Here is a 56235-nt window from a genome sequence, read left to right as displayed (position 1 = left end):
TGGACTTCGGCCGCATAACCCTGGACCCGGAACACGTGCTCTATCTGTTCGGCACACCCGGACAGGAGCGGTTCTGGTTCATGTGGGACGAGCTCTCCGACGGCGCGCTCGGCGCGGTGGTCCTCGCCGACACCCGGCGCCTGGAGGACTGCTTCGCGGCCGTCGACTTCTTCGAACAGCGCGGTCTCGCGTTCGTCGTCGCGGTCAACGAGTTCGACGGCTCGTACCGCTACGACCCGGCCGAGGTGCGTGCGGCCATCGACCTCGACCCCCAGATCCCCGTCGTGTGCTGCGACGCCCGGATCTCCAGCTCGGGAGTGCAGACCCTGCTCACCCTGGTCCGCCACCTCCTCGCCCACGCGCCCGCCCACACCCCGAGCCAGGGAGCCCGCGCATGACGTACGACCCGTCGCGGCCGGCCGGCCGGCTGTTGCTGACACCGCAGGACAAGGACGCCCCGGCCAGGGTGCGACGCCTGCGCCGGCTGGGCCTCGGGGAGCGTTCAGAGCCCGCCCTCGACGCCTTCGCGGACCGGCTCGCGCAGGTCGCCGCGGCACCGTACTCGATGGTCAACTTCATCGACGAGCAACGGCAGTTCTTCGCCGGGCTGCACACCCCGGACGGCGGTGCCGGGGGCGGCCGGCTCGCGGCCGCCGCGGCCGGGAACGAACTCCGTTACATGGCCCGGGACCACGGCTTCTGCCCCCACGTGGTGGTGCGCCGCAAGGCGCTCGTCCTGGAGGACGTCTGCGACTACCCGCGCTTCGCCGGGAATCCGGTCGTCGACGAGTTCGGTGTCCGCTCCTATCTCGGCGCCCCGCTGCTCGACCGCAGCGGCATCGCCCTCGGCACGATCTGCGTCGTGGACGTCGAGCCGCGCCCCTGGGGAAGGGCGGGCCTGGAGACGATCAAGGCGATGGCGGCCGAGCTGGCCGGACAGCTCGTGCGGCGGGAAGAGGATCACGGGATCTGACGACGCGCCGGGACGCGGATCCGCCTCCGTCGGCCGCCCGGGACCCATCCTGTGACGTATGCCGGGACCCCTTGCCGAAGCAGCCGCCGAGCACCCGTGGAACGGGGGTGCCCCATGTCCCCGTAGCCGTGCCCGGCACCACCGCCCCCGCCGTCGCCTCCTCGCCCTGCCCCGCACCGCCGCGGCCGCCCCGGCGACCGGCCCCGGGACGGGCCGGCAGAGAGCGGGCGTGAAGGAAAGCTGGGGCCGCGCTTAAGAAATCCTCGATGGACCCAGGGTGCCGTCGTACGGCAGATTCCTGGGTGAATTCACCCCTCTCCCCGGTACGGGACCGCTTCGGCGTGCCCGCTCCCGGGCCGCACGCACAGGAGCCGTACGAGTGAAGGCGCTGGTCAAGGAGAAGGCGGAGCCCGGACTCTGGCTCACGGACGTCCCGGAGCCGCAGGCCGGCCCCGGTGACGTACTGATCAAGGTCCTCAGGACCGGGATCTGCGGCACGGACCTGCACATCCGCAACTGGGACGGCTGGGCGCAGCAGACCATCAAGACGCCCCTCGTGCTCGGCCACGAGTTCGTCGGCGAGGTCGTCGAGACCGGCCGCGACGTCACCGACATCAACGTCGGGGACCGCGTCAGCGGCGAGGGCCACCTGGTCTGCGGGAAGTGCCGCAACTGTCTCGCCGGACGGCGCCACCTCTGCCGTGCCACCGTGGGCCTCGGCGTCGGCCGTGACGGCGCGTTCGCGGAGTACGTCGTGCTGCCCGCCTCCAACGTGTGGGTGCACCGCGTCCCGGTCGACCTCGACGTCGCCGCGATCTTCGACCCGTTCGGCAACGCCGTCCACACCGCGCTGTCCTTCCCGCTGGTGGGCGAGGACGTCCTGATCACCGGCGCCGGACCGATCGGCCTGATGGCCGCGGCCGTGGCCCGTCACGCGGGTGCCCGCAACGTCGTCATCACGGACGTCAGCGAGGAGCGCCTGGAACTGGCCCGCAAGATCGGCGTCAGCCTCGCCCTCAACGTCGCCGGCTCGACGATCGCCGACGGACAGCGCACCCTCGGCCTGCGCGAGGGCTTCGACATCGGCCTGGAGATGTCCGGCCGCCCCGAGGCCATGCGCGACATGATCGCCAACATGACCCACGGCGGGCGGATCGCGATGCTGGGCCTGCCGTCCGAGGAGTTCCCGGTCGACTGGGCCCGGATCGTCACCTCCATGATCACGATCAAGGGCATCTACGGTCGGGAGATGTTCGAGACCTGGTACGCGATGTCGGTCCTCCTGGAGAGCGGCCTCGACCTCATGCCCGTGATCACCGGCCGCTACGGGTTCCGGGACTACGAGGCGGCGTTCGACGACGCGGCAGGCGGCCGTGGCGGCAAGGTCATTCTCGACTGGACCCTCTGAGGACTTAAGGAACTGATGATGTTCGACTCCGTCCGTGACGACCTGCGCACCACCCTCGACGAGATCCGCGCCGCCGGGCTGCACAAGCCCGAGCGGGTCATCGGCACCCCGCAGTCCGCGACCGTGAACGTCACCGCGGGCGGCCGCCCCGGTGAAGTCCTCAACTTCTGCGCGAACAACTACCTCGGTCTCGCCGACCACCCCGAGGTCGTCGCCGCCGCCCACGCGGCGCTCGACCGCTGGGGCTACGGCATGGCCTCCGTGCGCTTCATCTGCGGTACGCAGGAGGTGCACAAGGAGCTGGAGGCGCGGCTGTCCGCGTTCCTCGGCCAGGAGGACACGATCCTCTACTCCTCCTGCTTCGACGCCAACGGCGGTGTCTTCGAGACCCTCCTCGGCGCCGAGGACGCGGTGATCTCCGACGCCCTCAACCACGCCTCGATCATCGACGGCATCCGGCTGTCCAAGGCGCGCCGCTTCCGGTACGCCAACCGGGACATGGCCGACCTGGAGGCGCAGCTCAAGGAGGCCTCCGGCGCGCGCCGCCGTCTGATCGTCACCGACGGCGTCTTCTCGATGGACGGCTACGTCGCCCCGCTCGACGAGATCTGCGACCTCGCCGAGCGTTACGACGCGATGGTCATGGTCGACGACTCGCACGCCGTCGGATTCGTCGGCCCCGGCGGCCGCGGCACCCCCGAGCTGCACGGGGTCATGGACCGCGTCGACATCATCACCGGCACGCTCGGCAAGGCCCTCGGCGGCGCCTCCGGCGGTTACGTCGCGGCCCGCGCCGAGATCGTCGCCCTGCTGCGCCAGCGGTCCCGCCCGTACCTCTTCTCGAACACGCTCGCCCCGGTGATCGCCGCGGCCTCGCTGAAGGTCCTCGACCTGCTGGAGTCCGCCGACGACCTGCGGGTACGGCTCGCGGAGAACACCGCGCTGTTCCGCTCCCGGATGACCGAGGAGGGCTTCGACGTCCTCCCCGGCGACCACGCGATCGCCCCCGTCATGATCGGTGACGCGTCCGTCGCCGGCCGCATGGCGGAGCTGCTCCTGGAGCGTGGCGTGTACGTGATCGGGTTCTCCTACCCGGTCGTCCCGCAGGGGAAGGCCCGTATCCGCGTACAGCTCTCCGCGGGGCACTCCACCGAGGACGTGAACCGGGCCGTGGACGCCTTCGTGGCGGCGCGCGCGGAGCTCGACGCCTGACGGCCGGCGCGCCCCCCTCACGAGGGGGGCGCACACCGGCCGGATGGCCGGAAAGCGCGTGTGACCTGAGAGAATCGGTCGCATGATCGAAGCGCGGCGGCTCCACATCCTCCGTGCGGTGGCCGACCACCGCACGGTGACGGCGGCGGCCGCCGCGCTGTACCTCACGCCCTCGGCGGTCTCGCAGCAGCTGACCGCCCTGGAGCAGGAGACGGGCCACCGGCTCGTCGAGCGCGGCGCCAAGGGGGTGCGGCTGACCCCCGCCGGGGAGATCCTGCTCGGCCACACCAACGCCGTGCTGGCCCAACTGGAGCGTGCGGAGGCGGAGTTGGCCGCGTACAGCGCCGGGTCGGCCGGTACGGTCACCGTGGCCTCCTTCGCGACCGGGATCGGCCTGGTCGTGGCCCCCGCGCTGGCCCGCCTCGCCGTCACCTCGCCCGGCATCCTCGTCCGCGTCCAGGACGCCGAGGGGGACGCCAGCCTGCCGATGGTGCTCGACCGGCAGGTCGACATCGCGGTGGCCGTCGAGTACCGCGGAGCCCCGGACGCCGACGACCCGCGTCTGACGCACGTCCCGCTGTACGCCGAGCCCTTCGACGCGGTCGTCCCCGTCACCCACCGGCTGGCCGACGCCGCGGAGGTGCCCCTCGCCGAGCTGGCCAAGGACCCCTGGATCGGCCCGTACCCCGGCAACCCCTGTCACGACGTGGTCGTCCTGGCCTGTGAGAACGCCGGGTTCCAGCCACGCCTCGAACACTCCTCGGACGACTTCCGCGCCGTCGTCGCCCTCGCCTCCGCCGACGCGGGCGTCGCCCTGGTGCCCCGCTCGGCGCTGCGCGGCATGGAGCTCACGGGCGTGGTCGTGCGTCCCGTGGACGGCGTCGCCCCCACCCGCCGCGTCTTCGCCGCCGTACGCCGCGGCGCCGAGGACCATCCGCTGATCCGGCCCGTCCTGGAGGCGTTGACGCGGGCGGCCACGGTCGACTGACCAAACTGTTTCCCATATTCGAGATAGCATCCCGAATATGGGAAACGAGGACGATGGCGCGGTCGACGTCAGGCTCGGGGCGCGGCTGGCCGAGCTGAGGGCGGAACGGGGCTGGACCCTGGGAGAGCTGGCGGAGCGCAGCGGGATCAGCAGATCGACCCTCTCCCGGGCGGAGCGTGCCGAGATCAGCCCCACGGCCTCCCTCCTCAACCGCCTCTGCCATGTGTACGGGCGCACCATGTCGCAGCTGCTGAGCGAGGTCGAGCGGGAGTCCGCGCTCCTGGTCCGCGCCGCCGACCAGACGGTCTGGACGGACCGGGCCTCCGGGTTCGTCCGGCGGTCGGTGTCCCCGCCGCACCCGGGGCTGCGCGGCGAACTGGTCGAGGGACGGCTCGCGGCGGGCGCGGACATCGCGTACGACCGGCCTCCCGTACCCGGTCTCGAGCAGCACGTCTGGGTCCTCGACGGCAGTCTCGACGTGACCGCGGAGGGCGTCGGGCACCGTCTCGGCGCCGGCGACTGCCTCCGGCTGCGCGTGTGGGGGCCGACCCGCTTCCGCTGTCCCGGCCCCGCGGACGTGCGGTACGCGCTGGCGGTGGTGCTGCCGTGATCACCGTCTCGCGCCTCACCGCAGCTCAACTCCACGAAGTGGTGCACGAGTTGGCGGACCTGCTCGCCGACACCGTGAACGGCGGCGCCTCGGTCGGATTCCTCGCCCCGCTCGGCCACGCGGCGGCCGTCGCCTGGTGGCGCGAGCGCGCGGACGCGGTCCTCGCCGGGTGCCACGCGGTCTGGGCGGCCCACGTCGACGGCCGGCTGCTCGGTACCGTCGCCCTCGCCTTCCCCGACAAGCCCAACAGCCGCCACCGCGCCGAACTCGTCAAGCTGATGGTCCACCGCGACGGACGGGGACGAGGGGTGGGCCGTACGCTCCTCGCGACCGCCGAGACGGAAGCCGCCGCCGCGGGGATCACCCTCCTCCACCTGGACACCGAGACCGGCAGCCCCGCCGAGTCGCTGTACCTGTCGGCGGGCTGGACCCGGATCGGGGAGATACCCGACTACGCGGCGGCGCCCTCGGGCGGACTGCGCCCGACGACGATCTTCTACAAGCGGCCGGGAGTGCCCGCCGACGGCGGCTGACGTCGTGCTTCGCCGCGTCGATGTCAGTGGCATTGGCTAGCGTGCGTCTCATGCCGGATGCCGAAGACGTACGCCGTATCGCCCTTTCCCTGCCGGACACGACGGAGAAGATCGCCTGGAGCATGCCCACTTTTCGCGTGGCGGGAAAGATGTTCGCCACCCTGCCCGAGGCGGAGACCTCCATCGCCGTGCGCTGTCCGAAGGAGGAGCGCGACGAACTGGTCCTGGCCGAGCCGGAGAAGTTCTGGATCGCCGGCCACGAGGCCGGCTTCGCCTGGGTCCGGGCCCGGCTCGCCGCCCTGGAGGACGAGGGTGAACTCCACGCCATCCTCGCCGACTCCTGGCGTCAGGCGGCGCCGCCCCGACTCGCCGACGCCCACCCCGAGTTGGGCCTGCCGTCCGTCGACTGAAACCGCCTCTGCGCCGTCGGCGCCCCGTGGCATGATCCGGATCGGGCGTGATCCGCGGACGTGCGCGATCCGGAGACGGGATCGGGGCGTGCGCGGGACGGCGCGGCTTCGTGGGGGAGCCGCCGGGGCAGGGGGAGGGGTGCGAGCGGGATGACCGTGACGTCCTCGGACGAGGAGCCGCGGGACGGGGCGCCGCCCGACGGCGCGACCGGCAGCGGTCCGGCGACGGGCGCCCGGGGCGGGGGCGGTCCGGGAGCGGGCCGTGCTCGCGACGACTCGGCGGACGGTGCCCGCGGCGGGGGCCGGGGCGAGGACGTGGGGCGGCGTGCGGCGGACGGACGGTCCGGAACGGACCGGTCCCGGGCCGGCCTCCTCGACGGCGGCCGGTCCCGGGCCGTCTGGTCGCGGGACTTCGTCCTGTTCTTCGTCGCACGGGCCCTCGCCCGGCTCGGCGAGACCATGCTGCCGGTGGCCCTCGCCGCCGGACTGCTGCGGTACGGGTACGGAGCCGGCGCCGTCGGCCTCGCCATGGCCGCCTCGGCCGCCCCCTTCGCCGGACTGGTGGTCTTCGGCGGAGTGATCGCCGACCGCTTCAGCACCCGCAGGCTGATGATCGGCGCCGACCTCGTGCGGCTCGTGGCCCAGTCGGTCGCCGCGGCCCTCTTCTTCACCGGGCACGTGGTCCTGTGGCAGGTCTGCGTGATCGGCGCGGTCAACGGCGCGGCCGGCGCCGTCTTCCAGCCCGGCGTCGCCAGCACCGTCCCGCGCCTGGCCGCCGACATCCAGGGGGCCAACGGCGCCATCCGGATCGCCGAGTCCGCAGCCCAGCTCGCCGGGCCCGCCCTGGCGGGTCTGCTGGTCGCGTTCGCCTCCGCCGGAGGGGTCTTCGTGGCCCACGCCGGCACCTTCGCGCTGAGCGCCCTGTGCCTGCTGCTGCTCCGCCTGCCCCCGGCCGCCCCCGGAAGCGGGCCCCGCGGCGGCGGCTTCAGGGCCGATCTCGCCGAAGGCTGGCGGGAGTTCAGATCCCGCACCTGGCTGTGGGGCGTCATCGTGATCTGGTGCGTCTACATGATCTCCGTCTGGGGTCCCACCGTCCCCCTGGTGGCGACCGAGATGGTGCGGGCGCACGGCCCGCGCGCCTACGGTCTGGTCAACTCCGCCCTCGGCGCGGGCACGGTCGTCGGCGGACTCCTCGCGCTGCGCCTGCGTCCGCGCCGCATGCTGCGCGCCGGTTCCCTCGCCCTGCTGGCCTTCGCCTGCTTCCCCGCCTCCGTGGGGGCCGGGTTCGGCGTGCCGGCCGTTTCGGCGTGCGCGGCGGTCGCCGGAGCGGGCACCTCGCTGTGGGGCGTGATGTGGGCGACGAGCGTGCAGACGCAGGTCGCCCCCGACGTCCTCAACCGCATCCACGCCTACGACGTCGCGGGCTCCCTGGCGATGATGCCCGTCGGCCAGGCGCTCGCGGGGCCCGCCGCCTCGGCCATCGGTGCCGACAACGTCCTGCTCGTCTCCGGCGTCATGTCCCTCGTCGTCTGCGCGGCCCTGCTCTCGGTGCCCGCGATACGCGGCCTGGTACGGGTCGACGGCCCAGCTCCCAGGCCGCCGGACACCCCCGGAGCACCGCCCGGACAGGCCGCTCGGGCGCCCGGCCCGCGGAAAACGGGTGCGCGACCACGGGCATGAGTGCGGTATTGTTTCCGTGCGCGTCCAGCCAGGGGAAACCCCAGGTCAGACGGGCACCGGGACGTGGCGCAGCTTGGTAGCGCACTTGACTGGGGGTCAAGGGGTCGCAGGTTCAAATCCTGTCGTCCCGACTGGAGTCTTCTCCGTAGTCGCAGGTCCGAGGCCGTTCTCTCATCGACGAGAGGGCGGCCTTCGGCGTTGTCCGGGCCCGCCTCGGCCACCACGTCCCACGGTGTCCGCGGTTCCCTGGCCCGCGCGTCTCAAGGTGTCCCCGCTCCGACGGGCGCGTGCCTCTCCGGCACCGACGGCGGAGGTGACGGGACGAGGTCCTGTTCGGCCCAGATCGCCTTGCCCCGGATGTCGCCCCGGACACCCCAGCGGCGGGTGAGCTGCGCGGTGATGAAGAGCCCGCGCCCGTGCTCGTCCGTGTCCAGGGCCCGGCGCAGATGCGGGGCGGTGCTGCTGTCGTCGGCGACCTCACAGGTGAGGGTGTCGCCGAGGATGAGCCGCAGCCGGATCGGGCCCTCGGCGTACCGGATGGCGTTGGTCACCAGCTCGCTGACGATGAGCGCGGTGTTGCCGACGAGGTCGGCGTCGACGTCCCAGCGGGTCAGCTGGGCGGTCGCGGCCTTGCGCGCCATGGAGACGACCGAGGGGTCGTTGTCGAAGGTCCAGGCGTTGGTCTGGTCCGGGCCGAGGGTGCGGGTGCGGGCCAGCAGCAGGAAGGCGTCGTGGGCGAGCGGGTCGGGACACAGGTCGAGGGCGAGCGAGTCGCACAGGGCCTGGAGGAACCGGCCGGGCGCGGCCTCGGCGATCCGGCTCGGCAGCGACCGCGTCATGACCGGGGAACCGTCCAGGAGGGCGGTGTTGTAGAGCAGCAGGGTGCTGCCCGAGGGCAGGGCGCGTTCGGTCGACCGGTACTGGGCGATGCCCTGGCCCAGCGGGGGGCCGGGATCGATGTCGAGTGCTTCGACGTCTCCGCCCGGGTGCACCAGGACGGGGCCCGGGTGTCCCGCGCTCGCCGCCGTGCAGAGACGGGTGACCGGGTCGTAGACGACGTAGAGACAGCTCGCCGGGGCGGTGTCGGGCGCGGGGAGGCCGGGCGCGCCGGCCGGGACCGGCTGGGGACGGCTGGCGAGGTCGTGCAGGCGTTCCAGGATCTCGTCGGGTGGCAGGTCGAGATCGGACAGTGCCTCGATCGCGGCCCGCAGTTCGCCCATGGCCGCGGGGTCGGCGGCGTCCGCCTCCGCGGTCGTGTCCCCGGCGACCAGCGCGATCCTGGCTCCGGACAGGGGGATGACGTCGAACCAGGCGCCGCCCGTCCCGGCGGGCAGGTAGGTGTGGGCGAGGTCGACCGCGGCGGTTCCGGGCGTCTCGGGATGGGTGAGCCGACCGGTGAGGATGCGGGCCGTGGAGCGTTCGCGTCCGTACTGGCGGGCGTTGTCCAGGCAGAGGGCGGCGTGGGTGGTGAGCTGTTCCGCCAGGGCCAGGTCCTTGTCGTCGAACGGGGTCGGATTGCGCCACCGGTAGAAACAGGCCAGTCCGAGCACCAGGCCCCGGGCCCTGATGGGAACGAGCAGCATCGAGTGCACACCGGAGGTCAGGATCCGGGCGTCGCGCCGCCGCCCCGGGTCGAGCCAGGAGGTATCCGGGTTCAGCCCGTTGACCAGCCTGGGCGCCAGGGTGTCCAGGGCGGCCCGGTAGGGCGTGGCGGGCGGATAGGTGGTGACCTCGCCGATCTTGGGCACGCCCTCGTGCTCGGGTCCGGCCGCGGAGCGGAACCCCGCGCGTCGCAGGGCCGCCCCCTGGTCGCGGGACTCGGGTGTCGGCGCGTGGCCGCGCACGACCGTGTCGTAGACGTCGACGGTCACGGTGTCGGCCAGACGGGGGACGGCGAGGTCGCCGAACTCCGCGGCGGTGCGGAACACGTCCAGCGTGGTGCCGACCCGGGTGGCCGCCTCGTTCAACAGCCGCAGATCCGCCTCGGCCCTCACCCGGGCGGTGACGTCGGTCAGCGCGGCGGCGACCCCGATCACGGTTCCGTCGGGGCGCTGGAGCCGCAGAACGGTGGCCGAGGCGACCGCCTCGACGGTGGGCTCGCGCCGGCTGCGGAGCCGGACGGGCAGGTCGAACACGGGGCTGCCGTACTCCAGCACCCGCCGGGCGGTGCGCTCGACGAGGCCGCGGTCGGGGACGTCGAAGGCGTCGAGTATCTCGGACAGGGAGCGTCCGATCATGCGGTCGATCGGGAAGTCGCGCATCGTGCGCGCGGCGGTGTTCACCCGCACGAGCCGCAGGTGCCGGTCGTACATGTGCAGGCCGGCCGGAGACCGGGAGAACAGCGCGTCCAGGAGCGCTTCCCCCAGCTCCTCGACCGTCGGGTCGGCTTGCGAACGGTCTCCATCCGTCACGACGGAACACCTCGATGAGTCGGCAACGATCCGTCGGACCGATCCAACCCCCGCCGACGAGCTCCTGCCACCGGAGCGAGGCCGCCGATGGCCGAGAAAAACGCTTGGACCAGGTGTCCGCCGTCACGGGATTATGTAACCTCTTGCCTTCCCATGTCCGGACATCGACGCCTTGGGGAACCAGGGCGTGCGAGCCCGGGCGGTGCGGCGGGCAGCCGTACGACGACACAGGGTTGTGATGGCATCTCCTGAACCGCGCAAGGCATTACCGGGCAAGGGCCCGGTCCTCCTCGCACTCCGCTACTACGGAAGAGAACTGCGCAGGCTCCGGCGGCTGGCCGTGCCGGGCATGCTGCTGCCGGCGCTGGGCAACATCGGCATCAGCTACGTCGCGCCGCTCGTCGTCGCCAAGCTCGTCGGCCGCATCGCGGAGGACGGCAGCGGTGTGTCCGCCGGTACCGCCCTGCCGTACGTCCTCGCCTTCGGCGGCGTCCTGCTTCTCGCCGAGACGTTCTGGCGCCTCGGCCTGCACTGTCTGAACCGCCTGGACGCCCTGGGCGTCGAGCGGCTGTACGTGATCGGCATGGACGAGCTGTTCGCCAAGGACGCCTCGTTCTTCCACGACAACTTCGCCGGCTCGCTGACGAAGCGGGTGCTGAGCTTCGCCTCCCGCTTCGAGGAGTTCGTCGACACGATGACGTTCCAGGTCGCGGGAAGCCTCGTGCCGCTGGTCTTCGGGTCGGTGGTGCTGTGGCGCTACGAACCGCTGCTCGTCGTCGGCCTGCTGGTGATGATCGCCGTGACGGGAGCGTGCGTGGTGCCGCTCATCCGCCGCCGCCAGGCCCTCGTCGAAGAGCGGGAGGAGGCGATCGCCCGGGTCTCGGGCCATGTGGCCGACAGCCTGATGAACATGGACACCGTCCGCGCCTTCGCCGCCGAGGAGCGCGAGGCGGCGGAGCACCGCTCCCGGGTCGCGGTGTCGCGGCGGCTCATGCTCCGGTCGTGGGACTACGGCAACCTGCGCATCGACACGTTCGTCGCGCCGATGTCCGTCCTGACCAACGCGCTCGGTCTGCTGCTCGCGGTCACGCTCGGCGGCGGCGGGCACGGCGTGGAGGCGGTGGTGGTCGCGTTCACGTACTACGCCAACGCGACCCGGATCATGTTCGAGTTCAACCAGATCTACCGGCGGCTGGAGAGCTCGATGACGGAGGCCGCCCAGTTCACCGAGCTGCTGATGACGCCGCCGACCGTGCTCGACCCGGTCGTCCCGGAGCCGCTGCGCCCCGGCGACGCCGACGTCCGCTTCGACCAGGTCACCTTCGCCCACGGCGGCGCCGAACCGCTCTTCAGCGGGCTCGAACTGGACGTGCCCGGCGGGGCGAAGATCGGTCTGGTCGGCCGGTCGGGCGGGGGCAAGACCACGCTCACCCGGCTGCTGCTGCGGATGACGGACATCGAGGGCGGCCGCATCCTGATCGGCGGCCAGGACATCAGCAGGCTGCGTCAGGCCGACCTGCGCAGCCTGATCGCGTACGTGCCGCAGGACCCGGCGATGTTCCACCGCACCCTGCGGGACAACATCGCCTTCGCCCGGCCGGACGCCACCGACGAGGAGATCCGCCGCGCGGCCGAGGCGGCCCACGTCACGGAGTTCGCCGACGCGCTGCCGGACGGTTTCGCGACCATGGTCGGGGAGCGCGGCATCAAACTGTCCGGCGGCCAGCGCCAGCGGGTCGCCCTCGCCCGCGCGATCCTCCGCGACGCGCCGATCCTGCTGCTCGACGAGGCGACCAGCGCTCTGGACTCCGAGAGCGAGATCCTCGTCCAGTCGGCGCTGTGGCGGCTCATGGAGGGGCGTACGGCGCTCGTGGTGGCGCACCGGCTGAGCACGGTCGCCGGCATGGACCGGCTCGTCGTCCTCGACCGCGGGAAGATCGTCGAACAGGGCACGCACCAGGAACTGCTCGCGTCGGACGGCGCCTACGCGAAGCTGTGGCGCCACCAGTCCGGCGGCTTCATCGACGACAGCCCGGCCCCGGCCGACCGGCGCTGAAAGCGCGCGGGCCGGGGAGGACGCGGTTCAGTCCTCGTTCTGGGGCAGCGGCACCGTCCACTCCAGGACGGTGCCGCTCGGCTCGTTGGCCGTCAGGGCGCAGGTGCCGCCGAGGTGCTCGGCGCGGGTGCCGATGTTGCCGAGACCGCTGCGGCGGGTGACGTCGGGGCCGATGCCGCGGCCGTTGTCCGCCACCCGCAGCCGCAGCGTGGTGGCGGTGGCCTCGGCGGTGACCTCCACGGCGGTGGCGTGGGCGTGCCGGGCAGCGTTGGACAGGGCCTCGCGCAGGACGGCGACCACGTGCTCCCGGTGCTCGTCGGGCACGTCGGTGTCGAGCAGCCCGCTCATGCGCAGGGCGGGGGCGAAGCCCAGCGTCTCGGCCGCGCGGCCCACCTCGGTGACGAGCCGGGTGCGCAGACCGGAGGCGCCGTCGGACCGGTCGCTCTCCCGCAGGGCGTAGATGGTGGAACGTACGACCTTGATCGTGTCGTCGAGGTCGTCCACCACCCGCTGGACGCGTTCGGCCACGTCGGGCCGGTCGGCGAGGCGGTTGAGGACCGACTGCAGGCTGAGCCCGCCGGCGAAGAGCCGCTGGATGGCCAGGTCGTGCAGGTCACGCGCGATGCGGTCACGGTCGTTGAGGATGAGGAGCTGTTCCGCGTCACGGCGGTGCTCGGCGATCTCCAGGGCCAGCGCGGCGTGCCCGGCGAACCCGGCGATCATGTCGATGGTGGCGTCGGGGAACGCCGGTCCGCCCTGCCGGTTCGCGACCTGGAGGACCCCCCGCACCCGCCCCTGGGTGCCGAGCGGGATGACGAACGCCGGGCCGAGGTCGAGGACCGACGCGCTGCCCGTCCCGGTGCGCGGGTCCTCGCTGAGCGAGGCGCTGACGATCCTCTCGCCCGAGGCGTACACCTTTGCCGCCAGGCTCGTCCCGTCGGGCAGGGTCAGCCCCCGCACCCGGTCGGCGTCGAGTCCCTCGGCGGACTCGATGACCAGGTCCGTGGTCCCGGTCAGCGGCAGCGCCAGAGTGACCAGATCGGCGTCCGACAGCTCCCGTACCGTCGCCGTGAACGCGTGCAGCACGTCGACCGGATCGGCGCCCGACAGCAGGTTGCGGGTCAGCTCGCTGCTCGCGGCCAGCCAGCGCTCACGGCGCCGGGCGTCGTCGTACAGCCTGGCGTTGTCGATGGCCACGCCGGCCGCCGCGCCGAGCGTGCGCAGCACCGCCTCGTCCTCGGCGTCGAACTCGGCCCCGCCGTGCTTCTCCGTCAGGTACAGATTGCCGAAGATCTTGTCGCGGACCTGTACGGGGGTGCCGAGGAACGTGGTCATCGGGGGGTGGCCGGGCGGGAAGCCGACGGAGTCCGGGTGGTCGCTCAGCACGGGGAGCCGCAGGGCGTGGGGCTCACGGATCAGCAGGCCGAGGATGCCCTCTCCCCGGGGGTAGTGACCGATGCCGGCGATGGTCTCCTCGTCGATGCCCACGGTGATGAACTGCTTGATGCCGCCCTCGTCGCCGAGGACGCCGAGCGCTCCATAGCGGCAGTCGACGAGCTGCACCGCGGATTCCACTATCTGCCGCAGCACCACGTCCAGGTCGAGGTCGCTGCCTATCGCGAGGACCGCTTCGAGGAGGGTGTGCACCCGGTTCTGGGTGCCGCGCCCACGCTGCACCTGCTCCTGAAGGTCCTCCAGGAGGGCGTCCAGCCGGAACTGCGGGGCCTGCGGCTCCTCCGGAAGGTGTGCGCTCTGGTCCATTCGAGATCCCCTCACTTGCCGCCCGTCGGAAGCCATGATGCCCGACGGCCCGTGCCCGCAGTCGGGCACCTGTGCGGAAAACGGCGACGGCTTTCGAGGGACGAAGGGGAGGAACGCGAGCGAACGGCCCAGGAGGAGGCGTGGGCGGCCCGCCGCGGTGCGGGGGACTCCGGAACAGCCCGGAGGGACACGGGCCTCGAACGCCGTGGCCCCGACGCCGGTACCTCGACGCCGTCCCTGCCGGGCCGGCCGGCACCGTCCCCCTCCGGGCCGGTCCGCGGAAGACGGTGACCGGACGGGCGGCGCCCGTGACGTACGGGCTCCAGGGCGTCCGTACGTCCGCCGGACGCCCGGGTGCGACTCAGTGCCCGGCCATCCACCGGGGGTCGAGCAGCTGCGCGGGCTGCCGCTCGGCGGGACGGGTGGTGTCGTCGACGCGGAACGTCAGAGCGTTCATGACCCCGACGACGCCCTCGACCCGCCACGTCAGCCGGATGGCCTCCGGGACCTGGCTGCGGCGCTCCAGCAGCCCCTCCAGCGTCACCACGCCGTCGCCGACCGAGACGGTCACGGAGTGCGGCGGCACCGACAGCGCGTGCCCCAGCACGTCGTCGGCGACCTCCCGGCGGATCTCCTCGTCCGTCCGCAGGAAGACGCGCAGCAGGTCACTGCGGGTGGCGATCCCGATCAGCCGGTCCTCCTCGTCCACCACCGGAAGCCGCTCGACGTGATGACGCTCCATGACCCGGGCGGCGTCGGCCACCCGCTGCTCCGGATGCACGGTGATCGCGGGAGTCGACATCAGCTGCTCCACGGTCGTGGCGCGGACGCCCCCGGGCCGGGCGCCCCCGGTCTGGGCGGCACCGGCCCGTACGGCCGTCGCGCCGCCCGCCGTCCGCCCGGGACGGGAGGGCCGCGGCAGTGCGCGGCGCAGCGACGGCAGCCACCGGCGCCGTTCCCCTCCCCGGGCGGGCCCGGCCGCCTGCAGACGCAGCAGATCGGTCTCCGAGATCACGCCCACGACCTTGTCGTCGTCGTCCACGACCGGCAGCCCGCTGATCCGGTACCGGTCCATGAGCCGGGCCGCGTCCTTGAAGGACATCTCCCGATGCGCCTCGACGACCTCGCTGGTCATCACCTGCCCGACGATGAGGGTCATCTCGCCATCTCGCTTCCTTGCTGGGACGGCTTCCCAGCGTGCCTTCCCCGCGCCCGCGCGGGCAGGGGCCGACCGTCCCGGGCGGGGGGCCGGACCGCCCCGGCGGCGGGGCCCAAGGACCCGGTCCCGAACCCCCCCGGCCCGGCGCTGAAGGATGCTGCGGGCATCGCCGGGCGGACAAGACCTCGCGGACACGTCCTAGCGCTTCAGGCCCACCCCGCCGTACAGCGACACCGGGCCGTCGCCGACCGGGGTCTCGCCCTCCGCGAGCTCGGGACGCCAGTCCTTCACGGAGACGACACCCGGCTCGACCAGGTCCAGGCCCTCGAAGAAGCGGCTCACGCCGGCGTGCGAGCGGCCCACCAGGGTCACACCGCCGCGCGCGTACGCCTCGATGCCCCGCCGGACCTCCTCCGGCTCGAAGTCGGCGGTCATCGCGGACAGCGACAGGAAGCTGCCCGGCGCCAGCGCGTCGACCAGGGTCCCGACCAGTTCGTACGCGCCGTCCTCGTCCGCGACGAAGTGCATCAGCGCGATCAGCGACAGGGCCACGGGACGGTCGAGGTCGAGCACCCGCGCGGCCTCGTCGAGGATCTTCAGCGGCTCGCGCACGTCCGCGTGCACGTACTCCGTACGGCCCTCCGGAGTGCCGCGCAGCAGCGCCTCGGCGTGGGCGAGGACGATCGGGTCGTTGTCGACGTACACCACCCGCGCGTCCGGAGCGGTGCTCTGCGCGATCTGGTGGAGGTTGGGCTCGGTGGGGATGCCGGTGCCGATGTCCAGGAACTGGCGGATTCCCGCCGTGCGGACGAGGTGCCGGGTGGCCCGCTGCATGAACCAGCGGTTGCTGCGCGCGGCCCGCTTGGCCCCGGGGTCGCGCGCCGTGATCTGCTGTCCGAGCCGCTCGTCGACCGGATAGTTGTCCTTGCCGCCCAGGTACCAGTCGTACACCCGTGCCGGATGCGGCCTGGTGGTGTCGATCCCGTCCGCGGCGGATCCCGTCCCCGTCATACGACAACTCCCCGTTCCGTCGGCCCTGTTCACCCCGACGGCCTGGGTCCGGCGGGGGCGCGCGAGCAGTCTGCCACCCGTGTGCGGACCGGGCCGGGCGGCCGTCGATCCCCGGCCAGTGTCCGGCCGCCGCGACGACGGGACGATCCCGTACGGGCCGGGTGTTCGGGGCGGACGGGCGTATACCGGAGGCGGACGGGCGTATACCGGAGGCGGCGCGCACACCGGCGGCGGAGGATCTTCCCAAGGATCCGGTGCGGGGCTATAGTCCAAAACTAGCGGTGCTAATTAAGGATTGCGTTCATCAGTGTCCGGCGTCCGTCCGCCGGTGTCCCCCAGGAGTCCTGTCGTGCGTCCCGTCCACTTCGCGGCCGCCCGCCGCACGCCCATCGGCAAGCTGCGCGGTGCCCTGTCCTCCGTGCGGCCCGACGACCTCGCCGCGGGTGTCGTCCGCGCCCTGGTCGCCGAGGTGCCCGCCCTGGACCCGGCCCGCGTCGACGACGTCTACTGGGGCGCCGCCAACCAGGCCGGCGAGGACAACCGCAACGTCGCCCGCATGGCCGCGCTGCTCGCGGGGCTGCCCGACAGCGTGCCCGGTGCCACCGTCAACCGGCTCTGCGCCTCGGGCCTCGAAGCCGTCACGACGGCCGCCCGCGCCATCGCCTCGGGCGAGGCCGACATCGTGCTGGCCGGAGGCTCCGAGTCGATGAGCCGGGCCCCCTTCGTGCTGCCCCGCCCGGACGAGGCGCTGCCGCACCGCATCGAGACCGTCGACACCCGGCTCGGCTGGCGGCTGGTCAACCCGGCGATGAAGGACCTGCACGGCGTCCTGTCCATGGGGGAGACCGCGGAGGAGGTCGCCGCGCGGTACGGCGTCTCGCGCGAGCGGCAGGACGCGTTCGCGCTCCGCAGCCACCGGCGTGCGGCGGAGGCCCGCAAGAACGGGTGGTTCGACGCCGAACTGCTTCCCGTCGAGCGCCCCGACGGAGTGGTCGTCGACAGCGACGAGTGCGTGCGGGAGGACACCTCGCTCGACAGGCTGGGCCGCCTCAAGCCGGTGTTCCGCGCCGACGGCACGGTCACCGCGGGCAACGCCTCGCCGATGAACGACGGCGCGGCCGGGGTGCTGCTCGTCAGCGAGGAGGTCCTGGACGAACTGGGCCTGGAATCGCTCGGACGGTACGCCGCCGGGGCCTCGGCCGGTGTCGATCCCGACGTCATGGGCATCGGCCCGGTGCCCGCGACGAACAAGGCGCTCGGACGCGTCGGCTGGACCGTCGCCGACATCCAGGAGGCCGAGTTCAACGAGGCGTTCGCCGCCCAGGCCCTCGCCTGCGTGGACCGCCTCGGCATCGACCCGGACCTCGTCAACCCGACCGGCGGCGCCATCGCGCTGGGCCACCCGCTCGGCGCCTCGGGAGCCCGCATCCTCACCACCCTGCTGCACCGCATGCGCCGCACGGGCGCCCGGCGCGGCCTGGCCACGATGTGCGTCGGCGTGGGGCAGGGCAGCGCGGTCCTGGTGGAGCGCCCCTGACCCGGAGGCGTCCGGAGGCACGGGGAAGCACGGGGGAAGCACCCTGAAGTGCTCGTGAGCATCCGGAAGCGTCCGGAAGCACCCGGCGGGACCCTCGTGATCAGGGCGAGAAGCGTGGGCATAGCATCGATCCCCGCATGAACACGATGACGCTCTGGCACATATCGATGGGGGAGTTCGCCGCCCTGGCCGCCGCGGCTCTGCTCGTCGGCTTCTCCAAGACCGCCGTCAGCGGCGCCAACACGGTCAGCCTGGCGGTCTTCGCCGCCGTGCTGCCCGCCCGCGCCTCGACGGGAGTCCTGCTGCCCCTCCTGATCGTCGGCGACGTGCTCGCCGTCGTCACCTACCGGCGCCACGCCCACTGGCCCACGCTGTGGCGGCTGTTCCCGGCGGTCGCCGCCGGGGTCGTCCTCGGCACGCTGTTCCTGGTGTGGGCCGACGACGGGGTCGTACGCGTCTCGATCGGCGCGACCCTGCTGCTGATGACCGGGATCACGCTGTGGCGCCGCCGGGCCGCGGTGCGGGACGAGGAACCGGACGCGGTCGTGACCCGCGCGGGCCGCGTCAAGGCACGTTCCTACGGTGTCCTCGGCGGCTTCACCACCATGGTCGCCAACGCGGGCGGCCCGGTGATGTCGATGTATCTCCTCTCGGCGGGCTTCCGTAAACTCGGCTTCCTCGGGACCTCCGCCTTCTTCTTCCTCATCGTCAACGTCTCCAAGCTGCCGTTCAGCGCGGGCCTCGGCCTGATCGACGGCCGGTCGCTGCTGCTGGACGCGGCGCTGGCCGTGTTCGTGGTGCCCGGCGCGTTCATCGGGAGGTGGGCGGTGAAGCGCATCAACCAGCTTCTCTTCGAACGCCTGGTGATCGTGGCGACGGTGGTGGGCGGAGTGCAGCTCCTGTTCCCCTGACCCGGCCGCTGACCCGGCCGCGGAGACCCCCGCCCGTCCGGTCGGCCCGGCCCGGGCGACCGTCCGGGTCGGCCCGCCGGGGTCGGCCCGCCGGGTCAGTTCGGCGGGTCAGTCCGGCGAGGCCGACGACAGTTCCGGCGTGCGGCCGGGCAGACCCTGCGTCAGGTCCTCGACCAGCAGCCGCTTGGCGATGGTGTCGACGGCGGCACGCAGCTCCTCGCCGGACGGACGGCCGATGTCCTGCTCCACACGCCCGGCGAGCCATCGGCCCCAGGCCTCGCTGATCACCCGCGCCTCGCGCTCGCCCGCCGCGGTGTGCTGGAACAGCGAGCCGTGCCGGGTCAGATAGCCCTCCTCGACCATGCGCTCGAAGACCGGGACGAGCACCTCGGGCGGCAGATGGCGCCGGGCCGCGATCAGCGCGAGGTTGGCGTGGCCGACCATGCGGGTGAACAGCTCCACCTGCATCACGGCCCAGGCGCCCGCCACGTCCAGCCGGGTGTCGGACCCGGCCACGATCCGCCGCGCGGTGTCCATCTCCGTGCTGCCGATGATCTTCCCCACCGAGAACTCCAGCAGCCGCTGGGAGTCCGCGGTGGACGGCGACGCGAACCCCTCGCCCATGTCCGTCGACCCCATGCGCGCGCTGTCGCGCAGTTCCACCTGCTTGAGGAAGAGGGAGACGACGAAGCCGAGGAGCGCGACCGGAACCGTCCACAGGAACACCGTGTGAAGGGTGTCGGCGTACGCGTCGACGATGGGCGCGGCCGCCCTCGGCGGCAGCCTGTGCAGCCCCTCCGGGCTCTGCGCCGCCCGGAGGATGACGGCCGGCCCGGCAGCGCCCGTCTCGGCGGCGGCCCTGACCCCGTCGGTCAGGTTGGGCTTCAGCGCGTTGGTGTAGATCGTGCCGAAGACGGCCGTGCCGAACGAACTGCCCAGCGTACGGAAGAAGGTGACCCCGGACGTCGCGGTGCCGAGGTCGGTGTACTCGACGGTGTTCTGCACGGCGATCGTCAGCACCTGCATGCACAGCCCGATCCCGGTGCCGAGCACGAACATGTACAGCGACTCCAGCCACGCCCCGGTGCCCGGTCCCATGCGCGACATCAGGTAGAGCCCGACCGCCATCACGAGGGAGCCGACGATCGGGAAGAGCCGGTACTGCCCGGTCTTGCTCACCACGTTGCCGCTGAAGACGGACGCGATGAGCAGCCCGAGGACCATGGGCAGCGTGCGCACCCCCGAGACCGTGGCCGAGTCCCCGTCGACGTACTGCAGATAGGTGGGGAGGTAGGTCATCGCGCCGAGCATCGCGAAGCCCACGATGAAGCTGAGGATCGAGCAGACCGTGAAGACCGGGTTGGAGAACAGCCGCATCGGCAGCATCGGTTCGGCGGCGCGCGTCTCCACCAGGCAGAACAGGCCGAGCGCGACCAGGCCGCCGACGAAGAGCCCGATGATGACCGGTGATCCCCAGGCGTACTCGTTGCCGCCCCAGCTCGTCGCCAGGATCAGGGCGCTGGCCCCCACCGCGACCAGGGCGATGCCCAGGTAGTCGATGACCGGCCGGGTCACCGACTTGACCACGGGGATGGTGCGCGCCGCCGCGATCACCACGAGGATCGCCAGGGGCACGTTGACGTAGAAGGCCCAGCGCCAGGTCAGGTGGTCGGTGAACAGGCCGCCGAGCAGCGGCCCGATGACGGTGGCCACACCGAAGACGGCACCGATCGCGCCCTGGTACTTGCCCCGCTCGCGCAGCGGGATGACGTCGGCGATCAGCGCCATGGAGGTCACCATCAGACCGCCCGCGCCGACGCCCTGCAGGCCCCGCCAGGCGATCAGCAGCGACATGTTCGTGGCGAGCCCGCACAGGAACGACCCCGTGATGAAGACGACCGCCGACACCTGGAAGACCACCTTGCGGCCGAACAGGTCGCCGAACTTGCCGACCAGCACGGTCGCCACGGTCTCCGCCAGCAGGTACGCGGTCACCACCCAGGACATGTGCGCGGCGCCGCCCAGATCCGACACGATCGTCGGCAGCGCGGTTCCCACGATCGTCTGGTCCAGGGCGGCGAGCAGCAGACCCAGTGAGATCGTCGCGAAGACGATGTTGCGGCGGCGGTCGTCCAGCACCGGCGGTCCGGGCGCCCCCGCCGGGGCCGGCGCGGTGTCCTCCGTGATCGTCACAAAGGCCACCCTCACACCGGCGGGCCCCCCGTGCATGCGGGGCGACCCGCACGGCGTACGGGCCGGCCGGACGCCTACCTCTCCGGATTCCTGCGCAGCAGATAGGTGTCCATGATCCATCCCTTGCGTTCCCGCGCCTCGGCGCGCAGCCGCTCGATACGGGGGGCCGCCTCGGCGAGCGGACCGGAGGCGAGGATCTCGTCGGGCGTGCCGATGTAGGCGCCCCAGTAGATGTCGATGTCCTCGTCCGTGTACTGCCGGAACGTCTGATGGGCGTCGAGCATCACGACCACGTCGTCCACCCCGTCCGGGAAGCCCTCCGCGAGGCGTCGGCCGGTGGTGATCTGCACGGGCCGGGCGACCCGGTTCAGTCCCGTGCGGTGCCGGGCGACGAGCGCGGAGACACTGCTGATCCCGGGCACCACGTCGTACGAGAACGCGACCGTGCCCCGGTCCAGGATCTCCTCCAGGATGCCGAGCGTGCTGTCGTACAGGGCGGGGTCGCCCCACACCAGGAAGGCGCCGCTCTCGTCCCCGCCCAGCTCCTCGGCGATCAGCCGTTCGTAGATCGCGGCGCGGGCGCTGCGCCAGTCCCCGACGGCCGGTGAGTACGCCGGGCCGCCCGCGGTCCGGTCCCGGTCCGGGTCGCGCGCCTCGACCAGGCGGTACCCGCCCTCGGGTATGTGCGCGTCGAGGATGTCGCGGCGCAGCCGGACGAGGTCCGACTTCACCTCGCCCTTGTCCAGGATGAAGAACACGTCCGTGCTCCTCAGCGCCTTGACCGCCTGCAGCGTGAGCTGATCGGGGTCGCCCGCTCCGATGCCGATGACATGAATCTTTCGCACACCGAGAGTCTGCCGTACGCCACTGACAGTGGACGCACCGGGCGATGCGGCGATCCGGGCGTGCGGCGACGCGGGCGTGCGGCGATCCGGGTACGCGGTGACGGGCGAGCCCTCGTCAGGCGGTCCGGCCGTGCAGCCGTGGTGCCGCCCGTGCCGCGTCGACCGGTCCGCGCTCGCGTTCCACGACGGCCGCCAGCTCCCGCGCCCAGCCGGTGAGGTCCGCGAGGTCGAGGCCGTACGGCCGCTGCCGTGCGGTCGCCGACGTCCACTCCTCGACCGCTCCGGCCCCGCGCAGCAGCAGCCGTGCGCCGCCCGTGGCGTTCCCCCGGGCCGCGTGGGTGAGCCCGACGGCGAGCTGGGCCAGCCCCCGCCAGAGCCCGCGCTCGTCCGCGGGGCCCGACTTCCAGGCGTCCTCGAAGACCTCGTGCGCGTGGAACGGCCTGCCCGCGTCCAGCAGTGCCTGCGCCTCGGCGACCGTGTCCCCGGGACGGCGCACGACACCCTCCGGCGCTCGCTCCACCCCGGCCGCGCCGTACGGCAGCGGGCGCCCCAGTCCGTCCCGGGGCCGGGCGTTGCGGGCCCGCCCCTCGGCGTCCCGGTCGCGTGCGCCGGCCGGCCGCGTCTCAGATGTCCCGGTCATACGCCGATTGTCGCGCGCCCCCTCGTCCCCCTGCGGAGCAGCCCCCGGCGTGGGGTAAAGTTCTGTTCGCACGATCACGCGGGCCACCGCGGGTGAAGGCACCGGGACGTGGCGCAGCTTGGTAGCGCACTTGACTGGGGGTCAAGGGGTCGCAGGTTCAAATCCTGTCGTCCCGACTTGCTGGAAAGCAGGTCGCAGGCCGTTTCCGCCGACGCGGGAACGGCCTTTCCGTTGTTCGAGCGGTCCTTTTCGCCGTTCCGGGGCGCGGATGTCACCGGATGCCGCCGCCGGACCCCCCGCCCGCCGCCTGCCGGGCCCGGGACCCCGGACCTCCGAGACCCGTGATGTGGTGTGGGTCACTCTCCTGGTCCTCCGGACCGGGCGTGCGTGATCATGGCGGGATGGACGCTCGTTTCCTCGGTATCCCCGAGCTGGCCGATACCCCGTCCGTGGCGGTCGTGGTCGACGTCATGCGCGCTTTCACCGTGGCCGCCTGGGCCTTCGGCAGGGGAGCGGAGAAGATCGTTCTCGCGGAGTCCCTGGACGAGGCCCTGGCGCTCAAGACCCGTCACCCGGACTGGGTGGCGCTCAAGGACGGTCCGCCCGCCCCCGGGTTCGACCTCGTCAACTCGCCGGGTCTGCTGCGGTCCGCCGACCTCGGCGGACGGACCGTCGTCCAGAAGACCACGGCCGGGACGGTCGGCGCCCTCGCGGTCAAGGACGCGTCCCTCGTGCTGTGCGCCGGCTTCGTGGTGGCGGAGGCGACGGCCCGGCTCCTGAGGGCCCGCCGGTGCGACGGCGTCACCTTCGTGGTCACCGGCGAGGACGGGCGCGCCGAGGAAGACCTGGCGTGCGCCCAGTACATCGCCCGGAGGGCCGCCGGGGCCGGCACGGACGCGGCCGGGTTCCTCCGCCGGGCCGGCGAGTCCCGCGCCGCCGACGAACTGGCGACCGGCGTGCGCCAGGGCGTCCACCCCGACGACGTCGCGCTCTGCCTGGAACTCGACCGGTTCCCCTTCGCCATGGCGGCGACCCCGGAGGGCCCGCTCATGGTCCTGCGCCCGTGCGCCGTCCCTCCACCGGGCGACGACGCCCGGGCCTGAGCGCCGGCGGCCCGCCCCGGCGCCGGCCGCTCCGGGGCCCGTCGGACCCGGCGTCAGGCGATACGTCCGACGTAGGCCAGTGCCTGCCGCAGCAGAACGCCGTGGCCCCCCGGCATGTCGTTTGTGACCAAGGGCGACGCCGCCTCCTCCGGGCTGAACCAGACCAGGTCCAGGGCGTCCTGCCGGGGGCGGCAGTCGCCGGTGACCGGCACGATGTACGCCAGGGACACGGCGTGCTGGCGCGGGTCGTGGAAGGGCGTGACCCCCAGTGTCGGGAAGTACTCGGCGACGGTGAAGGGCTGCAGGGAGGCCGGGATCCGGGGGAGGGCGATCGGGCCGAGGTCCTTCTCCAGGTGGCGCAGCAGGGCGTCGCGCACCCGTTCGTGGTGCAGCACCCGGCCGGAGACGAGGGAGCGGGTGACCGTCCCGTCCGGACCGATGCCGAGCAGGAGCCCGACGTGGGTGACTTCGCCGTTGTCGTCGACGCGCACCGGTACGGCCTCGACGTACAGGATCGGCATGCGGGCGCGGGCCGATTCCAGTTCGTCGCGGGACAGCCAGCCGGGCGTGGTTTCGGTCAAGTCAGACATTGCTTGATCATACTTTCCGTGCGTCCGGTGCGGGCGTGATGTTCCAGGTCAACGATGCCTCACGGAAAGGGTGATTGTGTGTTCTTCGGCGTCGGTGACGGTGTTTCGGGCCAGTGGCCCGGGCGCGGGGCGGAGGCCCGCCCGGGCCGGACGCGGCGCCCGGGTCCGCCCCGGTCCGAGTGCGGTGCGGAGGTTTTCCCGGCCGGACGCGGCGCGCGCGGGGGCGCCGGTTCGGGCGGCGCGCCCCGGCCGGTCTCGTAGCCTGGGCGCGCTCGGCGGAGCGACCCGGCCGGACCACGGGAGCGGCATGTCCAGGGAACGCACCACGGAGATCACCGACGCCGTCGTCGGGGGTTTCGCGGGTCCGGCCGATCCGGGACCGCGTGAGCCCGGTGCCGACGACCCCTTCCGACACGTCCGCCCCGACCTCGTCCTGGAGCCGGAATGAGCACCCCGCCGAGCGCCCCGCTCGACTTCACCCACGAGACCCGGCCCGCCCGGGTCGTCTTCCGGTCCGGCGCCTCGGTGACCGCGACACCGGGGGAGGTCGCGCGGCTCGCGCTGCACCGGGTGCTCGTGGTGTGCGGCGGCCGGGGCGAGGACGCCGCCCGCGCGGTGGCGGACGCGCTCGGCGACAGCTGCGCCGGGGTCCACCCCGGTGCCCGGATGCACGTCCCCGTGGAGGTCGCCGACCGGGCCGTCGAGGCGGCGCGGGCGGCGGGCGCCGACGGGTGCGTCGCCGTCGGCGGCGGATCCGCGATCGGCCTCGGCAAGGCGATCGCGCTGCGCACCGGCCTGCCGCTGATCGCCGTGCCCTCCACCTACTCGGGCTCCGAGATGACGCCCGTGTGGGGCCTGACGGAACAGGGGGTCAAACGCACCGGCCGCGACTCCTCCGTACAGCCGCGCTGCGTCGTCTACGACCCCGACCTCACCCTCGGCCTCCCGGTCCCGCTCTCGGTGACCAGCGGGATCAACGCCGTGGCGCACGCGGCCGAGGCGCTGTACGCCCCCGACGCCTCCCCGCTCGTCTCCCTGATGGCGGAGGAGGGCGTACGGGCGATGGCCGGAGCCCTCCCCGACGTGGCCGCGGACCCCACCGATCCGCGGGCCCGCGCCCGCGCCCTGTACGGCGCCTGGCTCTGCGGTTCCTGCCTCGGCGCGACGGCCATGGGCCTGCACCACAAGCTGTGCCACGTCCTCGGCGGCACCTTCGGTCTGCCGCACGCCGAGACCCACACGGTGGTCCTCCCGTACGTCCTCGCGTACAACGCGTCCGCCGCGCCGCGGGCGGTCGCCGCCCTGGCGCGGGCCCTGGACACCGACGACGTCCCCCGCGCCCTCCGGGACCTCGCGGGAGACCTCGGCGCTCCCCGTACGCTGGCCGAGATCGGCCTGGGGGAAGCCGACCTGGCCCGCGCGGCGGCCATGGCCGCCGCCGAGTCCTGCCCCAACCCCCGTGAGGTCACGGCGAGCGGTGTGCTCGGGCTGCTCACGGCCGCGTACGAGGGCCGGGAGCCGCGGGGCGAGGACTTCTAGGACAGGGACCGGGTCCTCCGGACCGGCCCCTGTCCTGCCGCGGCCCGGCCCAGGCTCCGCCGCCCCGCCTCACGGGCACGTCGTTCGTGAACCGGCTTGCCGGGCACGGCACTTGTCGTCCCCGTCGTCAACCCGCTTGAATACCAAGTGAGTTGTGCTCGGCGAGCGGGCCGGTGACCCCCAAAGAACCATCTCTCGCCCCTCATTGGGCGATCCTTCATCGCTCCGACACCCGCGACCTCTGGTGTTTTCCTCGCGCGCCCGGAAGGCTGACCTGGGCATGCCAAGATGACCGCCCTGGCCTGCCCGGCCCCCACACCGCGGTCGACATGGAGGAAGCAGTGACAAGAAGCTCGCGGATCCGCAGGGTCTCGCTCGTCCTCGGCAGCGCCGTCGCGCTGGTCGTCGCCTTCCCGGGCAGCGCCCTCGCCGACCCGCCCAGGGCCCTGCCCGGGAACGCGGACGCGCTGGAGACGACGTACCAGCCGGCCTTCGACTACGACACCGACGGCTGTTACCCGACCCCCGCCATAGGCCCCGACGGGACCGTCAACCCCGGCCTCAAGCCCTCGGGAGCCCTGAACGGCAACTGCCGCGACTCATGGGACCTGGACAACACCAACGGGTACTCCCGCGAGAAGTGCAACAACGGCTGGTGCGCCATCATCTACGGCCTCTACATGGAGAAGGACCAGGCCGTCATCGGCAGCGGTCTCGGCGGACACCGCAACGACTGGGAGCACGTCGTGGTGTGGGTCCAGGACGGCGTGGCCAAGTACGTCTCCACGTCCGCCCACGGCAACTTCAACACCTACAACCGGGACCAGATCCGCTGGGACGGAACGCACCCGAAGATCGTCTACCACAAGGACGGCATCGGCACGCACTGCTTCCGGCCCGCGAACACCAACGACGAGCCGCCGGAGAACCACCAGCACACCTGGCAGTTCCCGACCCTGGTCGGCTGGAACGGCTACCCCGCCGGACTGCGCGACAAGCTGACCTCGTACGACTTCGGCAGCGCCCACTTCGGCCTCAGGGACGACAGCTTCAGCTCCCACCTGTCGAAGGCCAAACCGGCCGGCATCGCCTTCGACCCCAACGCCTGACCCGGCTGCGGGACCGGGACCCCCGGCCGTCCGCGGACGGCGACCCCCGCTGCGCTGCGGCGATGACCGTGTGTGTGCGGCCGTCCACCGGCGTGGGGTAAGGTTCGGGGTGCGCGAACACGTGGGCCACCACGTGGGAGACGCATCGGGACGTGGCGCAGCTTGGTAGCGCACTTGACTGGGGGTCAAGGGGTCGCAGGTTCAAATCCTGTCGTCCCGACCGGGGTTCTCGCCCCGAGGTCGCGGGCCGGAGGCCGTACCGGAATTCCGGTACGGCCTCCGGTCGTTCTCCATGCACCTCAGGGCCCGCGCCCGGCCGGCGCCGTCGGCGACGGCCCGCGACCGCGCGGAAAGGTCAGGCCAGGTCCAGCAGCGCGACCAGGGCCTTCCGCAGGGTCGTCCGGGGGTCCTTGGCGGCCCCCTCGGACCGCCAGGCGACGAACCCGTCGGGGCGGACCAGCACCGCGCCGTCCGCGCCGATCCCGTGCGCCTGAGCCCAGTCCGTGTCGCCCGCGGGGACCAGGTCCGCCTCGGGCCCGCCGCCGATCCGGTACGAGTCGAGCGGCACGGACAGCTGACGGGCCGTGTCCTTCGCCGCCGAGTGCCAGGAGCCGGCGCCGTCCGCCGAGCTCAGCAGCACCATGGAGCTCTCGTACAGGTCGAGGGTGGAGATCCGGGCGCCGGCCCGGGTCAGCCACATGTGCGGCGCCCGGGTCCCCGGCTCGCCCGTCAGCCGTACGCCCTCGGGCACGACCGGAGCGGCCGGATCGGCGCCGAGGACCGCGCCCCGCGGATAGCGGTAGGCGAGCGCCACGTTGAGGATGCCGCCCTTCTTCCCGCCCGGACCGCCCTGCCCGACGGCCGCGGGCTCCGGGGTGTACCCGGGGTGGCTGTGCTCCACCGAACGCGACGAGGCACGCGCGCTCGTCGCCTCCGCCACCGGCCGGCGCTCGGCGTCGTAGGACTCCAGCAGCCCCGGACCGGCCCAGCCCGCCAGCACGGCGTACAGCTTCCACGCGAGGTTGTGGGCGTCCTGGATACCGGTGTTGGAGCCGAACGCCCCGGTCGGGGACATCTCGTGGGCCGAGTCGCCGGCCAGGAACACCCGTCCCCGCGCGTACCGTTCGGCGACCCGCTCGGCGGCGTGCCAGGCGGCCCGGCCGGTGATCTCCACATCCAGGTCCGGCACACCGACCGCCCGCCGGATGTGCTCCACACAGCGCTCGTCGGTGAACTCCTCGAGCGTTTCCCCGTGTTCGGGGTGCCAGGGGGCGTGGAAGACCCAGTGCTCCTCGTTGTCGACGGGCAGCAGGGCGCCGTCGGCCGCCGGATCGGTCAGGTAGCAGACGATGAACCGGCGGTCGCCGACCACCTTCGCGAGACCGCGCGAGGTGAACGTGAGGCTCACGTTGTGGAACAGGTCGCCCGGTCCGGTCCGGCCGATGCGCAGCGCGTCGCGGACGGGGCTGCGCGGGCCGTCCGCCGCGACGAGGTAGTCCGCGCGGATCGTCGCGTGCTCGCCGGTCTCCCGGCTCTTGACCTTCGCCGTCACCCCTTCGGAGTCCTGCTCGAACGACATCAGCTCCGTCGAGTACCGCAGGTCCCCGCCCAGCTCCCGGGCACTGGCCAGCAGCACCGGTTCGAGGTCGTTCTGGCTGCACAGGCACCACGCACCCGGGCTGAAGCGGGCCAGTCCGCCACCGGGGTCGATCTCCTTGAACAGCCACTCCCCGGCGTCGCCCACCAGGGTCGGCGTCTGCAGGATGCCGTGGTTGTCCGCGAGGACCGACGCCGCCTCCTCGATGCGCTGCCGCACCCCGGCCGTCCGGAAGATCTCCATGGTGCGCACGTTGTTGCCGCGCCCCCGCGGGTGCTTCGAGGTACCCGCGTGACGCTCGACCAGGATGTGCGGCACCCCGAGACGCCCCAGGAACAGCGAGGTCGACAGGCCCACCAGCGAGCCGCCGACGATGAGGACGGGCGTGCGGAGGCCGTTCTCGCCGGCCCCTTCGAATCGGTTCATCGATTGCCTCCAGCGTCGCCTGGGACGCGGGTCAGGGATGAGGACGCAGATTCCATGCCCGGTGGGGGGCCTGTTCGCTCGGCAGGGGCACCCGGATGGCGCGCGGTTCACTCGCCTGACCCGCGGGGCTCGCGGAGTACCGGGCGCGCGGCAACGATCGGTCCATGGCGGCCCCGGCGTTTCGGATACCGCGGTCGTTCCGGACTTCCGTTACGAAAAGGAGAGGTGTGCCGCAATGTCAAACTCCGGACGGATCTCGCAGTCGGCGTTCGACGGCTCGAAGCTTCGGGTGATCCTGCTGCTCGACCTGTACGAAGGCGCCCAGCAGCAGTTCCTCGACGCGTACGAACTCATGCGCAACCAGGTCGCCTCGGTCCCCGGTCACATCAGCGACCAGCTCTGCCAGTCGATCGAGAACCCCTCGCAGTGGCTCATCACCAGCGAGTGGGAGAGCGCCCCGCCCTTCCTCGCCTGGGTGAACAGCGAGGAGCACGTCGAGACCGTCCGCCCGATGCACAGCTGCGTCAGGGACACCCGGTCGATGCGCTACAGCATCCTCCGCGAGACCAGCCCCTCCGAGCCGCTCACCCCCGAGTCGGCCCGGTCCGCCCTCCAGGTCGAGGCCCGCGAGGGCAACGGGGTCGCGCGCCACGCCCTCACCTTCACCGTCAAGCCCGGATCCGAGTCGAAGGTCGCCGAGATCCTCGCCGGATACCAGTCGCCCCAGGCCCAGGTCGACGACAACACCCGGCTGCGCCGCACCTCGCTCTTCATGCACGGCAACCGCGTCGTACGGGCCGTGGAGGTGGAGGGCGACCTCCTCGCGGCACTGCGCCACGTGGCCCGCCAGCCCGAGGTGCGCGCGGTCGAGGAGGCCATCAACCCCTACCTGGAGCAGGACCGCGACCTGAGCGACCCCGACTCGGCGCGGGTCTTCTTCACCCGGGCGGCGCTCCCGGCCGTGCACCACGTGGTCTCCGGCCGCGACGAACCCGCGAAGCTGCGCCGGCACGCGCTGTACTACCCGGCCCGGAAGGGCCTCGGGATGGAACTGGCCCGGCTGCTCGCCCACCAGGACGAGGCCGCGGCCGACGACCCGGCGAGCCCCGTGTACAGCAGCACCGTCTTCCAGCGCGACGACATCGTGGTGCGGCTCATCGACACCACCGGCGACCTCGACCTGGACCCCGTCGCCTCCCTCGGCCTCAAGGGCCCCGGGAAGGCCGCCGAGCTGGAGCGTCTCCTCGACGGCGCCGCGATCGGCGTCGAGGGCTCCCTGGAGACGGAACGCAACATCAACCGCCTCCTGTCGCACGCCGACATGCTGCCCATCACCGACCGGAGCTCGGCGGGTTCCTGAGGGTCCGCCGCCGCCCGCGTCCCCGGACGCCCCACCCGGCGTCCTGCCACACCCGGAGGTATCAAGCATGACCAAGCAGCATCCACAGATCGTGAACCTGAGCGAGACGGAACCCAACCGCAGGCGCGGGGGAGACATCCGGGCCATGCTCACGCCCGCCACGGTGGGATCCACCAGCGGCTTCATGGGCCTGGCCATCATCCAGCCGGGCGAGCGCATCGGCGAGCACTACCACCCGTACTCCGAGGAGTTCGCGTACGTGGTCGGCGGCGCCCTCGAAGTGGACCTGGACGGCGAGGCGTTCGCGCTCCGGCCCGAGCAGGGCCTGCTGATCCCGATCGGTGTGCGGCACCGCTTCCGCAACGTGGGCGACGAGGAGGCCCGCATGGTCTTCCACCTGGGCCCGCTCGCCCCGCACCCGAGCCTCGGCCACGTCGACACGGAGGAGGCCGCCGACGCCTCCGAACCCGCCCCCGCGTTCATGACCGCCGCGGCCACGTCCGACCACGACGGACGGCCGTCCGAACGAAGCGGGGCCATAAGGTGACCCGCCGGGTGGCCGTCACCGGCATCGGTGTGGTCGCTCCGGGAGGCATCGGGACGAAGGCGTTCTGGGACCTCCTCGAAGGTGGCCGCACCGCGACCCGGGGCATAACGCTCTTCGACCCGGTGGGCCTGCGCTCGCGCATAGCCGCCGAATGCGACTTCGACCCGCTCGCGCACGGCCTGGACCCCGAGCTCGTCGAACACGTCGACCGGTACGTCCAGTTCGCCGTGGTGGCGGCCAGGGAGGCCGTCACCGACTCAGGCCTCGACACGGGCCGGGAGGACCCCTGGCGCGTCGGAGTCTCCCTGGGCAGCGCCGTCGGCGGCACCACCCGTCTGGAACACGACTACGTCCAGGTCAGCGAGTCGGGCCGGCGATGGGACGTGGACCACCGCGCCGCCGACCCGAAACTGCACCTCGCGTTCGCGCCCAGCACGCTCGCCTCGGTCGTCGCCGAACAGTTCGGGGCGCAGGGCCCGGTGCAGACCGTCTCCACCGGCTGCACCTCCGGACTCGACGCCGTCGGATACGCCTTCCACACCATCGAGGAGGGCCGGGCCGACGTCTGCATAGCCGGGGCGTCCGACTCGCCGATATCCCCGATCACGATGGCCTGCTTCGACGCCATCAAGGCCACGTCGCCCGACAACGACGACGCCGAACACGCCTCCCGGCCCTTCGACGCCAACCGCAACGGTTTCGTCATGGGCGAGGGCGCGGCCGTACTGGTCCTGGAGGAGTACGAGCACGCACGGGCCCGCGGAGCGCACGTCTACTGCGAGATCGGCGGCTACGCCACCTACGGCAACGCCTACCACATGACCGGTCTGACCAGCGAGGGCCTGGAGATGTCCCGGGCCATCGACAGCACCCTCGACCAGGCCCGTCTCGACCCCACGCGCATCGACTACGTCAACGCGCACGGCTCCGGCACCCGGCAGAACGACCGGCACGAGACCGCCGCCGTCAAACGGTCCCTGGGCGAACACGCCCACCGGACACCGATGAGCTCCATCAAGTCCATGGTGGGCCACTCGCTGGGCGCGATCGGCGCGATCGAGGTCGTCGCCTGCGTCCTCGCCCTGAAGCACCAGGTCGTACCGCCCACGGCGAACTACGAGACCCCCGACCCCGAGTGCGACCTGGACTACGTGCCGCGCACCGCCCGCCCCCGGAAGCTCCGCAACGTGCTCTCCGTCGGCAGCGGATTCGGCGGATTCCAGTCCGCGGTGCTCCTGACCGAGCCGGCCGGGAGGACACGATGAGCACTCAGCGCCCCCGGAACGCGGCCATCACCGGCATCGGCGTCATCGCCCCCAACGGACTGCGCGCCGACGCCTACTGGAAGTCCGTCAGGGAAGGACTCAGCGTCCTGGACGGCATCACCCGCGAGGGATGCGACCACCTGCCGCTGCGCGTCGCCGGCGAGGTCCGGGCCTTCGACGCCGCGGACCTCATCGAGGAACGCTTCCTCGTCCAGACCGACCGCTTCAGCCACTTCGCGATGGCCGCGACCGTCCTGGCCCTCGACGACGCGGGCCTCGGAGCGAACGCCCCCGAGGACCCGTACGACGTCGGCGTGGTCACCGCCGCCGGATCGGGCGGCGGCGAGTTCGGCCAGCGCGAACTGCAGAAACTGTGGGGCCAGGGCTCCAGGTTCGTCGGCCCGTACCAGTCCATCGCCTGGTTCTACGCGGCCAGCACCGGCCAGATCTCCATCCGCGGCGGGTTCAAGGGACCGTGCGGGGTCGTCGCGAGCGACGAGGCCGGGGGACTGGACGCCGTGGCGCACGCCGCCTGCGGCGTACGGCGCGGCACCGGCGCGATGCTCGTCGGCGCCGCGGAGGCGCCGCTCGCCCCGTACTCCATGGTCTGCCAGCTCGGCTACCCCGAGCTCAGCACCGTGGAGGACCCCGCCCGCGCCTACCGCCCCTTCACCCGGGGAGCCTGCGGCTTCGTGCCCGCGGAAGGCGGCGCCATGCTCGTCGTGGAGGACGAACGGCGTGCGCGCGAGCGGGGAGCGGAGGTCCGGGCCCTCGTGGCCGGACACGCGGCCACGTTCACCGGGGCCTCGCAGTGGGAGCGGTCACGTGAAGGGCTCGCCCACGCGATCCGGGGCGCCCTCACCGAGGCCGGCTGCGCCCCGGAGGAGATCGACGTCGTCTTCGCCGACGCCCTGGGCGTCCCGGCCGCCGACCGCGCCGAAGCCCTGGCCATCGCCGACGCCCTGGGGGCGCACGGCACCCGGGTCCCCGTCACGGCACCCAAGACGGGTATCGGACGGGCCTACTGCGGGGCACCCCTGCTGGACACCGCGGCCGCGGTCCTCGCGATGGAGCACGGCCAGATCCCTCCCACCCCCAACGTGTTCGACGTCTGCCACGACCTCGACCTGGTGACGTCGGACGCCCGCCCCGCCGAACTGCGCACGGCCCTCGTCCTCAGCAGGGGACTCATGGGGTCCAACGCGGCCCTGGTCGTGCGACGCGGCGGCGACCACGCCCGGTAGTCCGGGCAGCACGTGAGGAGAACCGCATGATCACCACCGAAGTGACCGTCGACGAACTGGCCGCGCTCATGAAGAAGGCCGCCGGGATCACCATCGACCCCAGCCAACTCGCGGAGTCCTTCGACCAGCCGTTCACCGACCTCGGACTCGACTCGCTCGGTCTGCTCGGCATCGTCGGCGAACTGGAGAACCGGTACGGCCGGTCCCTGGCCCCCGACACGGAGCGCTGCAGGACCCCGCGGGAGTTCCTCGCCCTCGTCAACGACACCCTCAAGGCTGGAGCCTGAAGTGGCTGGACACACCGACAACAGCGTCGTCATCGACGCCCCGCTCGACCTCGTCTGGGACATCACGAACGACATCGAGAACTGGCCCCGGCTCTTCAGCGAGTACGCCTCCCTCGAAGTCCTGACCCGGGACGGCGACACGACCTCCTTCCGCCTCACCATGCACCCGGACGACAACGGCAAGGTGTGGAGCTGGGTCTCGCAGCGCACCGTGGACCGCGTCGCGCGGACCGTCAGGGCGCGCCGCGTCGAGACGGGACCGTTCGCGCACATGAACATCCGGTGGGAGTACGAGGAGACCCCGGCCGGCACGCACATGCGCTGGGTGCAGGACTTCGCGATGAAGCCCGACGCCCCCGTCGACGACGCCTGGATGACGGACAACATCAACCGCAACTCCGTCACGCAGATGGCCCTCATCCGGGACCGGATCGAGCAGGTCGCCCGTGAGCGCCGCAGCCCCGCGGCCGTGCCCCGCTGACCGCCGAAAGCGGCACAGGAAGGACATCCGATGCACCACGCCCTGATCGTCGCCCGCATGGCGCCGGGCTCGGCCCCGGCGATCTCCGACGTGTTCGCCGCCTCCGACCGGGGTGAACTCCCGCACCTCATCGGGGTCAGCCGGCGCAGCCTCTTCCAGTTCGGTGATGTGTACCTGCACCTCATCGAGTCCGAGAAGGACCCCGGGCCCGCCATCGCGAAGGTGGCCGGGCACCCCGAGTTCCGGAGCGTCAGCGAGGAACTGTCGGCGTACGTCAGCGCGTACGACCCGCAGACCTGGCGGAGTCCCAAGGACGCCATGGCGCACTGCTTCTACCGCTGGGAGCGCGACTCCGTCTCCTGAGCGGGCACCGTGACACAACCCGAGGCCGCCGGCTCCGCGACAGAGCGGAACCGGCGGCCTCGGGTTTTCCGGATCCTCGAGTGGTCCGGCCGGATCAGCCGGGGATCGTGCACTCGAAGGCGTGCAGGTAGGGGTTCACCGGGCGGATCTCGCCGATGACCAGACCCGCCGCCGTGAGCCGGTCGACCATGCTCTGCCGGGTGTGCTTGGCACCGCCGACGTTGAGGAGCAGCAGCAGGTCCATGGCCGTCGTGAACCTCATCGAGGGGGTGTCGTCCACGAGGTTCTCGATGACGACGACCCGGGCTCCGGGCCGGGCCGCCGCGCGGACGTTCGCGAGCGCCCTGCGGGTGCTCTCGTCGTCCCACTCCAGGATGTTCTTGATGATGTACACGTCCGCCTGGACGGGGATGTCCTCACGGCAGTCCCCGGCCACGATCCGCACCCGGTCGGCCAGCGCCCCGCCGTCGCGCAGCCGCGGGTCGGCGTTCTCCACCACGCCCGGCAGGTCGAGCAGGGTGCCGTGCACGCCGGGGTGCTTCTCCAGCAGACTGGCCACGACGTGACCCTGACCGCCTCCGATGTCGGCGACCGACTTCACGCCCCGCAGGTCGAGCAGCTTCGCCACGTCCTGGGCGGACTGCGAACTGGACGTCGTCATGGCCCGGTTGAAGACGTGCGCGGACTCGGGGGCGTCCTCGTTGAGGTACGGGAAGAACTCCTTGCCGTACACCTCCTCGAAGACGTTGCCGCCGTCACGGACCGCCTCGTCGAGCTTCGGCCAGACGTTCCACGTCCACGGCTCGGTGCACCACAGGGTGATGTACCGCAGGCTGTTCGGGTCGTCCTCGCGCAGGAGCCGGGACATCTCGGTGTGCGCGAACGTGCCGTCGGGGCGCTCGGTGAAGACGCCCTGGCAGGACAGGGCGCGCAGCAGCCGGCGCAGGGTCCCCGGCTGGGTCTTCACCGCGGCGGCCAGTTCCTCGGCGCTCATGGGGACGTCGTCCAGGGCGTCCGCCACACCGAGCCGGGCCGCGGCGCGTACGGCGGCGGCGCGGGCCGCCCCGAAGGCGAGTTCCCTCAGCTGCATGGACGGCGGTGGACTCTGATCGACAGTGGTCATTCCATGCCTCCTTTCTGGTGTCGTGTCCGGTGCCGTGCTCAGCACATTCCGGCGGGCTCGGAGACCTTGCAGGTGTTGCCCCGGAACGTGTTGCCCTTGCCGGCGGTGTCGCGGTTGGCGAGGTCGGAGGGGCCGTTGCGCAGCAGTACGTTGTCGCGCACCTCGTTGCGCTCGCTGAGCGCGCCGACGAAGCTCTTGAACAGCACGATGCCGCCCGACAGCGGGGAGGTGCCCGCGTTGTCCTCGACGCGGTTGCGCGTCACGAGGGTGTCCTCGACGCCGGTGAGGACGATGCCCGAGCCCTGGAGGGCGGGGAGGCGGGGGGTCTTGGGGCAGGACTTGTTGTTGGCGTGGATGTAGTTCCGGGTGACGGTCAGGTCGCCGGTGCGCGGCTTGTTCTCGTCGCCCACGACGAACACGGCGGTGCAGTTGCCGGTGGCCTCGTTGCGGGCGACGGTCAGGTTCCGCACCCGCCGGATCGTGATGCCGATCCGGTTGCCGCTCGTCAGGTTGTTGGCCACCAGCGTTCCCTGGGTGTCGCGGGCTCCCTCCTCGGTGGTGACGGTGTTGGAGACGAAGAGGCCGGCGTCGCCGTTGTCCTTCGCGATGTTGCGGACGAACCTGGTCCGTACGGACCGCTCCTCGGCGATGCCCCACTGGCCGTTCTTCTCGGCGGTCACCTGGCGCACGGTCAGCCCGTCGGTCCCGGTCGCCCACAGGCCCTGCTTGGCGAAGCCCCTGATCGTCAGCGAGGCGACGGTGACGCCGCGGACGCGCTTGCGGTCGGTCCCGGTCACACAGATGCCGTTGCCCGCCTTGGCGCAGGCGTCGGTGGCGGCGGTGTTCGGCACGATGACGGTGGACTTCGCGCTCGCGCCCCGCAGGGTCACGTCCCGCGCGGTGATGGTGACGCTCTCGCGGTAGGTGCCGGGGGCGATGACGACGGTGTCGCCCGCGCGCGCCGCGTCCACGGCCTTCTGGATGGATTCACCCGGGCGTACCAGGCGTACTGACTGGTGGTCGGAGGGCAGGGCGGCGCCCACTCCCGATGCCACGACCACAGCCGTGCACGCGAGGTAGGCCATCTTTTGTCTGGTCATGGGCCGAAGCTATGAACGGGCGTTCCGCCCCGCCACCGCTGATCGCCCAGGTGGCCCGTCGCGTCACCGTGACGCGCCGGGAGCACCTCACGACGACGCCGCCCCGGCCGGAGGATCCGGCCGGGGCGGCGTGTGCGGAGCAGTGCCCGCGGGTGGTGCGGGGTGACGCGGTGGATCAGGCGAGGGTCGCCAGCGTCTCGTTCCAGGTGGCGGAGGGACGCATGACCTTCGCGGCCTTGGCCGGGTCGGGCTGGTAGTAGCCGCCGATGTCGGCCGCGTTGCCCTGGACCGCGTTCAGCTCGCCGACGATCGTCTGCTCCTGCGCGGTCAGCGTCTCGGCGAACGGGGCGAACGCCTTGGCGAGGTCCGCGTCGTCCGTCTGCCGCGCCAGCTCCTGCGCCCAGTAGAGGGACAGGTAGAAGTGGCTGCCGCGGTTGTCGATGCCGCCGACGCGACGGGTCGGGGACTTGTCCTCGTCGAGGAAGGTCGCCGTGGCGCGGTCGAGGGTGTCGGCGAGCACCTGGGCGCGGGTGTTGCCGGTGGTGTTCGCGAGCTGCTCCAGGGACGGCACCAGCGCGAAGAACTCGCCGAGCGAGTCCCAGCGCAGGTAGTCCTCCTTGACGAGCTGCTGGACGTGCTTGGGCGCGGAGCCGCCGGCGCCCGTCTCGAACAGACCGCCGCCCGCCATCAGCGGGACGACCGACAGCATCTTGGCGCTGGTGCCCAGCTCCAGGATCGGGAACAGGTCGGTCAGGTAGTCGCGCAGCACGTTGCCGGTCACCGAGATGGTGTTCTCGCCGCGGCGGATGCGCTCGACGGAGAGCTTGGTGGCCTCGACGGGGGCGAGGACGCGGATGTCCAGGCCCTCGGTGTCGTGCTCCGGCAGGTACGCGTTGACCTTGGCGATCAGGTTGGCGTCGTGCGCGCGGGTCTCGTCCAGCCAGAACACGGCCGGGTCGCCGGTGGCGCGGGCGCGGGTGACGGCGAGCTTCACCCAGTCCTTGATCGGCGCGTCCTTGGTCTGGCAGGCGCGGAAGATGTCGCCGGCGGAGACCGTCTGCTCCAGGACTGCGTTGCCGGCCTCGTCGACCAGACGGACGGTGCCGGTGACCGGGATCTCGAAGGTCTTGTCGTGGCTGCCGTACTCTTCGGCCTTCTGCGCCATGAGGCCGACGTTCGGGACCGAGCCCATGGTCGACGGGTCGTAGGCGCCGTTGGCGCGGCAGTCCTCGATCACGGCCTGGTAGACGCCGGAGTACGAGGAGTCCGGAAGCACCGCGAGGGTGTCGGCCTCCTGGCCGTCCGCGCCCCACATGTGGCCGGAGGTGCGGATCATGGCCGGCATCGAGGCGTCGACGATGACGTCGGACGGCACGTGCAGGTTGGTGATGCCCTTGTCGGAGTCGACCATCGCGAGGGCCGGGCCCTCGGCGAGCTCGGCGTCGAAGGACGCCTTGATCTCGGCACCCTCCGGAAGCGCCTCCAGGCCCTTGAAGATGCCGCCGAGACCGTCGTTCGGGGTCAGACCGGCGGCGGCGAGCGTCTCGCCGTGCGCCGCGAAGGTCTTCGGGAAGAAGGCGCGCACGACGTGACCGAAGACGATCGGGTCGGAGACCTTCATCATCGTGGCCTTGAGGTGCACCGAGAACAGGACGCCCTCGGCCTTGGCGCGGGCGATCTGCTCGGTGAGGAACTCGCGCAGCGGGGCGACGTGCATGACGGACGCGTCCACGACCTCGCCCGCGAGGACGGGGACGGACTCGCGCAGCACCGTGGTCGAGCCGTCGTCGCCGACCAGCTCGATGCGCAGGGCGCCGGCCTCGGAGATCACCACGGACTTCTCGGTGGAGCGGAAGTCGTCGACGCCCATGGTGGCGACGTTCGTCTTCGACTCGGACGACCACGCGCCCATGCGGTGCGGGTGGGTCTTGGCGTAGTTCTTGACCGACGCGGGGGCGCGGCGGTCGGAGTTGCCCTCGCGCAGGACCGGGTTCACGGCGCTGCCCTTGACCTTGTCGTAACGGGCGCGGATGTCGCGCTCCTCGTCCGACTTCGGGTCGTCCGGGTAGTCCGGAAGCGCGTAGCCCTGAGCCTGGAGCTCGGCGACCGCGGCCTTGAGCTGGGGGATCGACGCCGAGATGTTCGGCAGCTTGATGATGTTCGCGCCGGGCGTCTTGGCCAGCTCACCGAGCTCGGACAGGGCGTCCGCGATGCGCTGGTCCTCCTGGAGGAACTCCGGGAAGAGGGCGATGATGCGCCCGGCCAGCGAGATGTCACGGGTCTCCACAGTGACACCCGCCTGAGAGGCGTACGCCTGGACCACCGGCAGGAACGAATACGTCGCCAGGGCCGGGGCCTCGTCAGTGTGCGTGTAGATGATGGTCGAGTCAGTCACCGGGTGCTCCGCTCCACGTCTGCAACATTGCTCGACATCAAGATATCTCGTGAGCGCCCCCGGCTCGACAGGGGTCCGTTTTGCGTCGGACCGGCAGGGGTGGAAAACGGCCGTGGACGCAGGATCGGTTCTTTCGGCGTGAAACACCTGGAGCGGACGCCCCGACGTCCGCCCGGCCCGCGAATGTGAACGCGCTGGCCGAAGTGAAAACGCCAAGTACCCATCAGAGGCAACCAGTTGGCCCTCTCAGCCGTACATGAGAGTGATCGCGCACCTGTATCGCGCGCCTGATCCCGCGGCGGACCTCCCGGCTTTCCGTCGCCCGAAAGAAAGCGAACAATGAGATATCGCACCAGAGTGACGGCCCCCGTGGCCGCGCTGCTCGGTACCGCCGCCGCAGTCGCCGTCGCCCCCACCGCCTCGGCCCGGCCGCTGGCAAAGCCGGATCAGGGCACCCCGGGTGCCGAGACCCTCGGTGACACCGTCTACCCGTCCCTCGGGAACGACGGCTACCGCGTCGAGGCGTACCACCTCGACTTCGCGTACGACGCCACGACCCGCCTGGTCGACGCCAAGGCGACCCTGAGGATCAAGGCGACCCAGAACCTCTCCCGCTTCTCGCTCGACGCGCTCGGCCTGGACGTGCGCGCGGTGAAGGTCGGAGGCGTGGCCGCCACCTTCGAGCTGGTGGACGAGAAGCTGCGGATCACCCCGGCGCGGACCCTGCCGAAGAACTGCGCCGCCGCGGTCCACGTCGAGTACGGCGCCGACCCGGCCAAGACGCTGCCGTACACCGCCTGGGTGTCCAACCCCGACGGTTTCGCCATCTGTCCCCAGCCGAACGCGGCGCACACCGTCTTCCCGTGCAACGACCACCCGACGGACAAGGCGGACTTCAGCTTCCGCATCACCGTGCCGGACAACCTGCGCGGTGTCGCGAGCGGCACGCTGACCGGCACGGAGCAGCTCGACGGCGGCCGGACCGCGTACTCGTACCGCTCGGCCGACCCGATAGCCACCGAGGTGGTGCAGATCACCGTCGGCGACTACGTCGTCAAGGAGCGGCAGGGCCCGCACGGGCTGGCGCTGCGGGACGTCGTCCCGACTGCGCGCGCCACCGCTCTGGAGCCGGCGCTCGCGCTCACCCCGAACCTCGTGGAGTGGCTGGAGCAGCGCCTCGGCGCCTACCCGTTCGAGACGTACGGGCTGCTGCCCTGCAACAACGACGCCTCCAACGCCTTCGACTTCACGGGCCTGGAGACGCAGACGCTCACGCTCTACAAGCCGAACTTCCTCCTCCAGGAGGAGAAGAAGATCGGCTCGCACATGATGCACGAGCTGGTCCACTCCTACTTCGGCAACAGCGTCAGCCCCGCCAACTGGGCCGACCTGTGGATCAACGAGGGCCACGCGGACTTCTACGGGCTGCTCTACCGCTACGAGCGCGGCTGGGCCGACTCGCTGGGCCTGACCACCATGGAAGCCCGGATGAAGGACACGTACGCCCGGGGCGACCAGTGGCGTCAGTCCTCCGGCCCCGTCGCCGCGCCGAACGCCGCCAACCTCTTCGACAGCCAGCGCTACCTGGGCGGGGTCCTGGTCCTGTACGCGCTGCGCGAGCTCGTGGGCGAGGACGTCTTCAACCGCATCGAGCGCACCTTCCTGGACCGGTACCGCAACTCCGCGGCGACCACCGCGGACTACGTCGCGGTCGCCTCCGAGATCTCCGGAACGGACCAGTCGGGCTTCCTGAACGACTGGCTGTACGGGACGAAGACCCCGCGCATGCCGAACCACCCCGACTGGACGGTCACCCCGGTCGTGTCGAGCCTGGTCGCGCCGCGCCACCGCGCGCCCGGCCACTACCCGGACTCGACCGCCACGCTCTGACCGAGCGGGCGGGAAGACAAACGGGAAGACGAAGAGGGGGCCGGGCGGATCACTCCGCCCGGCCCCCGGCCCGTTCTCGGGGCCGCCTGCCCCCGGTCCGTTCTCAGGGCCGCTTCGCGGCCTCGCGCTGGTGCGGGATGACGGTCTCCGGGAAGCCCGCGCCGCCGGACTGGAGCGCGACCGTCCGGGCGGGCGACGGGATCCGGATGCCCTCGGCCCGGTAGCGCTTGTGCAGGGCCTTGATGAACTCGTGCTTGATCCGGTACTGGTCGCTGAACTCGCCCACGCCGAGGATCACGGTGAGCCCGATGCGCGAGTCGCCGAAGGTGTGGAAGCGCACGGCGGGTTCGTGCTCCGGGACGGCGCCGTCGACCTCGTTCATCACCTGGGCGACGACCTCGTTCGTGACCCGCTCGACGTGGTCGAGGTCGCTGTCGTAGCCGACGCCGACCTGCACCAGGAGCGTCATCTGCTGCTCGGGCCGGTTGAAGTTGGTCATGTTGGTGCCCGAGAGCTGGGCGTTCGGGATGATGACCAGGTTGTTGGAGAGCTGGCGGACCGTGGTGTTGCGCCAGTTGATGTCGACGACGTAACCCTCCTCCCCGCTGCTCAGCCGGATGTAGTCACCCGGCTGGATCGTCTTCGAGGCGAGGATGTGCACGCCCGCGAAGAGGTTGGCGAGGGTGTCCTGGAGCGCGAGGGCGACGGCCAGACCGCCCACGCCCAGGGCCGTGAGCAGGGGCGCGATGGAGATCCCCAGGGTCTGCAGGACGACCAGGAAACCGATCGCCATCACCACGACCCGGGTGATGTTGACGAAGATGGTGGCCGAACCGGCGACGCCCGAGCGGGACTGGGTCACCGACTGGACCAGCCCGGTGATCAGCCGGGCCGCGGTGATGGTCGCGACCAGGATGATCAGGACGGTCAGCGACCGGTTGACGGTCTTGTCGATCGGCGCGGTCAGCGGGAGCACCGCGGCCGCGGCGGCGACGCCTCCGGCCACCGCCGACCACGGCACGACGGTGCGCAGGGCGTCCACCATGACGTCGTCGCCGCTCCAGCGGGTGCGCTCGGCGTGCTTGCCCAGCCAGCGCAGCAGCATCCGCAGCAGGAACGCCGCCAGCAGCCCGGCCGCCAGGGCTATTCCGGCGATCATCAGGTCGTCCAGGGTGACGGAGCGCTTCATCGGTGACCTCCTCGGAGAGCGGGACCGGGATGGGGGCCCGCGGGCCGAACGTGCTGTGTCGTCACTTGCCACCTGCTCGAATTCCGGGAAAACGCGATCAGACCCGGACGGGTGTTCACCATCGTCCGGGGAGACACCTCATCCTGCCGCATCCTCCTGCCTGTCCGTCACCAGCCCTGCGCCGGACAGCCCTTGCCACCTGCCGCGGCACGGACCCGGCAGCCCCGGCGGCCCCGACGGCCTCGGTGGTCCCGCAGTCCTGGCGGCCCCGGCGGTCCCGGCGCACAGGAGCCCGGCGGGTGCCGCGGCCCCGCCCGCGCGCGCCCAGCCGCGCACCGTGGTCGCTCCTCGGTGCCACGAACACGCGGCGGGCCGCACGGGTCGGGGTGGACGGGCCGCACGGGTCGGGGTGGACGGGCCGCACGGGCCGGGGTGGACGGATCGCACGGGCCGGGCGGACGGATCGCACGGGCCGGGCGGACGGGCCGCCGGCCCCGCGTCAGATCACCTTCCAGCGGACCAGCGCGCCGAGCGTGAGCGCCCCCGGCAGCAGCGGCACCCACACCGTGATGATCCGGTACGCCAGCACCACCGCCGTCGCCACGGCCGCCGGGCCGCCCGCCGCGACCAGGGTCACGATCAGCGCGGCCTCCACCGAACCGATCCCGCCGGGCGTCGGCACCATCGCGACCGCGATCGTCGCCGCCAGGTAGGCGATCATCATGTGCGTGGGGGACACCGGCAGGCCCAGCGCCCGGCCCACCGCGGCCAGCCCGGCGGCCTGGAGCAGCGGGAAGGCGAGCGAGCCGCCCCACAGGGCGACGGCCCGGGACGGCCGGGTGTGCACCGAGCGGGCCTCGCCGAGGGCGGTGCGCAGGAAGGAGGCGAGGGCCGCGCGCAGCCGTCGTACGAGAGCGAGCACCGCCAGCGCCGCGCACAGGGCCACGCCGACGCCCGCCAGCAGCGGTCCGACCGCGCCGTCCGGGATCAGACCGTCGACCCGGAGGGCGTCGGGGAACGCGATCAGCAGGCCGACGAGCAGGGCCAGCCGGGCGATCCCCTCGGCCAGCAGGTACAGCGCGAGCGCCGCCGAGGAACGGGCCAGCGGCACCCCGCACACCGTCATGAACCGCAGGTTGACCGCACTGGCGCCCAGTCCCGTCGGCAACAGGTGGTTCGCGGCGCCCGCGGCGAACTGGGTGGCCAGCAGCCGGACGGCGGGCAGCCGTTCCACGACCGCGCCCTGACGGGTCACGGCCGCGGCCACCCAGGTCAGACAGGTCGCGGCGGCCGCGGCCAGCAGCCAGGGCCACTGGGCCGACCGCAGATGGCCGAAGCCCTCGACGAGCACGGACCGGTGGCGCAGGGCCACCACGAGGACCAGGGCGAGCGGGAGCAGACACAGGACCGGCCGGACGGCGGGCCGCAGGCTGAGGCGGGGGAGTGCCCGGGGAAGTCGTACTGCTGTCACATCGGAAGAGGGTTTCCCCGCCGCGCCAACACGAGGTTGCGGGTGCGGGGACGGCGGCTGACACGCCGGGCAAGCCGCGGGAGGGCCGGTGCGCCCGGCGCGGCCCCCGCCCTTTCCGGGGTCCCGCCCGCGAGAGCGCCCGCCTCCGGCCTCCCCGGGGTCCCGCCCGTGAGAGTGCCCGCCTCTGCGGCCATTGACCTCAACAAAGCTTGAGGTCCTACTGTCTCTCCCATGAGCATGGAGACCACAGCCTGGACACAGTTGCACAGTGTCATGAACGCCCAACAGGAGCGTCGTCCCTTCGACCGCGCGACGCTCCGCCGCATCGCCGTCTTCGCCCGCCCGCACCGCCGCCGTATCGCGCAGTTCGTCCTCCTCAGTGTGGTGACCGCGCTGCTGGCCGTCGCGACACCGGTGCTCGCGGGGCACGTCGTGGACACCATCGTGGCCCACGGCGACGAGAGCACCGTCGTCCGTCTTTCCGTGCTCATCGCCGTCATCGCGGTCGCCGAGGCGGCGTTCGGGATCCTGGGCCGCTGGCTCTCGTCGACGCTCGGCGAGGGACTCATCCTCGATCTGCGGACGGCTGTCTTCGATCATGTGCAGCGCATGCCGGTCGCGTTCTTCACACGTACACGTACGGGAGCGCTCGTCAGTCGACTCAACAACGACGTGATCGGCGCCCAGCGCGCGTTCAGCAACACCCTGTCCGGCGTCGTCGGCAATCTGGTGACCCTGGTGCTCACCCTGGTCGTGATGCTCACCCTGTCCTGGCAGATCACCCTGCTCGCGCTGGTCCTGCTGCCGGTGTTCGTGATCCCCGCCCGGCGCATGGGCACCCGCATGGCAGGGCTCCAGCGGGAGGCCGCGGACCTCAACGCCGCCATGGGCACCCGGATGACCGAGCGCTTCTCCGCCCCCGGCGCCACCCTCGTCAAGCTCTTCGGGCGGCCCGGGGAGGAGTCCGCCGAGTTCGCGGCGCGCGCCCGGCGGGTGCGGGACATCGGGGTCCGTACAGCGATGGCGCAGTCCGCCTTCATCACCGCCCTCACCCTGGTCTCGGCCCTGGCGCTCGCCCTCGTCTACGGGCTCGGCGGCTGGTTCGCCCTGCGCGGCACCCTGGAGCCGGGCGCCGTCGTCTCGCTCGCGCTGCTGCTCACCCGCCTGTACGCGCCGCTCACCTCGCTGGCCGGGGCGCGCGTCGAGGTCATGAGCGCCCTGGTCAGTTTCGAGCGCGTCTTCGAGGTGCTCGACCTGAAGCCGCTCATCGAGGACGGACCGAAGCCCCGCGCGGTCCCGGACGGACCCGTGTCCGTCGAGTTCGAGGACGTCCGCTTCGCCTACCCGTCCGCCGACAAGGTCTCCCTCGCCTCACTGGAGGAGGTCGCCGCCCTCGACACCCGGGGCGGCGACGAGGTCCTGCACGGCATCTCCTTCCGCGCCGAACCCGGCCAGACCGTCGCCCTCGTCGGCTCCTCGGGCGCCGGCAAGTCGACCATCGCGCAGCTGCTGCCGCGGCTGTACGACACCGACGCCGGTGCCGTGCGCATCGGGGGCGTCGACGTCCGCGACCTCGGCGCCGCGTCGATGCGCGCGACCCTCGGCATGGTGACCCAGGACGGACACCTCTTCCACGACTCGGTCCGCGAGAACCTGCTGCTCGCCCGGCCGGAGGCGACCGAGGACGAACTGTGGGACGTGCTGAGCCGGGCCCGTCTCGACGAACTCGTACGGTCCCTGCCCGACGGCCTGGACACCGTGGTCGGTGAGCGCGGCTACCGGCTCTCCGGCGGCGAGCGCCAGCGCATGACCATCGCCCGGCTGCTGCTCGCCCGCCAGCGCGTCGTCATCCTGGACGAGGCCACCGCCCATCTCGACAACACCTCGGAGGCGGCCGTCCAGGAGGCGCTCGCCGAGGCGCTGGAGGGCCGCACCGCCGTCGTGATCGCGCACCGGCTCTCGACGGTGCGGGCCGCCGACCTGATCCTGGTCGTCGAGGCGGGCCGGATCGTCGAGCGGGGCACCCACGAGGACCTGCTCGCGGCGGACGGGCGCTACGCGGAGCTGTACCGGACCCAGTTCAGGACCGGCCGGCAGGACGAGGCACCGCTCCCGGTCACGGGGGCCCCGGTCCCGGTCACGGCGGACGCGACCCCGTAGCGGCGGCACGAACGCGGGCGTGAAGGTGAGTGCGGACGCGGGTATGAACGCCGGCGCCCCTGATCACCGGCCCCTCGCGGGGTGCCGGCCGCCCGGGGGCGGGCGCCTCGCAAGGGGGCGACCGCCCGGGGACGGGCACCTCGCGGGTGGCGCTGGTCACTAACACCCTCAGGGGCTCCACCGCGCCGCGACGCGCTGCTATAGTCAATACCGATCGATCTCGATCGCAGGATTGTTACTCCCTACGGAAACCACCGGAGTCGCCGCAAGCGGCACCGGGCGGGGTCCGGCTGAGGGAGGCAAGGCCTGGGTGGCGCCCCGTGCGCCTCCCGGGCCTTTTTTGTTGCCTCGGTCCGTGCGTGAGAGATCGCGGACCGATGCAAGCTCGCAAGAGACAGGATGCAAGGACGCGTCATGAACACACCCAAGACAGGTGCGCTCGCGGAGATGATCCTCCGCGGTGTGGGCGGACCCGAGAACATCGAGAGCCTCACACACTGCGCCACCCGGCTCCGTTTCCAGCTCCACGACGGGACGAAGGTCGACCAGGCCGCCCTCGACGCCCTCGACGGCGTCATGGGCACCGTGCCCCAGTCCGGTGACCGCTTCCAGATCGTGATCGGCGGAGCCGTCGCGGGTGTCTACTCGGACATCGTGAACCTGCCGTCGATGAGCAAGGCCGGCAAGCCCGCCGCGAAGTCCGACGCCGACGTCAAGGCCGAGATCCGTGCCAAGGGCCGCGGCCGCTTCGCCTGGCTCGACAACTTCTTCGAGTACCTCTCGGACTCCTTCCGTCCGCTCCTGGGCGTGCTGCTCGGCGCCTCCCTGATCATCGCGATCGCCTCCATGCTCGACGCCTTCGGCCTGGTCGACTTCCGCTCCGCGGACAAGTCCGCCACCTGGGTCTTCGTCGACGCCATGTGGCGCTCGGTGCTGTACTTCCTGCCGATCATGGTCGCCTACAACGCGGCCAAGAAGCTGAAGATCGACCCATGGGTGGGCGCCGCGGTCATGGCCGCGGTCATGACCCCGAACTTCACCGGCATGATCGGGTCCAAGACCCCGGGTGTCACCACCACCACCAACGCGACGCTGGGCACCTCGGAGTCCGTGGCGCACGTCTTCGGACTGCCGATGCAGCTCAACGACTACGGCGGCCAGGTGTTCGTGCCGCTGCTGATGGTCGCCCTGCTCGCCCTGGTCTACAAGGGTCTCAAGCGCATCTTCCCCGAGAACGTGCAGATGGTCTTCGTGCCGTTCTTCAGCATGCTGATCATGATCCCGCTGACCGCCTTCCTCATCGGCCCGCTGGGTGTCTGGGCCGGTAACGGCCTCGGTTCGGGTCTGTCCTGGCTGAACGGCCACGCCCCGATCGTCTTCGCGATCGTCATCCCGATGCTGTACCCCTTCCTGGTGCCGCTGGGTCTGCACTGGCCGCTGAACGCCCTCATGCTCCAGAACATCAACACCCTCGGGTACGACTTCATCCAGGGCCCCATGGGCACGTGGAACTTCGCCTGCTTCGGTGCGACCGCCGGTGTCCTCCTGCTCTCGATCCGTCACCGTGAGACGATGATGCGTCAGACCGCCACCGGTGCTCTGGCCGCGGGTGTGCTCGGCGGTATCTCCGAGCCCTCGCTGTACGGCATCCACCTGCGCTTCAAGCGGATCTACCCCCGCATGCTCGCCGGCTGCCTCGTCGGCGGTGTCACCATCGGCATCCTGGGCGGCGTGAACACCGAGGCCTTCGCCTTCACCTCCCTGCTGACCATCCCGGTCTTCGACCCGATGATCAAGTACATCATCGCGATCTCGGTGGCCTTCTTCACCGCGATGGCCCTCGTGTACTTCGCCGACTACCGCACCAAGGAAGAGCGCGCCCAGGTCAACGCCGAGCGTGACGCGGCCGCTGCCGAGAAGGCCGCCGCCAAGGCCACCGTTCCCGCCCAGGCCGTGAAGGCCGAGGAGCGCGAGCTCGTCACCGTCGGTGCCGGCACCGGTGCCTCCGCCGGCTCGGCCACGGGGTCCGCCGCCGAGGGCAAGAGCCTCGAACTCAAGGCGCCCGTCGCCGGTCGTGTGATCGGCCTCGGCGAGATCGAGGACCCGGTCTTCTCCTCCCGTGCACTCGGCGAGGGCGTGGGCATCGAGCCGGCCGACGGTCGCATCGTCGCCCCCGTCGACGGTGAGCTGATCACCGTCGCCGACACCGGCCACGCCTACGGCATCCGCACCGCGGACGGCACCGAGGTACTCGTCCACGTCGGCATCGACACGGTGCAGATGAAGGGCGACGGCTTCGACGTCCACGTCAAGGCGGGCCAGAAGGTCACCGCGGGCGACCACCTCGCCGACGTCGACCTCGACGCCGTGCGCGCCGCGGGCCACCCGGCCGTCACCCTCATGACCGTCCTCAACACCGCGGAGATGACCTCGGTCGAACCGCGCGTCGGGCAGGACGTCACCGCAGGCACCCCCGTGGTGACCGTACGACGGTGATCAGCCGCCCTTGATCCGACAGGCGCGTGCACGCCTCCCCCAGGGGACGCGTGCACGCGCCACGTCGGTTTCGGGGAGGATGGAGATCGAAAGAAAAGGAGGGCCGGCGGTGAAGGCTGTGCGTGTCCTGAACAACAACGTGGTCCTCGCGTGCGACGAGAAGGACCGCCCGGTCATCCTGACCGGGCGCGGTATCGGCTTCAGCTCCCGCCAGGGCAAGCCCGTCGACCCCAGCCTGGTGGAGCGCGTCTTCGTCCCGGCCGACGGCCGCGACCCCTCCGCCGGCTCAGGACCCGACGGCGACCCCGCCCGTTTGGCCGAGGCCATGGCCCTCATCAGCGAGGAGGTCCTGCAGGCCGTCGTGACCGCCCTGGAGGACGTGGGCATCGAGGGACGCGAGTCCACCCGCCCCACCCTCGCCATCGCGGTCGCCGACCACGTCGCCGGCGCGCTGGACCGGGCCGCCCGGGGCATCGTCATCGAGTACCCGCTGCGTGCCGAGGTACAGACCCTGTACGCCACGGAGTACGCCCAGGCACAGCTGCTGCTCCAGGCCATCAACGAGTACGTGACCCCGCGGCTGGAGGCCTCCGAGGCCACCCCGCTGGCGCTGCACCTGGTCAACGCGGGCTTCGTCTCGGGCGACCTGTCCTTCACCTACACGATGACCGGGGTCATCCAGCAGATGCTCGCCGTCATCAAGGAGCGGTACGGGCTGGACGTGTCCCACGAGTCCATGAACGTGGCGCGGTTCATCACCCACGTGCGCTACCTCTTCGTGCGGATCCAGCAGCGTCGGCAGCTCAAGGGCCACGAGTCCACGATCGGGAAGGGCATCCGCCAGTACTACCCGGAGGCCACCCACACCGCCCAGCAGCTCGCGACGATCGTCGAACTGCGCCTGGGGAAGCAGCTGAGCGAGGACGAGGTCTCCTACCTCGCGCTCCACGTGGCCCGCATGACGATGGGGGGCGACGACCCGGCGGTGTGAGCGCGGGCAGCGGGTCGCGGTGCCCGGCGGCCGGCGCGCGCCCGAGCGCGTCCGGCAGGGTGAGCCGGACGGCCGGCGCGTGCTCGACGAGGTCGACGGCCCGCGTCACCCGAGCGGCTCCCGCAGGGCGGCAGCGCGAAGTCGTCGCCGGAGTACGTCAGCCGGACCGACTCCACAGCGGCCTCGGCCACCGAAGTCCCGCCGGATCGAGACCGCACTCGCGGCCTGACCACCACACCGATGGTGTCCGTCGAAGCGGAACGAGCTGGTGCCGCGACAGGCGACGTTCGCCCTGCCGGAGCCGGACGTAGGCGAAGAGTGGGGCAACAGCCGTCTCAGTCAGTGGAATTGGGTCGACGTGTTTTTCCCCCGTAACCAGCATGGCGGCCATGGTGGACACAACTCTGTACGCGGCCTTCTTGGTTGCCGCCTTCGCACTGTGCATCACTCCGGGTCCCGACATGATGTTCATCGTGGCCATCGGCGGGCGTGGTGGGCCGTTCACGGGCGTGATGGCCGCACTGGGCGTGGCCTGCGCGATGCTCGTACACACGGTTGCCGCGGCGTTCGGGCTGTCGGCACTGTTCTTGGCGCTCCCGACGCTGTACCACGTACTGCGCTGGGTGGGCGCGGCCTATCTGTCCTACCTGGCGGTCAAGGCGTTCCGCGATCGTTCGCTGCCGGGCGAGGACGAGGCGGACGGGGAGCCGGGGGCAGTGAGGCGGCGCGCCTTTTGGCGGGGGGCCGTCACCAATTTACTGAATCCCAAGGTGATCCTTTTCAACGTGTCGTTCCTGCCGCAGTTCGTGGACCCCGGCCTTGGTCACGTGGCGGTCCAGTTCCTCGTCCTCGGCGTGACGATCGTCGTCATGGGGTTCGCCGTCGACGGAACGATCGGGCTCCTCGCAGGTCGGTTGTCCGTGGTGCTCCGGCGCAGCCACCGCGTGGCTCGCGGACTCAACATCTTCAGCGGCACGGTCTTCGCAGGGCTGGCCGTTCGACTGGCCGCCGCCCCGAAGTAGCTCGCCCGGAGCGGAGTCCTCGACCCGATTCGGCATCCGGCAGGGGTGGGGACGGGGGGTTCCACGTTCCCCGGTGGGGCCACCCGGCCCGTACGGTGAGTTGGCGTACGGGTGCATTCCGTGGACGGTACGGCCGTTGATCCGTCACGCTGGGTACGGGTGGGACGTGGGGAGCCGTGCGGCAGGCGCTGCGCGAGCACGCGGGCTGCAGCAGGGCCGAGTTCGCGGATCTGGTCCGGTTCTCCAAACACACCGTGGAGTCGGTGGAGCTGGGCCGGCGGATGCCCGACGAGTCGTTCGTGCGGCGGGCGGACGAGGTGCTGGGTAAGGGGGCCGTGCCGGTGGCGCCCGACGAGCAGTTGGAGAGCTTCGAGGAGAGCTATGAGCACGACGGAACTGGCGTGGTTCAAATCCAGCTACAGCGGTAGCCAGGGTGACAGTTGCGTCGAGGTCGCCCTTACCGAACAGGTCGTCTGCGTGCGGGACTCCAAGGATGTGACGCGCCCTCACTTCGCCGTCGGGCGCGAGGAGTGGTCGCGGTTCGTGGGGTTCGCGGCGGGGGCCTGAGCCGCGTTCGTCCCGGCGGTCGCGCGGTCGCGTTCACCGCCGGGACATCGGGCCGCTGGATCAGTCGGTCGGCCTGGCAAGGTTCCCGGCACCGGTGGGTTCGGTTTCGCGGGCCCCGGTTCTCAGGTCGTGTCGTTCATCGGCCGACGCGGATGCGGTACGCCTGGTCCTCGCCCGCCGGGCCGCTGCCGGACTTGTCCACCACGTAGGCCGTGCCGTGGTCCACCGTCACGTGGTTCGGGTTGGCGCCGGTGGCCAGGGTCTCGACGACGGTCCCCTCGCGCGGGTCGACCACCGTGACGTTCGCGGCCGTGCGGTTGGCGACCAGGACGCGGCCGGTGCGCGGGTCGGCGGCCACCGAGAGCGCTCCGGCGCCGGTCGGGACGGTCCTGGAGACGGACTTCGCGCGCAGGTCGACCACTGACACGGCCCCGGCGGTCTGGTCGGCGGTGTAGGCGGTACGGCCGTCCGCGGACAGGGCCACGGAGATGGGGCCGTCGCCGACCGGGACGAACGCCGGCTCCTCGGAGCGCGGGGAGAGGGTGATCAGGCGGTCGCCCTTGAGGTCGGCCGCGTACACCGTGCCCGTCCGTTCGTTCACCGCGAGGCCGGCCGGGCTCGCGCCCTCGACCGTCACGCGCTCCTTCTCCTCGAAGGTGCGGGTGTCGAAGGCCACCAGGGTGCCGTCCCCGAAGCCGCTCGCCCAGGCCAGGTCGTGCCGCTCGTCCACGACCACCTCGCGGGCGTGGGCGACGTTCGGCAGGGTGGCGAGGTGGGCGCCGGTGCGCTGGCTGTAGACCGCGACCGAGTTGCTGCGGGTGTTGGTGGTCCACACGGTGTTGTGCTCGTCGTCCACGGTGACGCCGTAGACGGCCTCGACGGCCCCGGTGGTGGCGTCGGTGACGGGCGGGGTGTACGACGCCTTCACCGCCAGTGTCCGCGGGTCGAGCTCGAGGAGCGCGGACGTCGCGGTCGCGCCGCGGCCGGCGGAGGCGGTCGCCCACAGGACGTGGTTCCGCTCGGAGTACGCCGACTGGTAGAGCCCCTTCGTGATCGGGGCCTGGGTGACGGCCGATGCGTGGGCCTGGCCGGTGTGTGCGGAGGCGGTACCGGCCAGCGCCAGCACGCTGCCCGAGACCAGGGCGACGGCGGCGGCGACTGCGGTGGTGCGGCGGGTGACTGAGTGCATGCTGTGGGATCTCCTTGACGAAGGGGGTCGTCCTGGAGGGGGGCACCCCTCCAGGAAGCTGTGGGCGGTCAGGCCTTGTCGGCCGGCGGTGAGGTGCGACGGCGTACGACGAGGATCGTGGTGGCGGCGGCTCCGGCGGCGCCGCCCGCCGCCGCGGCCGCCGCCGACCACGCGATGGTGGCGTAGGAGACCTCCGCGCGCGCCACGGCCACCGGGGCGGTGGCGGGGTCCGCTTCGGGCGGGGCGGCGGCGGAGCCCGCGCCCCCGGCCGTCGCGTCGGTGCCCGGCTGGACCACCGTGAAGGCCACCTTCAGCGTGGTGGGCGGGTCGGGGGCGAGGAAGCGCAGCCAGTGCGCTCCCGCGGAGGTGTCCGCGGGGACCGTCACGTCCCCTTCGTGGGCCCCGTCCGCGTCCGCCTTCCACTGTCCGAGGATGGCGTCGTCGTCGAGCTTGATGGTGACGGTCCGGCGCGCCGGGAAACCGGTCACCTTGAAGTGGACCTTGCCGCCCGGCTGTACCCGGCTGCCCGTGATCTCCGCCTTGGCTCCACGGGAGTTGGACGCGCTGGCCGGCGCTCCGGTGGCCGCCGGTACGGGGGTCGCGGAACCTTCCGCGGCGGACGCGGTGCCGCCCTCGGTTCCGGCCGTCGCGCCGGATCCGGCCGCCGCGCCGGAGGTGACGGTGAAGTCGGCCCTGAGGCTGGTCGGCGGGTTCGGGGCGAGGAAGCGCAGCCAGTGGGCGCCCTTGGTGGTGCCGTCCGGGACGGTGACGCTCGCGGAGAGGGAGCCGTCCGCCCCGATGCCGCCGGACCACTGTCCGATGATCTCGCGGTCGTCCAGCTTGACCGTGAGCCGCTCTCCGGCCGGGAAGCCGGTGACGCGGAAGCTGACCTTGCCGCCCGCCGCGACCTTCGTCCCTGCGGTGATCGTGGCGGTCGCGCCGGTCGACGTGCCGGTCCCTCCGCTCCCGGATCCCGAGCCGCCCCCGCTCGAGCCGCCGCTGGAGCCCGTACCGCCGCCCGAACCGCTTCCCCCGCCGGTCGAACCGCCGGTCGAGCCGCCTCCGGTCGAACCCCCGCCGGAGCCGCCCGTGCCGCCGTCGCCGGACGAGGTGACGGTGATGTCCGCCTTGAGGCTGGTGGCGGGGTCGGGGGCGAGGAAGCGCAGCCAGTGGGCGCCGGCCGCGGTGCCCTTGGGGACGGTGACCGTGCCCGAGAACGTGCCGTCGGAGCCCACGGCGTCCGGCCACTGGGCCAGGATGTCGGCGTCGTCGAGCTTGACCGTGACCTTCTGTCCCTTGGTGAAGCCGCTGAGCGCGAAGGAGACCTTGCCGCCCGCCGCGACGGTGGCGGCGCTGGTCAGCCGTACCTTCGGCTGGGCGTTCGGGGTGCTCGGAGTCGGCGTGGGCGTTGGAGTGGGTGTGGGTGTGGGTGTGGGAGTCGGGGTGCCGCCCGTGACCGTCAGGTCGTCGCTGCGCACGCTCGTCTGGGGGGCGAGGAAGCGGAGCCAGTGGTTCGTTCCGGGCGCGGTGTCGGCCGGAACGGTCACCGAGCCCGTCACGCTGCCGTCCTCGCCGATGGGGAACTGCTTCAGCAGCGTCCTGTCGTCGAGCTTGACGCTCAGCGTGCCCCCGGCCGGGAACCCCGTGACGGTGAAGGGGACTTGACCGCCCGCCTCGACGGACCGCGTGCCCAGCGAGACGCCGGGCGCCGAGGTGTCCGCGGCGAGCGCCACCGTGGTGGTGGGGTTCGCCGCGTCGGCGTCGACGGCGAACGAGGCCGCGAACGTGCTCAGGCCGAGGGCGGCGCCGGCGGTGAGGGCGGCGGTGAGGGCGGTACGGCCGCCCCGGGGAAACGGTGACGGGGTGCGGGTGGGTCTCTCGGAGGGCATGGTCCTGGCTCCTGGCAGGCGAAGGGGCGCTCGGTGGAGGCGGGTCGCGGTGGCGCGGAACCCCGAAGCAGACATCGAAGCGCTTACTTAGGTAAGCCTATCCTAAGTTGGCGGTGGGTGATCTCGCCGTACGGCAACGGCCCCGGAACGGGGTCGATTTGTCGAGGTAAGGTGCGCCTTACCAACACCGTCGTGCCTGTACGGGAGCCGTTCCGCATGCCCCTGCCCCAGCCGCCCGAGGGCGCCCCGCAGCATCCGCCCCGCCTGCCGCGCCCGCACCCCCTGGACGTGCTCGCCGAACCCGCGACGGCCCTGCCCGCCCCTGACGGTGTGACGGACTTCTGGGCGGAGGTGCGCCGACGGGGCGCCCCCCTCGTCGCGCCCGACCCGGCGGGCAGCGCCGACCACCGGGCCGTCACGTTCCTGTGGCGCGGCACGGCCCGCACGCGCGCGGTGCAGGTGCTGCCCAACAAGCTCGGCGACCCGCGTTCCCCCGAGGGAAACCTGATGCGTCACGAGCCGGGCACCGACGTCTGGCACTGGACGGTACGGCTGCGCGCCGACTGGCGCGGCACGTACGACCTGTTCGAGGACCTGGGCGACGGCCCGGAGAGCGGGGAGCCCGGCTACTGGCAGTGGCTGCGCGAACGCCCCCGCGCCGACCCGTACAACCCGCGTCTGCTGCCCAGGCGTTGGAGCGGCGCACCGGTCTCCTACGCCGAACTGCCTGACGCGCCACGGGCGGTGGACTGGATACCGAGACCCGAGGTGCCCCGGGGGACTGTGACCGAGCACGAGGTGACGAGCGACCGTCTGGGCGACCGCAGGAAGGTCTGGCTCTACGAGCCCGTCGTCACCGGCGCGCCCGCCGAACTGCCGGTCCTGGTGCTGCTGGACGGCGAGCACTGGCAGCCCCGCCTGGGCGTCGCGCACCTCCTCGACAACCTCGTCGCCGACGGCCGCATACCCCCGGTGGCCGCCGTCCTGCCGGAGTCCGTCGACGCGGGGACCCGCTGGGCGCAGCTCACCTGCCGCCCGGAGTTCGTCGCCTTCCTGGAGGAGGAGCTGCTGCCCTGGGCCGCCGAGCGGCTGCCGCTCACCACTGATCCCGCGCGCACGATCGTGGCCGGTCAGAGTCTCGGTGGTCTCACCGCCGCGTACGCCGCCGCGCACAGTCCCCACCGCTTCGGCAACGCGCTGGTCCAGTCGGGCTCCTTCTGGTGGCCCGTCGGACCGGGGGAGGAGTGGCTGACCGGGGCGCTGGCCGCCTCGGAGCGGCTGCCGGTGCGCTTCCGGCTCTCCTTCGGCGAGCAGGAATGGGTGGCCCTGCCCGCCGCCCGGCGACTGCGCGACACCCTCACGTCCGCCGGCTACGACGTCCGCTACCGCGAGTTCAACGGCGGCCACGACTACCTGTGCTGGCGTACCGAACTCGCCGACGGGCTGGTGGAGTTGCTGGCCGGTGACTGAGCCCGGGCTCCCGCCCCGGTGGCACTGGCGGACACCGGAGGACCGCCCCGCCCGCGGACACCGGGGCGGCCCCCGGCGTCCGCGCCGGGCCCGGTCACGGCAGTTCCGCGCCGACCAGGTCGAGGCACCTCGCGTGGGGCGCCGGACCGAGGAGCACGTGCCATCCCTCCGGCACCGCCTTCCAGGCCGGCCAGAGCGACAGCGCGCCCCGGCCGTCGCTCAGGACGAGGTGGCTCTCGTGCTCCGCGGCGGGCGGAGCGTCGAAGGGGTTGGCGCCGGTCATCCGTCGAGCTCCTTCAGACGGGCCGCGACGACCGCGGCGACGGTGTCGAGGGGTTCGTCCCGCAGCAGTTGGGGGTGCGTGCAGTCGAGGTCGTGGTTGTCGACGACGCCGGTCACGTGCGGGCGCCACGCCTCCCGGGTCAGCCAGTCCTCGGCGCGCGGTGCCGCGGCGGTGAAGAACAGCACGTCGCCGTCGAAGGGGTGGTGCCGGTGCTCGCGCATCATGCGCGCGTGGTTCGGCACGACGTCGACGATCTTCGACAGGGTCCGCTCGCCGAGGCCGGCGAGCGGACTGCCGGCCCGCCGCAGTCTGGCCAGGACGTCCTCGCGAGTGCGTTCGCCCGCCCTGTCGAAACCGGCCATGCGCAGGACGGCGGTGAGGGCGTCGCCCTCCTGCGGTGCGGGCCGCTCGCGCCACTGCTCGGCGGGGAAGGCGTCGAGGAGCGCCAGCAGGTCCACCTCCTCGCCGGCTTGTTGCAGGAGGACGGCCACGGTGTGGGCGAGGATCCCGCCCACCGACCAGCCCAGGAGACGGTACGGCCCGTGCGGCTGGACCTCGCGGATCCGTGCCGTGTAGTCCGCCGCCTCCTCCTGGAGCGTGCGGGGCAGCGGCTCGTCGTCGGCGAGACCCCGTACCTGGATGCCGTAGAAGGGCTGACCGGGGCCGAGCCTGGCGGACAGTCCGGCGTAGCACCAGGCCAGACCGCCGGCCGGATGGAAGGCGAACAGGGCGGGACGCCCGGTGCCGACGC

The 56235-nt window shown here is 72.2% G+C and carries 48 protein-coding genes, 3 tRNA genes and 1 pseudogene (2 of these 52 running past the window's edge); 34 read left to right on the top strand and 18 right to left on the bottom strand.

Annotation, left to right across the window (positions count from 1 at the left end):
- From ACFW6B_RS26900 to ACFW6B_RS26855, 10 genes are all read left to right on the top strand, one after another.
- Positions 1–398, top strand: partial view of an ATP/GTP-binding protein gene (locus tag ACFW6B_RS26900; protein ID WP_386599630.1) — the 3' portion only. Its footprint begins 202 nt before the window's first position; 398 of the gene's 600 nt are visible here — the last part of the coding sequence; its start codon lies beyond the left edge, outside the window; its stop codon occupies positions 396–398.
- Positions 395–973: a GAF domain-containing protein gene (locus ACFW6B_RS26895; RefSeq protein ID WP_386599628.1), complete on the top strand. Its 579-nt coding sequence runs from the start codon at positions 395–397 to the stop codon at positions 971–973. Before ACFW6B_RS26900 ends, ACFW6B_RS26895 begins: the two co-directional genes overlap by 4 nt.
- A gap of 379 nt (positions 974–1352) precedes the next feature.
- On the top strand, positions 1353–2381 hold the full coding sequence (gene tdh / locus ACFW6B_RS26890; protein WP_386599626.1) for an L-threonine 3-dehydrogenase: 1029 nt from the start codon (positions 1353–1355) through the stop codon (positions 2379–2381).
- Between the two features lie 18 nt (positions 2382–2399).
- On the top strand, positions 2400–3593 hold the full coding sequence (locus ACFW6B_RS26885) for a glycine C-acetyltransferase (protein ID WP_386599644.1): 1194 nt from the start codon (positions 2400–2402) through the stop codon (positions 3591–3593).
- Positions 3594–3675: 82 nt separating this feature from the next.
- Complete coding sequence (locus tag ACFW6B_RS26880) at positions 3676–4581, top strand: LysR family transcriptional regulator (protein ID WP_386599624.1); 906 nt, start codon at positions 3676–3678, stop codon at positions 4579–4581.
- Between the two features lie 37 nt (positions 4582–4618).
- Positions 4619–5191 (top strand): helix-turn-helix domain-containing protein, encoded by a 573-nt coding sequence (locus tag ACFW6B_RS26875; protein WP_386599622.1) that lies wholly within the window; start codon positions 4619–4621, stop codon positions 5189–5191.
- On the top strand, positions 5191–5724 hold the full coding sequence (locus tag ACFW6B_RS26870) for a GNAT family N-acetyltransferase (protein ID WP_386599643.1): 534 nt from the start codon (positions 5191–5193) through the stop codon (positions 5722–5724). Before ACFW6B_RS26875 ends, ACFW6B_RS26870 begins: the two co-directional genes overlap by 1 nt.
- A gap of 50 nt (positions 5725–5774) precedes the next feature.
- The gene (locus ACFW6B_RS26865; protein WP_386599620.1) at positions 5775–6134 is read left to right on the top strand and encodes an MmcQ/YjbR family DNA-binding protein; all 360 of its coding nucleotides are present in this window, start codon (positions 5775–5777) and stop codon (positions 6132–6134) included.
- A gap of 150 nt (positions 6135–6284) precedes the next feature.
- Positions 6285–7814: an MFS transporter gene (locus tag ACFW6B_RS26860; protein ID WP_386599618.1), complete on the top strand. Its 1530-nt coding sequence runs from the start codon at positions 6285–6287 to the stop codon at positions 7812–7814.
- A gap of 57 nt (positions 7815–7871) precedes the next feature.
- Positions 7872–7945, top strand: a tRNA-Pro gene (locus ACFW6B_RS26855).
- 129 nt (positions 7946–8074) lie between these two features.
- Here ACFW6B_RS26855 and ACFW6B_RS26850 read toward each other — a convergent pair.
- Positions 8075–10225: a SpoIIE family protein phosphatase gene (locus ACFW6B_RS26850; protein ID WP_386599616.1), complete on the bottom strand. Its 2151-nt coding sequence runs from the start codon at positions 10223–10225 to the stop codon at positions 8075–8077.
- Positions 10226–10463: 238 nt separating this feature from the next.
- Between ACFW6B_RS26850 and ACFW6B_RS26845 the strand changes: the two genes are divergently transcribed.
- Positions 10464–12281, top strand: a complete 1818-nt coding sequence (locus ACFW6B_RS26845) for an ABC transporter ATP-binding protein (protein WP_386599614.1) — start codon at positions 10464–10466, stop codon at positions 12279–12281.
- A 27-nt stretch (positions 12282–12308) separates the two neighbouring features.
- On the opposite strand, the gene ACFW6B_RS26840 is transcribed toward ACFW6B_RS26845, so the two are convergent.
- The 3 genes from ACFW6B_RS26840 to ACFW6B_RS26830 form a co-directional block, all read right to left on the bottom strand.
- Entirely contained in the window at positions 12309–14042 is a 1734-nt protein-coding gene (locus ACFW6B_RS26840; protein WP_386599612.1) for a GAF domain-containing protein, read from the bottom strand.
- A 361-nt stretch (positions 14043–14403) separates the two neighbouring features.
- A complete protein-coding gene (locus ACFW6B_RS26835; protein WP_386599610.1) occupies positions 14404–15201 on the bottom strand; it encodes a CBS domain-containing protein in 798 nt (265 codons plus the stop codon).
- Positions 15202–15399: 198 nt separating this feature from the next.
- Positions 15400–16212, bottom strand: coding sequence for an SAM-dependent methyltransferase (locus ACFW6B_RS26830; RefSeq protein WP_386599608.1), 813 nt, complete (start codon positions 16210–16212; stop codon positions 15400–15402).
- Between the two features lie 349 nt (positions 16213–16561).
- Here ACFW6B_RS26830 and ACFW6B_RS26825 point away from each other — a divergent pair, with 349 nt between their 5' ends.
- Both ACFW6B_RS26825 and ACFW6B_RS26820 read left to right on the top strand, forming a co-directional pair.
- Positions 16562–17749 (top strand): thiolase family protein, encoded by a 1188-nt coding sequence (locus tag ACFW6B_RS26825; RefSeq protein WP_386599606.1) that lies wholly within the window; start codon positions 16562–16564, stop codon positions 17747–17749.
- A gap of 137 nt (positions 17750–17886) precedes the next feature.
- A complete protein-coding gene (locus ACFW6B_RS26820) occupies positions 17887–18660 on the top strand; it encodes a sulfite exporter TauE/SafE family protein (RefSeq protein ID WP_386599604.1) in 774 nt (257 codons plus the stop codon).
- 108 nt (positions 18661–18768) lie between these two features.
- On the opposite strand, the gene ACFW6B_RS26815 is transcribed toward ACFW6B_RS26820, so the two are convergent.
- From ACFW6B_RS26815 to ACFW6B_RS26805, 3 genes are all read right to left on the bottom strand, one after another.
- On the bottom strand, positions 18769–20853 hold the full coding sequence (locus tag ACFW6B_RS26815) for an MDR family MFS transporter (RefSeq protein WP_386599602.1): 2085 nt from the start codon (positions 20851–20853) through the stop codon (positions 18769–18771).
- A gap of 74 nt (positions 20854–20927) precedes the next feature.
- Positions 20928–21698 (bottom strand): precorrin-6A synthase (deacetylating), encoded by a 771-nt coding sequence (gene cobF, locus ACFW6B_RS26810; RefSeq protein ID WP_386599600.1) that lies wholly within the window; start codon positions 21696–21698, stop codon positions 20928–20930.
- Between the two features lie 115 nt (positions 21699–21813).
- A complete protein-coding gene (locus tag ACFW6B_RS26805) occupies positions 21814–22338 on the bottom strand; it encodes a DUF309 domain-containing protein (protein ID WP_386599598.1) in 525 nt (174 codons plus the stop codon).
- A 102-nt stretch (positions 22339–22440) separates the two neighbouring features.
- Here ACFW6B_RS26805 and ACFW6B_RS26800 point away from each other — a divergent pair.
- Both ACFW6B_RS26800 and ACFW6B_RS26795 read left to right on the top strand, forming a co-directional pair.
- Positions 22441–22514: transfer RNA gene (locus ACFW6B_RS26800), tRNA-Pro, on the top strand.
- Between the two features lie 225 nt (positions 22515–22739).
- Positions 22740–23441 carry a 2-phosphosulfolactate phosphatase gene (locus ACFW6B_RS26795; RefSeq protein WP_386599596.1) on the top strand — a complete coding sequence of 234 codons (702 nt, stop codon included), beginning with the start codon at positions 22740–22742 and terminating at the stop codon, positions 23439–23441.
- A 53-nt stretch (positions 23442–23494) separates the two neighbouring features.
- Here ACFW6B_RS26795 and ACFW6B_RS26790 read toward each other — a convergent pair whose 3' ends face one another.
- Entirely contained in the window at positions 23495–24031 is a 537-nt protein-coding gene (locus ACFW6B_RS26790; protein ID WP_386599594.1) for an NUDIX hydrolase family protein, read from the bottom strand.
- Positions 24032–24338: 307 nt separating this feature from the next.
- Here ACFW6B_RS26790 and ACFW6B_RS26785 point away from each other — a divergent pair, with 307 nt between their 5' ends.
- From ACFW6B_RS26785 to ACFW6B_RS26770, 4 genes are all read left to right on the top strand, one after another.
- Complete coding sequence (locus tag ACFW6B_RS26785) at positions 24339–24479, top strand: hypothetical protein (RefSeq protein WP_386599592.1); 141 nt, start codon at positions 24339–24341, stop codon at positions 24477–24479.
- The gene (locus tag ACFW6B_RS26780; RefSeq protein ID WP_386599590.1) at positions 24476–25570 is read left to right on the top strand and encodes a maleylacetate reductase; all 1095 of its coding nucleotides are present in this window, start codon (positions 24476–24478) and stop codon (positions 25568–25570) included. Before ACFW6B_RS26785 ends, ACFW6B_RS26780 begins: the two co-directional genes overlap by 4 nt.
- 341 nt (positions 25571–25911) lie before the next feature.
- Positions 25912–26679, top strand: a complete 768-nt coding sequence (locus tag ACFW6B_RS26775) for an NPP1 family protein (RefSeq protein ID WP_386599588.1) — start codon at positions 25912–25914, stop codon at positions 26677–26679.
- A gap of 146 nt (positions 26680–26825) precedes the next feature.
- Positions 26826–26899 (top strand) — tRNA-Pro (locus tag ACFW6B_RS26770).
- A gap of 135 nt (positions 26900–27034) precedes the next feature.
- Here ACFW6B_RS26770 and ACFW6B_RS26765 read toward each other — a convergent pair.
- The gene (locus tag ACFW6B_RS26765) at positions 27035–28702 is read right to left on the bottom strand and encodes an FAD-dependent oxidoreductase (RefSeq protein WP_386599586.1); all 1668 of its coding nucleotides are present in this window, start codon (positions 28700–28702) and stop codon (positions 27035–27037) included.
- A gap of 235 nt (positions 28703–28937) precedes the next feature.
- On the opposite strand from ACFW6B_RS26765, the gene ACFW6B_RS26760 reads away from it, so the two are divergent.
- The 7 genes from ACFW6B_RS26760 (at position 28938) to ACFW6B_RS26730 (ending at position 34249) form a co-directional block, all read left to right on the top strand.
- Positions 28938–30062 carry a SchA/CurD-like domain-containing protein gene (locus tag ACFW6B_RS26760; protein WP_386599584.1) on the top strand — a complete coding sequence of 375 codons (1125 nt, stop codon included), beginning with the start codon at positions 28938–28940 and terminating at the stop codon, positions 30060–30062.
- A gap of 67 nt (positions 30063–30129) precedes the next feature.
- On the top strand, positions 30130–30609 hold the full coding sequence (locus ACFW6B_RS26755) for a cupin domain-containing protein (RefSeq protein ID WP_386599582.1): 480 nt from the start codon (positions 30130–30132) through the stop codon (positions 30607–30609).
- Complete coding sequence (locus ACFW6B_RS26750; protein ID WP_386599580.1) at positions 30606–31874, top strand: beta-ketoacyl-[acyl-carrier-protein] synthase family protein; 1269 nt, start codon at positions 30606–30608, stop codon at positions 31872–31874. The genes ACFW6B_RS26755 and ACFW6B_RS26750 overlap by 4 nt, the downstream gene beginning before the upstream one ends.
- Positions 31871–33118, top strand: a complete 1248-nt coding sequence (locus ACFW6B_RS26745; RefSeq protein ID WP_386599578.1) for a ketosynthase chain-length factor — start codon at positions 31871–31873, stop codon at positions 33116–33118. The genes ACFW6B_RS26750 and ACFW6B_RS26745 overlap by 4 nt, the downstream gene beginning before the upstream one ends.
- 26 nt (positions 33119–33144) lie before the next feature.
- Positions 33145–33405, top strand: a complete 261-nt coding sequence (locus ACFW6B_RS26740; protein WP_386599576.1) for a phosphopantetheine-binding protein — start codon at positions 33145–33147, stop codon at positions 33403–33405.
- 1 nt (position 33406) lies between these two features.
- Positions 33407–33886: an SRPBCC family protein gene (locus tag ACFW6B_RS26735; RefSeq protein ID WP_386599574.1), complete on the top strand. Its 480-nt coding sequence runs from the start codon at positions 33407–33409 to the stop codon at positions 33884–33886.
- A gap of 30 nt (positions 33887–33916) precedes the next feature.
- On the top strand, positions 33917–34249 hold the full coding sequence (locus ACFW6B_RS26730; RefSeq protein ID WP_386599572.1) for a TcmI family type II polyketide cyclase: 333 nt from the start codon (positions 33917–33919) through the stop codon (positions 34247–34249).
- 94 nt (positions 34250–34343) lie between these two features.
- Here the strand turns inward: ACFW6B_RS26730 and ACFW6B_RS26725 are convergent, their stop codons facing one another.
- From ACFW6B_RS26725 to ACFW6B_RS26715, 3 genes are all read right to left on the bottom strand, one after another.
- Positions 34344–35372, bottom strand: coding sequence for a methyltransferase (locus ACFW6B_RS26725; protein WP_386599571.1), 1029 nt, complete (start codon positions 35370–35372; stop codon positions 34344–34346).
- A gap of 38 nt (positions 35373–35410) precedes the next feature.
- The gene (locus ACFW6B_RS26720) at positions 35411–36472 is read right to left on the bottom strand and encodes a nitrous oxide reductase family maturation protein NosD (RefSeq protein WP_386599569.1); all 1062 of its coding nucleotides are present in this window, start codon (positions 36470–36472) and stop codon (positions 35411–35413) included.
- 175 nt (positions 36473–36647) lie between these two features.
- Positions 36648–38867, bottom strand: coding sequence for an NADP-dependent isocitrate dehydrogenase (locus ACFW6B_RS26715; protein ID WP_386599567.1), 2220 nt, complete (start codon positions 38865–38867; stop codon positions 36648–36650).
- 339 nt (positions 38868–39206) lie between these two features.
- Between ACFW6B_RS26715 and ACFW6B_RS26710 the strand changes: the two genes are divergently transcribed.
- Entirely contained in the window at positions 39207–40757 is a 1551-nt protein-coding gene (locus tag ACFW6B_RS26710) for a M1 family metallopeptidase (protein WP_386599565.1), read from the top strand.
- A gap of 103 nt (positions 40758–40860) precedes the next feature.
- Here the strand turns inward: ACFW6B_RS26710 and ACFW6B_RS26705 are convergent, their stop codons facing one another.
- Together ACFW6B_RS26705 and ACFW6B_RS26700 are read right to left on the bottom strand one after the other, a co-directional pair.
- Entirely contained in the window at positions 40861–41946 is a 1086-nt protein-coding gene (locus ACFW6B_RS26705; protein ID WP_386599563.1) for a mechanosensitive ion channel family protein, read from the bottom strand.
- A 499-nt stretch (positions 41947–42445) separates the two neighbouring features.
- Positions 42446–43417, bottom strand: coding sequence for a YbhN family protein (locus tag ACFW6B_RS26700; protein WP_386599561.1), 972 nt, complete (start codon positions 43415–43417; stop codon positions 42446–42448).
- A 237-nt stretch (positions 43418–43654) separates the two neighbouring features.
- Between ACFW6B_RS26700 and ACFW6B_RS26695 the strand changes: the two genes are divergently transcribed.
- The 6 genes and pseudogenes from ACFW6B_RS26695 to ACFW6B_RS26670 all read left to right on the top strand — a co-directional run bounded on the left by ACFW6B_RS26695 (position 43655) and on the right by ACFW6B_RS26670 (position 50653).
- Entirely contained in the window at positions 43655–45577 is a 1923-nt protein-coding gene (locus tag ACFW6B_RS26695; protein WP_386599641.1) for an ABC transporter ATP-binding protein, read from the top strand.
- Between the two features lie 414 nt (positions 45578–45991).
- On the top strand, positions 45992–48073 hold the full coding sequence (locus ACFW6B_RS26690; RefSeq protein ID WP_386599560.1) for a glucose PTS transporter subunit IIA: 2082 nt from the start codon (positions 45992–45994) through the stop codon (positions 48071–48073).
- Positions 48074–48182: 109 nt separating this feature from the next.
- The gene (locus tag ACFW6B_RS26685; RefSeq protein WP_386599559.1) at positions 48183–49064 is read left to right on the top strand and encodes a PRD domain-containing protein; all 882 of its coding nucleotides are present in this window, start codon (positions 48183–48185) and stop codon (positions 49062–49064) included.
- A 389-nt stretch (positions 49065–49453) separates the two neighbouring features.
- Complete coding sequence (locus tag ACFW6B_RS26680) at positions 49454–50086, top strand: LysE family translocator (RefSeq protein WP_386599639.1); 633 nt, start codon at positions 49454–49456, stop codon at positions 50084–50086.
- Positions 50087–50235: 149 nt separating this feature from the next.
- Positions 50236–50412: pseudogene (locus tag ACFW6B_RS26675) on the top strand (multiprotein-bridging factor 1 family protein); the annotation flags it as partial.
- Between the two features lie 55 nt (positions 50413–50467).
- Positions 50468–50653 carry a DUF397 domain-containing protein gene (locus ACFW6B_RS26670; RefSeq protein ID WP_386599557.1) on the top strand — a complete coding sequence of 62 codons (186 nt, stop codon included), beginning with the start codon at positions 50468–50470 and terminating at the stop codon, positions 50651–50653.
- A gap of 136 nt (positions 50654–50789) precedes the next feature.
- On the opposite strand, the gene ACFW6B_RS26665 is transcribed toward ACFW6B_RS26670, so the two are convergent.
- Positions 50790–51842 carry a YncE family protein gene (locus ACFW6B_RS26665; RefSeq protein ID WP_386599555.1) on the bottom strand — a complete coding sequence of 351 codons (1053 nt, stop codon included), beginning with the start codon at positions 51840–51842 and terminating at the stop codon, positions 50790–50792.
- 68 nt (positions 51843–51910) lie between these two features.
- On the bottom strand, positions 51911–53731 hold the full coding sequence (locus ACFW6B_RS26660; protein WP_386599553.1) for a hypothetical protein: 1821 nt from the start codon (positions 53729–53731) through the stop codon (positions 51911–51913).
- A 216-nt stretch (positions 53732–53947) separates the two neighbouring features.
- On the opposite strand from ACFW6B_RS26660, the gene fes reads away from it, so the two are divergent.
- Positions 53948–55201 (top strand): enterochelin esterase, encoded by a 1254-nt coding sequence (fes, locus tag ACFW6B_RS26655; protein WP_386599551.1) that lies wholly within the window; start codon positions 53948–53950, stop codon positions 55199–55201.
- Between the two features lie 94 nt (positions 55202–55295).
- Here the strand turns inward: fes and ACFW6B_RS26650 are convergent, their stop codons facing one another.
- Entirely contained in the window at positions 55296–55484 is a 189-nt protein-coding gene (locus ACFW6B_RS26650) for an MbtH family NRPS accessory protein (protein ID WP_386599550.1), read from the bottom strand.
- Positions 55481–56235, bottom strand: the final stretch of a protein-coding gene (locus ACFW6B_RS26645) for an amino acid adenylation domain-containing protein (protein ID WP_386599637.1). The gene runs 3091 nt beyond the window's last position; the window shows 755 of its 3846 coding nt (coding positions 3092–3846); its start codon lies beyond the right edge, outside the window — the gene reads right to left on this strand; its stop codon occupies positions 55481–55483. The genes ACFW6B_RS26650 and ACFW6B_RS26645 overlap by 4 nt, the downstream gene beginning before the upstream one ends.

The organism is Streptomyces sp. NPDC058751 (genome assembly GCF_042746485.1).
Taxonomy (GTDB): Bacteria; Actinomycetota; Actinomycetes; order Streptomycetales; family Streptomycetaceae; genus Streptomyces.
Note: the sequence above shows the minus strand (reverse complement) of the source record. Positions and strands in the feature narration are given on the sequence as shown.

What these genes read in the sequence shown, in the direction of transcription:
- ACFW6B_RS26895 (WP_386599628.1), top strand. Translation starts at nt 395, where the DNA reads ATGACGTACGACCCGTCGCGGCCGGCCGGCCGGCTGTTGCTGACACCG.
- ACFW6B_RS26885 (WP_386599644.1), top strand. Translation starts at nt 2,400, where the DNA reads ATGTTCGACTCCGTCCGTGACGACCTGCGCACCACCCTCGACGAGATC.
- ACFW6B_RS26880 (WP_386599624.1), top strand. Translation starts at nt 3,676, where the DNA reads ATGATCGAAGCGCGGCGGCTCCACATCCTCCGTGCGGTGGCCGACCAC.
- ACFW6B_RS26875 (WP_386599622.1), top strand. Translation starts at nt 4,619, where the DNA reads ATGGGAAACGAGGACGATGGCGCGGTCGACGTCAGGCTCGGGGCGCGG.
- ACFW6B_RS26865 (WP_386599620.1), top strand. Translation starts at nt 5,775, where the DNA reads ATGCCGGATGCCGAAGACGTACGCCGTATCGCCCTTTCCCTGCCGGAC.
- ACFW6B_RS26860 (WP_386599618.1), top strand. Translation starts at nt 6,285, where the DNA reads ATGACCGTGACGTCCTCGGACGAGGAGCCGCGGGACGGGGCGCCGCCC.
- ACFW6B_RS26845 (WP_386599614.1), top strand. Translation starts at nt 10,464, where the DNA reads ATGGCATCTCCTGAACCGCGCAAGGCATTACCGGGCAAGGGCCCGGTC.
- ACFW6B_RS26840 (WP_386599612.1), bottom strand. Translation starts at nt 14,042, where the DNA reads ATGGACCAGAGCGCACACCTTCCGGAGGAGCCGCAGGCCCCGCAGTTC.
- ACFW6B_RS26835 (WP_386599610.1), bottom strand. Translation starts at nt 15,201, where the DNA reads ATGACCCTCATCGTCGGGCAGGTGATGACCAGCGAGGTCGTCGAGGCG.
- ACFW6B_RS26830 (WP_386599608.1), bottom strand. Translation starts at nt 16,212, where the DNA reads ATGACGGGGACGGGATCCGCCGCGGACGGGATCGACACCACCAGGCCG.
- ACFW6B_RS26820 (WP_386599604.1), top strand. Translation starts at nt 17,887, where the DNA reads ATGAACACGATGACGCTCTGGCACATATCGATGGGGGAGTTCGCCGCC.
- ACFW6B_RS26805 (WP_386599598.1), bottom strand. Translation starts at nt 22,338, where the DNA reads ATGACCGGGACATCTGAGACGCGGCCGGCCGGCGCACGCGACCGGGAC.
- ACFW6B_RS26795 (WP_386599596.1), top strand. Translation starts at nt 22,740, where the DNA reads ATGGACGCTCGTTTCCTCGGTATCCCCGAGCTGGCCGATACCCCGTCC.
- ACFW6B_RS26790 (WP_386599594.1), bottom strand. Translation starts at nt 24,031, where the DNA reads ATGTCTGACTTGACCGAAACCACGCCCGGCTGGCTGTCCCGCGACGAA.
- ACFW6B_RS26785 (WP_386599592.1), top strand. Translation starts at nt 24,339, where the DNA reads ATGTCCAGGGAACGCACCACGGAGATCACCGACGCCGTCGTCGGGGGT.
- ACFW6B_RS26780 (WP_386599590.1), top strand. Translation starts at nt 24,476, where the DNA reads ATGAGCACCCCGCCGAGCGCCCCGCTCGACTTCACCCACGAGACCCGG.
- ACFW6B_RS26765 (WP_386599586.1), bottom strand. Translation starts at nt 28,702, where the DNA reads ATGAACCGATTCGAAGGGGCCGGCGAGAACGGCCTCCGCACGCCCGTC.
- ACFW6B_RS26760 (WP_386599584.1), top strand. Translation starts at nt 28,938, where the DNA reads ATGTCAAACTCCGGACGGATCTCGCAGTCGGCGTTCGACGGCTCGAAG.
- ACFW6B_RS26755 (WP_386599582.1), top strand. Translation starts at nt 30,130, where the DNA reads ATGACCAAGCAGCATCCACAGATCGTGAACCTGAGCGAGACGGAACCC.
- ACFW6B_RS26745 (WP_386599578.1), top strand. Translation starts at nt 31,871, where the DNA reads ATGAGCACTCAGCGCCCCCGGAACGCGGCCATCACCGGCATCGGCGTC.
- ACFW6B_RS26740 (WP_386599576.1), top strand. Translation starts at nt 33,145, where the DNA reads ATGATCACCACCGAAGTGACCGTCGACGAACTGGCCGCGCTCATGAAG.
- ACFW6B_RS26730 (WP_386599572.1), top strand. Translation starts at nt 33,917, where the DNA reads ATGCACCACGCCCTGATCGTCGCCCGCATGGCGCCGGGCTCGGCCCCG.
- ACFW6B_RS26725 (WP_386599571.1), bottom strand. Translation starts at nt 35,372, where the DNA reads ATGACCACTGTCGATCAGAGTCCACCGCCGTCCATGCAGCTGAGGGAA.
- ACFW6B_RS26720 (WP_386599569.1), bottom strand. Translation starts at nt 36,472, where the DNA reads ATGACCAGACAAAAGATGGCCTACCTCGCGTGCACGGCTGTGGTCGTG.
- ACFW6B_RS26710 (WP_386599565.1), top strand. Translation starts at nt 39,207, where the DNA reads ATGAGATATCGCACCAGAGTGACGGCCCCCGTGGCCGCGCTGCTCGGT.
- ACFW6B_RS26705 (WP_386599563.1), bottom strand. Translation starts at nt 41,946, where the DNA reads ATGAAGCGCTCCGTCACCCTGGACGACCTGATGATCGCCGGAATAGCC.
- ACFW6B_RS26695 (WP_386599641.1), top strand. Translation starts at nt 43,655, where the DNA reads ATGGAGACCACAGCCTGGACACAGTTGCACAGTGTCATGAACGCCCAA.
- ACFW6B_RS26690 (WP_386599560.1), top strand. Translation starts at nt 45,992, where the DNA reads ATGAACACACCCAAGACAGGTGCGCTCGCGGAGATGATCCTCCGCGGT.
- ACFW6B_RS26680 (WP_386599639.1), top strand. Translation starts at nt 49,454, where the DNA reads ATGGTGGACACAACTCTGTACGCGGCCTTCTTGGTTGCCGCCTTCGCA.
- ACFW6B_RS26670 (WP_386599557.1), top strand. Translation starts at nt 50,468, where the DNA reads ATGAGCACGACGGAACTGGCGTGGTTCAAATCCAGCTACAGCGGTAGC.
- ACFW6B_RS26665 (WP_386599555.1), bottom strand. Translation starts at nt 51,842, where the DNA reads ATGCACTCAGTCACCCGCCGCACCACCGCAGTCGCCGCCGCCGTCGCC.
- ACFW6B_RS26660 (WP_386599553.1), bottom strand. Translation starts at nt 53,731, where the DNA reads ATGCCCTCCGAGAGACCCACCCGCACCCCGTCACCGTTTCCCCGGGGC.
- fes (WP_386599551.1), top strand. Translation starts at nt 53,948, where the DNA reads ATGCCCCTGCCCCAGCCGCCCGAGGGCGCCCCGCAGCATCCGCCCCGC.
- ACFW6B_RS26650 (WP_386599550.1), bottom strand. Translation starts at nt 55,484, where the DNA reads ATGACCGGCGCCAACCCCTTCGACGCTCCGCCCGCCGCGGAGCACGAG.